The organism is Xanthomonas sp. NCPPB 1826, assembly GCF_056725285.1.
This window is the reverse complement of sequence record NZ_CM161521.1, coordinates 3,792,727-3,850,397: the sequence shown is the minus strand read 5'-3', so window position 1 is coordinate 3,850,397 and position 57,671 is coordinate 3,792,727. Positions and strand designations below refer to the sequence as shown.

At 64.0% G+C, this 57,671-nt stretch carries 41 protein-coding genes, 1 tRNA gene and 2 pseudogenes (2 of these 44 only partly in view); 25 read left to right on the top strand and 19 right to left on the bottom strand.

Features of this window, described 5'->3' with window-relative positions; translation table 11 throughout:
- The 7 genes and pseudogenes from AC1PLA_RS16210 to AC1PLA_RS16180 all read left to right on the top strand — a co-directional run.
- A protein-coding gene (locus AC1PLA_RS16210; protein ID WP_349779516.1) for an efflux RND transporter periplasmic adaptor subunit crosses the window boundary here: on the top strand, positions 1–358 show its 3' portion. It extends 716 nt beyond the left edge of the window; 358 of the gene's 1,074 nt are visible here — the last part of the coding sequence; the start codon falls outside the window, past its left edge; it ends in the stop codon at positions 356–358.
- A complete protein-coding gene (locus tag AC1PLA_RS16205; protein WP_024940307.1) occupies positions 355–3,480 on the top strand; it encodes an efflux RND transporter permease subunit in 3,126 nt (1,041 codons plus the stop codon). Before AC1PLA_RS16210 ends, AC1PLA_RS16205 begins: the two co-directional genes overlap by 4 nt.
- A gap of 278 nt (positions 3,481–3,758) precedes the next feature.
- Complete coding sequence (locus AC1PLA_RS16200; RefSeq protein ID WP_481104930.1) at positions 3,759–4,088, top strand: hypothetical protein; 330 nt, start codon at positions 3,759–3,761, stop codon at positions 4,086–4,088.
- Between the two features lie 136 nt (positions 4,089–4,224).
- The gene (locus AC1PLA_RS16195; protein ID WP_481104929.1) at positions 4,225–6,900 is read left to right on the top strand and encodes a M1 family metallopeptidase; all 2,676 of its coding nucleotides are present in this window, start codon (positions 4,225–4,227) and stop codon (positions 6,898–6,900) included.
- A gap of 65 nt (positions 6,901–6,965) precedes the next feature.
- A pseudogene (locus tag AC1PLA_RS16190) lies at positions 6,966–7,148 on the top strand (GNAT family N-acetyltransferase); the annotation flags it as partial.
- 321 nt (positions 7,149–7,469) lie between these two features.
- A complete protein-coding gene (locus AC1PLA_RS16185; protein WP_481104928.1) occupies positions 7,470–8,393 on the top strand; it encodes a TrmH family RNA methyltransferase in 924 nt (307 codons plus the stop codon).
- The gene (locus AC1PLA_RS16180; RefSeq protein ID WP_481104927.1) at positions 8,393–9,904 is read left to right on the top strand and encodes a carboxylesterase/lipase family protein; all 1,512 of its coding nucleotides are present in this window, start codon (positions 8,393–8,395) and stop codon (positions 9,902–9,904) included. The genes AC1PLA_RS16185 and AC1PLA_RS16180 overlap by 1 nt, the downstream gene beginning before the upstream one ends.
- A gap of 55 nt (positions 9,905–9,959) precedes the next feature.
- Here AC1PLA_RS16180 and AC1PLA_RS16175 read toward each other — a convergent pair whose 3' ends face one another.
- Positions 9,960–11,447, bottom strand: coding sequence for a neprosin family prolyl endopeptidase (locus tag AC1PLA_RS16175; RefSeq protein WP_481104926.1), 1,488 nt, complete (start codon positions 11,445–11,447; stop codon positions 9,960–9,962).
- Positions 11,448–11,748: 301 nt separating this feature from the next.
- Positions 11,749–13,713 carry a glycoside hydrolase family 97 protein gene (locus tag AC1PLA_RS16170; RefSeq protein WP_481104925.1) on the bottom strand — a complete coding sequence of 655 codons (1,965 nt, stop codon included), beginning with the start codon at positions 13,711–13,713 and terminating at the stop codon, positions 11,749–11,751.
- Positions 13,714–13,932: 219 nt separating this feature from the next.
- Between AC1PLA_RS16170 and AC1PLA_RS16165 the strand changes: the two genes are divergently transcribed.
- The gene (locus AC1PLA_RS16165; RefSeq protein ID WP_481104924.1) at positions 13,933–17,403 is read left to right on the top strand and encodes a glycosyl hydrolase 2 galactose-binding domain-containing protein; all 3,471 of its coding nucleotides are present in this window, start codon (positions 13,933–13,935) and stop codon (positions 17,401–17,403) included.
- Positions 17,404–17,544: 141 nt separating this feature from the next.
- Complete coding sequence (locus tag AC1PLA_RS16160) at positions 17,545–20,481, top strand: TonB-dependent receptor (RefSeq protein WP_102585144.1); 2,937 nt, start codon at positions 17,545–17,547, stop codon at positions 20,479–20,481.
- Between the two features lie 235 nt (positions 20,482–20,716).
- On the opposite strand, the gene AC1PLA_RS16155 is transcribed toward AC1PLA_RS16160, so the two are convergent.
- From AC1PLA_RS16155 to AC1PLA_RS16135, 5 genes are all read right to left on the bottom strand, one after another.
- Entirely contained in the window at positions 20,717–21,769 is a 1,053-nt protein-coding gene (locus AC1PLA_RS16155; RefSeq protein WP_039525778.1) for a LacI family DNA-binding transcriptional regulator, read from the bottom strand.
- 189 nt (positions 21,770–21,958) lie between these two features.
- Positions 21,959–23,377, bottom strand: a complete 1,419-nt coding sequence (locus tag AC1PLA_RS16150) for a M20/M25/M40 family metallo-hydrolase (RefSeq protein WP_481104923.1) — start codon at positions 23,375–23,377, stop codon at positions 21,959–21,961.
- Between the two features lie 109 nt (positions 23,378–23,486).
- Positions 23,487–23,918 (bottom strand): large-conductance mechanosensitive channel protein MscL, encoded by a 432-nt coding sequence (gene mscL, locus AC1PLA_RS16145; RefSeq protein ID WP_024940317.1) that lies wholly within the window; start codon positions 23,916–23,918, stop codon positions 23,487–23,489.
- A gap of 60 nt (positions 23,919–23,978) precedes the next feature.
- Positions 23,979–24,692: a fumarylacetoacetate hydrolase family protein gene (locus tag AC1PLA_RS16140; RefSeq protein WP_024940318.1), complete on the bottom strand. Its 714-nt coding sequence runs from the start codon at positions 24,690–24,692 to the stop codon at positions 23,979–23,981.
- 216 nt (positions 24,693–24,908) lie between these two features.
- The gene (locus AC1PLA_RS16135; RefSeq protein ID WP_024940319.1) at positions 24,909–25,184 is read right to left on the bottom strand and encodes a hypothetical protein; all 276 of its coding nucleotides are present in this window, start codon (positions 25,182–25,184) and stop codon (positions 24,909–24,911) included.
- A 251-nt stretch (positions 25,185–25,435) separates the two neighbouring features.
- On the opposite strand from AC1PLA_RS16135, the gene AC1PLA_RS16130 reads away from it, so the two are divergent.
- Positions 25,436–25,777: a Rieske (2Fe-2S) protein gene (locus AC1PLA_RS16130; RefSeq protein ID WP_039525787.1), complete on the top strand. Its 342-nt coding sequence runs from the start codon at positions 25,436–25,438 to the stop codon at positions 25,775–25,777.
- A 19-nt stretch (positions 25,778–25,796) separates the two neighbouring features.
- On the opposite strand, the gene AC1PLA_RS16125 is transcribed toward AC1PLA_RS16130, so the two are convergent.
- The 4 genes from AC1PLA_RS16125 to thiS form a co-directional block, all read right to left on the bottom strand.
- Positions 25,797–27,659, bottom strand: a complete 1,863-nt coding sequence (locus AC1PLA_RS16125; RefSeq protein ID WP_016903329.1) for an SLC13 family permease — start codon at positions 27,657–27,659, stop codon at positions 25,797–25,799.
- 74 nt (positions 27,660–27,733) lie between these two features.
- A complete protein-coding gene (gene trmB, locus AC1PLA_RS16120) occupies positions 27,734–28,492 on the bottom strand; it encodes a tRNA (guanosine(46)-N7)-methyltransferase TrmB (RefSeq protein WP_053045691.1) in 759 nt (252 codons plus the stop codon).
- Positions 28,493–28,664: 172 nt separating this feature from the next.
- Positions 28,665–29,459, bottom strand: coding sequence for a thiazole synthase (locus AC1PLA_RS16115; protein ID WP_016903327.1), 795 nt, complete (start codon positions 29,457–29,459; stop codon positions 28,665–28,667).
- Positions 29,460–29,508: 49 nt separating this feature from the next.
- Positions 29,509–29,709, bottom strand: a complete 201-nt coding sequence (gene thiS / locus AC1PLA_RS16110; protein ID WP_016903326.1) for a sulfur carrier protein ThiS — start codon at positions 29,707–29,709, stop codon at positions 29,509–29,511.
- Positions 29,710–29,899: 190 nt separating this feature from the next.
- On the opposite strand from thiS, the gene AC1PLA_RS16105 reads away from it, so the two are divergent.
- From AC1PLA_RS16105 to AC1PLA_RS16085, 5 genes are all read left to right on the top strand, one after another.
- Positions 29,900–31,684, top strand: coding sequence for an autotransporter outer membrane beta-barrel domain-containing protein (locus AC1PLA_RS16105; RefSeq protein WP_184352732.1), 1,785 nt, complete (start codon positions 29,900–29,902; stop codon positions 31,682–31,684).
- A 104-nt stretch (positions 31,685–31,788) separates the two neighbouring features.
- A tRNA-Gly gene (locus AC1PLA_RS16100) sits at positions 31,789–31,862 on the top strand.
- A gap of 1,069 nt (positions 31,863–32,931) precedes the next feature.
- Positions 32,932–34,512 (top strand): hypothetical protein, encoded by a 1,581-nt coding sequence (locus AC1PLA_RS16095; protein WP_481104922.1) that lies wholly within the window; start codon positions 32,932–32,934, stop codon positions 34,510–34,512.
- Between the two features lie 1,140 nt (positions 34,513–35,652).
- Positions 35,653–36,039 (top strand): hypothetical protein, encoded by a 387-nt coding sequence (locus AC1PLA_RS16090; protein ID WP_026064907.1) that lies wholly within the window; start codon positions 35,653–35,655, stop codon positions 36,037–36,039.
- Between the two features lie 88 nt (positions 36,040–36,127).
- Positions 36,128–36,520, top strand: a complete 393-nt coding sequence (locus tag AC1PLA_RS16085) for an H-NS histone family protein (protein WP_023904915.1) — start codon at positions 36,128–36,130, stop codon at positions 36,518–36,520.
- Positions 36,521–37,160: 640 nt separating this feature from the next.
- Here the strand turns inward: AC1PLA_RS16085 and glgX are convergent.
- Entirely contained in the window at positions 37,161–39,293 is a 2,133-nt protein-coding gene (gene glgX / locus AC1PLA_RS16080; protein WP_481104921.1) for a glycogen debranching protein GlgX, read from the bottom strand.
- A gap of 517 nt (positions 39,294–39,810) precedes the next feature.
- Between glgX and rimK the strand changes: the two genes are divergently transcribed.
- The 4 genes and pseudogenes from rimK (at position 39,811) to AC1PLA_RS16060 (ending at position 43,381) form a co-directional block, all read left to right on the top strand.
- Complete coding sequence (rimK, locus tag AC1PLA_RS16075; protein ID WP_481106215.1) at positions 39,811–40,686, top strand: 30S ribosomal protein S6--L-glutamate ligase; 876 nt, start codon at positions 39,811–39,813, stop codon at positions 40,684–40,686.
- Between the two features lie 156 nt (positions 40,687–40,842).
- A pseudogene (locus tag AC1PLA_RS16070) lies at positions 40,843–41,349 on the top strand (hypothetical protein).
- 27 nt (positions 41,350–41,376) lie between these two features.
- Positions 41,377–42,054, top strand: coding sequence for a response regulator transcription factor (locus tag AC1PLA_RS16065; protein ID WP_006448355.1), 678 nt, complete (start codon positions 41,377–41,379; stop codon positions 42,052–42,054).
- A complete protein-coding gene (locus tag AC1PLA_RS16060) occupies positions 42,047–43,381 on the top strand; it encodes a sensor histidine kinase (protein ID WP_016904089.1) in 1,335 nt (444 codons plus the stop codon). Before AC1PLA_RS16065 ends, AC1PLA_RS16060 begins: the two co-directional genes overlap by 8 nt.
- A 103-nt stretch (positions 43,382–43,484) precedes the next feature.
- Here the strand turns inward: AC1PLA_RS16060 and AC1PLA_RS16055 are convergent, their stop codons facing one another.
- The 4 genes from AC1PLA_RS16055 to AC1PLA_RS16040 are packed head-to-tail and all read right to left on the bottom strand — an operon-like array spanning position 43,485 to position 46,503.
- A complete protein-coding gene (locus AC1PLA_RS16055) occupies positions 43,485–43,730 on the bottom strand; it encodes a SymE family type I addiction module toxin (RefSeq protein ID WP_425525174.1) in 246 nt (81 codons plus the stop codon).
- Between the two features lie 9 nt (positions 43,731–43,739).
- Positions 43,740–44,363, bottom strand: a complete 624-nt coding sequence (gene coaE, locus AC1PLA_RS16050) for a dephospho-CoA kinase (protein ID WP_039525803.1) — start codon at positions 44,361–44,363, stop codon at positions 43,740–43,742.
- Positions 44,364–44,376: 13 nt separating this feature from the next.
- The gene (locus tag AC1PLA_RS16045; protein ID WP_016849610.1) at positions 44,377–45,240 is read right to left on the bottom strand and encodes a prepilin peptidase; all 864 of its coding nucleotides are present in this window, start codon (positions 45,238–45,240) and stop codon (positions 44,377–44,379) included.
- Between the two features lie 6 nt (positions 45,241–45,246).
- Entirely contained in the window at positions 45,247–46,503 is a 1,257-nt protein-coding gene (locus AC1PLA_RS16040; protein WP_481104920.1) for a type II secretion system F family protein, read from the bottom strand.
- 366 nt (positions 46,504–46,869) lie between these two features.
- On the opposite strand from AC1PLA_RS16040, the gene AC1PLA_RS16035 reads away from it, so the two are divergent.
- Both AC1PLA_RS16035 and pilB read left to right on the top strand, forming a co-directional pair.
- Entirely contained in the window at positions 46,870–47,277 is a 408-nt protein-coding gene (locus tag AC1PLA_RS16035; RefSeq protein WP_102251438.1) for a pilin, read from the top strand.
- 177 nt (positions 47,278–47,454) lie between these two features.
- A complete protein-coding gene (gene pilB / locus AC1PLA_RS16030) occupies positions 47,455–49,191 on the top strand; it encodes a type IV-A pilus assembly ATPase PilB (RefSeq protein WP_102251439.1) in 1,737 nt (578 codons plus the stop codon).
- Between the two features lie 466 nt (positions 49,192–49,657).
- Here the strand turns inward: pilB and AC1PLA_RS16025 are convergent, their stop codons facing one another.
- Entirely contained in the window at positions 49,658–51,052 is a 1,395-nt protein-coding gene (locus AC1PLA_RS16025) for a sigma-54-dependent transcriptional regulator (protein WP_047127086.1), read from the bottom strand.
- A 192-nt stretch (positions 51,053–51,244) separates the two neighbouring features.
- On the bottom strand, positions 51,245–52,858 hold the full coding sequence (locus AC1PLA_RS16020; RefSeq protein ID WP_039512337.1) for a sensor histidine kinase: 1,614 nt from the start codon (positions 52,856–52,858) through the stop codon (positions 51,245–51,247).
- A 231-nt stretch (positions 52,859–53,089) separates the two neighbouring features.
- Between AC1PLA_RS16020 and sucC the strand changes: the two genes are divergently transcribed.
- Together sucC and sucD are read left to right on the top strand one after the other, a co-directional pair.
- Positions 53,090–54,259: an ADP-forming succinate--CoA ligase subunit beta gene (gene sucC / locus AC1PLA_RS16015; RefSeq protein WP_039519379.1), complete on the top strand. Its 1,170-nt coding sequence runs from the start codon at positions 53,090–53,092 to the stop codon at positions 54,257–54,259.
- Between the two features lie 24 nt (positions 54,260–54,283).
- Positions 54,284–55,159, top strand: a complete 876-nt coding sequence (gene sucD, locus AC1PLA_RS16010) for a succinate--CoA ligase subunit alpha (RefSeq protein WP_011038208.1) — start codon at positions 54,284–54,286, stop codon at positions 55,157–55,159.
- Between the two features lie 215 nt (positions 55,160–55,374).
- Here sucD and AC1PLA_RS16005 read toward each other — a convergent pair whose 3' ends face one another.
- Complete coding sequence (locus AC1PLA_RS16005; protein ID WP_126962625.1) at positions 55,375–56,316, bottom strand: LysR family transcriptional regulator; 942 nt, start codon at positions 56,314–56,316, stop codon at positions 55,375–55,377.
- Positions 56,317–56,396: 80 nt separating this feature from the next.
- Here AC1PLA_RS16005 and AC1PLA_RS16000 point away from each other — a divergent pair, with 80 nt between their 5' ends.
- Both AC1PLA_RS16000 and AC1PLA_RS15995 read left to right on the top strand, forming a co-directional pair.
- Positions 56,397–57,041, top strand: a complete 645-nt coding sequence (locus AC1PLA_RS16000; RefSeq protein ID WP_164739573.1) for a DsbA family protein — start codon at positions 56,397–56,399, stop codon at positions 57,039–57,041.
- A gap of 213 nt (positions 57,042–57,254) precedes the next feature.
- Positions 57,255–57,671: the 5' portion of an MBL fold metallo-hydrolase gene (locus AC1PLA_RS15995; RefSeq protein WP_481104919.1), read on the top strand. It continues 405 nt past the right edge of the window; only the first 417 of its 822 coding nucleotides appear in the window; the start codon lies at positions 57,255–57,257; its stop codon lies beyond the right edge, outside the window.

Here is a 57,671-nt window from a genome sequence, read left to right as displayed (position 1 = left end):
CACCCGTTCGGTGACGGTGCGGGCGGACTTCCCCAACGGCGATCGTCGCCTGCGCCCGGGCATGTTGCTGGATGTGCGCCTGTTCCAGCCGGCGCGGCAGGCGTTGGTGATCCCGGAGATTGCGGTGGTGCAGGTGGGGCGCGAGTCCTACGTGTTCCGGGTCAAGCCCGACAGCAGCGTGGAGCGCGCCGACGTGCGCCTGGGCGAGCGCCGCGACGGCAAGGTGGAAATTCTCGACGGGGTCAAGGCCGGTGAGCGCATCGTGGTGGACGGCACCGGCAAGCTGCGTCCGGGCCTGAAGGTGGTCGATCAGGCCGCGCCTGCGCCGGTAGCGGCGCGCCCGCAGGCAGCACGATGAAACTCTCCGACCTGTCCATTACCCGCCCGGTGATGGCGGTGGTGATGAGCCTGCTGCTGATCGTGCTGGGGGTGATGTCGTTCACCCGGCTGACCTTGCGCGAGTTGCCGGCGATCGACCCGCCGATCGTGTCGGTGGACGTGGAATACACCGGCGCTTCGGCGGCGGTGGTGGAAAGCCGCATCACCCAGGTGCTGGAAGACGCGCTGGCCGGCATCGAAGGCATCGAGACCATCGAGGCGCGCAGCCGCAATGGCTCTTCCGATATCAGTATCGAATTCGTGCAGTCGCGCGATGTGGAAGCTGCCGCCAACGACGTGCGCGATGCGGTCAGCCGCGTCTCCGACCGCATGCCCGACCAGGCGCGCCCGCCGGAGATTTCCAAGGTCGAGGCCGACGCCGATCCCATCCTGTGGCTCAACATGAGCTCCAGCACGATGGATACGCTGCAGCTGTCCGACTACGCCGAGCGCTACGTGGTGGACCGCTTCTCCAGCCTGGACGGCGTGGCGCAGGTGCGTATCGGCGGGCGCCAGCGCTATGCGATGCGGATCTGGCTGGACCGCGATCAACTGGCCGCGCGCGAACTGACCGTGGCCGATGTGGAAGCGGCGCTGCAGAACGAGAACGTGGAACTGCCGGCCGGCAGCATCGAATCGGCGCAGCGCGATTTCACCTTGCGCGTGGAGCGCAGTTATCTCAAGCCCGAGGATTTTGCCAAGCTGCCGCTCAGCAAGGGCGAGGGCGGCTATGTGGTGCGCCTGGGCGACGTGGCCAGGGTCGAGCTGACCTCGGCCGAGCGCCGCGCCTACTTCCAGAGCAACGGCGTGCCCAATGTGGGCCTGGGCATCGTGCGCAACTCCACCGCCAACGCATTGGATGTTGCACGCGAGGCGCGCGCGCAGGCCGAGGAAGTACAGAAATCGCTGCCGCAGGGCACCAATATCTTCGTTGCCTTCGACACCACGACCTTCATCGATGCAGCGGTGGAGCGCGTGTATCACACGCTGATCGAAGCGGTGGTGCTGGTGCTGGTGGTGATCTGGGTGTTTCTGGGCAGCGCACGCGCGGCGCTGATTCCTGCGGTGACGGTGCCGGTGTGCCTGATCGCTGCGTTCATCGCGCTGTACGCGTTCGATTTTTCGATCAACTTGCTGACCTTGCTTGCGCTGGTGCTGTGTATCGGCCTGGTGGTGGACGATGCCATCGTGGTGGTGGAGAACATCCAGCGCCGCATCGATCTGGGCGAGCCGCCACTGGTGGCGGCCAAGCGCGGCACCGGCCAGGTCGCCTTCGCGGTGATCGCCACCACCGCGGTGCTGGTGGCGGTGTTCCTGCCGGTGGGCTTTCTGGAAGGCAATACCGGGCGCCTGTTCCGCGAGCTGGCGGTGGCATTGGCCGCGGCGGTGGCGATCTCGGCCTTCGTGGCGCTGACGCTGACGCCGATGATGTCGTCCAAGCTGTTGCGCTCGCACGGGCAGGCCAGGCCCAACCGCTTCCATCGCTGGTTCGATGGCCGCATGCAGGCGGTGTCCGGTGCGTACGGGCGCTCGCTGGAGCGGCATGTGCATCGCACCTGGATCTTTGCGCTGCTGATGCTGTTGGCACTGGGCGCCAGCGCGTGGTTGATGGGCCGGATCCCCTCCGAGCTGGCGCCGGCCGAAGACCGCGGCAACTTCCAGATCATGATCGACGGGCCCGAAGGCGCCGGTTTCGATTACACCGTGGGGCAGATGCATCAGGTCGAGGCGATCCTTGGCCCTTACGTAGGCCCGGACAAGCCCATCGTGCGGGCCAACCCGCGCGTGCCCGGCGGCTTCGGCAGCAGCGAGGAAATGCATACAGGCCGGGTCAGCGTGTTTCTGCAGGACTGGGAAAAACGCACGCGCCCGACCACCGAGGTGGCCGACGAACTGCAGCAGAAGCTCAATGTGCTCAGCGGCGTGCGCGCACGCACGCAGGTGAGCGGCGGCCTGGTGCGCAGCCGTGGCCAGCCGTTCCAGCTGGTGCTGGGCGGGCCGGATTATGCGGAGATCGCACAGTGGCGCGATCGCATCCTGCAGCGCATGGAAGCCAATCCCGGCCTGGTCGGCCCGGACTCGGACTACAAGGAAACCCGCCCGCAGATGCGCGTCAACATCGACCGCCTGCGTGCGGCCGATCTGGGCGTGCCGGTCACCGCGATCGGTGGCGCGCTGGAGGCGATGATGGGCTCGCGCCGTGTGACCACGTTCGTGGACAACGGCGAGGAATACGACGTGATGCTGCAGGCCGGCCGCGAAGGCCGCATGGCGCCGGAAGACCTCACCGCTATTCGCGTGCGTTCCACGCGTGGCGAGCTGATTCCGCTGTCCAACCTGGTCACGCTCAGCGAAGTGGCCGAAGCCGGCACCCTGAATCGCTTCAACCGCCTGCGTGCGATCACCATCAGTGCCGGCCTGGCGCCGGGCTACCCGCTCGGCGAGGCGATCGCCTGGGCGCAGCAAACCGCACGCGAGGAATTGCCCGAGTATGCGCAGGTGGACTGGAAGGGCGAGTCGCGCGAATACCAGCAGTCCGGCAGCGCGGTGCTGCTGACCTTCGGCATGGCCTTGCTGGTGGTGTATCTGGTGCTGGCCGCGCAGTTCGAAAGCTTCGCCCATCCGCTGGTGATCATGCTCACGGTGCCGTTGGCGGTGCTGGGCGCGCTGGTCGGGTTGTGGGTCACCGGCGGCACGCTCAACCTGTTCAGTCAGATCGGCATCGTGATGCTGGTGGGGCTGGCGGCCAAGAACGGCATCCTGATCGTGGAGTTCGCCAATCAGTTGCGCGACGAAGGCCGCAGCGTGCATGAGGCGATCGTGGAATCGGCATCGGTGCGCCTGCGTCCGATCCTGATGACCTCGATCGCCACCGTGGTCGGCGCGATTCCGCTGGTGGTGGCCGGCGGGCCCGGCTCGGCCAGCCGCGCCACGATCGGTGTGGTGGTGATCTTCGGCGTGTCGCTGTCCACCCTGCTGTCGCTGTACGTGGTGCCGGCGTTCTACAGCCTGATTGCGCCATTCACCAAGTCGCCCGAAGCGGTGGCGCGCGAGCTGGAAACCCTGGAGGCGCAGACGCCGTCGGTAGGCGGTCACGCCTGAGTGATACCGGCAGCGGCATGCTGCTGCCGGTGGTCGACGACGCGGGGATGCTGCGGCATCGGCGTTGATCGCGGCGTTTGCATTTGGCTGCATCGCAAACAAAACCCAAACATCGGGGCGCAGGCTGTGTCCATTGAACGTGTCAGCGCCAGGCAGCGTCATCGATGCGGTGACGCTGCGCAGCCCGGTGTCTTCTTGCCGGGAGCGTCTTCGCCACCGCCGGCAGCACTGCCGCGTGATCGAACCGGACGCCGCAATCCAGCCCAGGAGTGCATGCGATGCAGACGCTGTCTTTCGTCAATGACGACCCATCCACGCTGCGGTTTGCGCAGGAGCAGGCTGCGCAGATGCCGTGCCCGCATTGCGGTGCATCGCGCGCTGGCGATGTCGCTGCGCTCTCGGCACGCGCTGCGACACCGGGCATAGGGCAACCGCCCGACGCCACTGCGGTAGCGTCCGGGCAGCCGGCCACGCATCGGCAACGCTCGGTCGAACCAGCACGCCGCATCGCGCCACTGCAGTGCCCGATCCTGCGCGCAGCCCTGCTCAGCAGTATTGCGCTGGTGCTGCTGGTGGTGGACATGTTCGTGCTGTGGCCGCTGCCGTAATGCGCGCTGGCGGGCGGCTGCGCCGAGGCGGGCGGGGCGTCTGCGCCCCACGCATTGGCCACGCAATGACTAAGGTCACATGACAGTCATGGCCTGCTGTGGTCGACTTCGGCGGTTACCCTGCCCGGAATCGCCAATGCGTCGTCTTGCCTGCCTGCTTGCTCCCTCCCTTCTTGCGCTGTGCTGCGGCACCGCGCTGGCGCAGTCCTCCGGCGAGCCGGTGCCCAATGGCCGCCTGCCGACCTGGGCGGTGCCCGAGCGCTACAGCCTGTCGTTCAAGATCGATCCGGACCAGAGCGAGTTCAGCGGCCGCACCAGCATCCGCGTGCAGCTCAAGCAGGCTTCCGATCACCTCTGGCTGCACGGCAAGGAACTGAAGGTCAGCAAGGTCACGGTCAAGCCGGTCAAGGGCAAGGCGCTGACCGCACGCTACGTGCAAGCCGACGCGCAGGCCGGTGTGGTACGCCTGGATTTCGGCCGCACGCTGCAGCCGCAGACGCTCACCGTGGACATCGTCTACAGCGCGCCGCTCAATCAGCAGCTGCAGGGCCTGTATCAGGTGAAGTACCAGGGCCAGGCCTATGCGATGACGCAGATGGAGCCGATCAGCGCGCGTTACGCGTTCCCCGGTTTCGACGAACCCGCATTCAAGACCCCGTTCGACCTCAGCCTGACCGTGCCCACCGACGACCAGGCGCTGGCCAACACCATCGCCACCTCGAGCAAGCCGGCCGGCAAGGGCTGGAAGACGGTGACCTTCGCCCCGACCGTGCCGCTGCCGACCTATCTGGTCGCCTACGCCGCCGGCCCCTGGGATGTGGTGGACGTGCCGGCCATGCCGGCCACCCCGCAGCGCCCCAACCCGACCCCGTTGCGCGGCATCGCCGCCAAGGGCCAGGGCCCGCGTATCACCCCGGCGCTGGACCAGACCCCGGCAATCATCGCCGCGCTGGAGGACTATTACGCCTTCGGCTATCCGTTCGACAAGCTCGATCTGGTCGCCGCCCCGGACTTCAGCGCCGGTGCAATGGAAAACCCCGGGTTCGTCACCTTCCGCGACTGGCTGCTGTTGCTGGACAAGGACTCGCCGGCCGAGAACGTGCAGCGCTCCTTCAACACCAATGCGCATGAGCTGGCCCACCAGTGGACCGGCGATGCCGTCACCATGGAATGGTGGGACGACCTGTGGTTGAACGAAGCGTTCGCCACCTGGATGCAGCAGAAGATCACCATGCAGCTGCACCCGGAATACCGCGCCAATCTGGACCGCATCGGCGGCGCGCAGCATGCGATGGACAACGACAGCCTGGTCAGCGCGCGCAAGATCCGCCAGCCGATCACCGGCAACGGCGATATCGAGACCGCCTTCGACGGCATCACCTACCAGAAGGGTGCGGCTGTGCTGGCGATGTTCGAGGCTTTCGTCGGCGAAGACGTGTTCCGCCAAGGCATGCGCGCCTACATCGCCAAGCACAAGTTCGGCAGCGCCACCGCCGACGATCTGGTCGATGCGATCGCTGATGCCGCCGGCAAGGGTGAGGAGTTCAAGGCCGCCTTCCGCAGCTTCCTCAATCAGCCGGGCGTGCCGTATCTGCAGACCCAGCTCGCCCGCGAAGGCGGCAAGACCGTGGTCAAGCTGCAGCAGCAACGCTATCTTCCGCTGGGTTCCACCGGCTCCACCGCGCAGCAATGGGGCGTGCCGGTGTGCGTCAAGTACGGCAAGGGCAAGAACCAGGTCGGCACCGCCTGCCAGATGCTCGCAGACGGCAGCGGCAACATCGTGCTGGACGGCGCCGGCAAGAACACCTGGGTGTTCCCGAACGCGCGTGGCGCCGGCTACTACCGTTTCAGCCTGCCCAAGAAGCAGCTGGCTAAACTGGGCAAGCAAGTCGGCCAACTCGACGACAACGAACAGCTGGCCTATGCCGATGCGATCGATGCGGCCTACCGCCACGGCGATACCGACGGCGATGCCGTGCTGGCAGCGCTCAAGCAGTTGGCGCCGTCCGAATCGGCCGATGTGTCCACGGCGCTGCTGAACCGCTTCGTGTGGATCTGGCGCTACCAGGCTACCAGCCAGGCCCAGCGCGACGTACTGCGCAAGGCGGCCGAACAGGCGTATCTGCCGCGTCTGCGTCAGCTGGGTTACACGCGGCGTAGCGGCGAGTCGATCGACGACACCAGCCTGCGTTCGGCGCTGGCCGGGCTGTTCGCGCTGCGCCTGCAGAACGCGGAGGTGCGCAAGGCACTGCTGGCGCAGGGCGATGCGGTCCTGGCCGGCGGCAATGGTGCGCTGGACTTCTCCAAAGCCAATCCGGATCTGCTCGGCACCGCACTGGCAGTGACCGCGCAGGAGCGCGGCGCACCGGTAGTGCAGAGCCTGATCGATGCATTGCGCATGCATGCCGACCCGGCGCAGCGCAACGCCATGATCGCCGCCCTGGGCACGCTGCAGGACCCGGCGCTGCTCAAGCAGGTGCGTGATTTCGCGCTGACCGATGCGATCAAGGTGGGCGAGATGAAGAGCCTGCTGATGCGCGGTCACAGTTACGAGGCCTCGCATGCGTCGATGTGGCCGTGGTTCACCGCCAACTTCGACCGTATCGTGCAGCGCAGTGGTTCGTTCGACGGCGGCGGATTGCCGGCGCTGGGCGCGTCCGGCGGTTGCAGCGTGGAAGAAGCCGACCGCCTGGATGCGTTCTTCAAGCCGCGCCTGGCCACGCTCAGCGGCGCCGACCGCGGCATGGCGCAGACCGGCGAGACCATCCGCCTGTGCGCCGCGCTCAAGCAGGCGCAAACCACCAAGCGCTGAGCCGCGGCCTGCGGCCCGGGTGCGCGGTATCGGCAGTGGCGATACCGCGCACATCGCATCAGGAGCGGCTACAGGCAACTGCACGTTCCGCCAGTCGGGCGCGGCGGGACCATCCGGCATCGGCCAGGGTGCTGCTGCGCAATGGCTTCGTCGAAGAAGGCTGCAGCCGCTGCGCGATCATGCGGCCGGATGGGCTGCACGATTTGCGCGTGTTCGCGCGGGTGGAGTTGCCGGCCGATCTGGACTGATCCCGGCCACGTGCGCTGGCGAACGCGTGGGCCAGGCGCATTTGCACGCGGCCGGTTGGCGCAGATCCGTCACCGGCATCGGCACCGATCCCGCGTGTCCTGCATAGCGTCAACGTCAACCTGAGTCCCTGTGTTGCAGGGCCTCGAAGCTGCGCTTCGGCTACCTCGTATACGGCTCGTTGCGCCAGTGGCTTACCATCGTCGCCAATGCGTCTGCACCGCTGGCTATGCCGGCCTGCAGGATGACGAACACCGCTGGTGGCGGAAGGGGCGATTCGGTCCCCGCAGCGCCGGCAAGTAACACGAACCCTGGATACGACGATGACACAGCATGATGGACGGGGCGGACGACCGCCGCGCGATGGCGGCAGCTCCGGCGCCTCGCACAATCCCTGGGGCCGCGCCGCGCCGCGCACACCGGCAGCGCGCTCGCCGGCACAGCACGCGCCAACGGCGTACACGCCTGCTGCTGCGCAGTCCGCGGCTTCGTCGTCCGGCGGCAACGCGCGCGAGCTGCGGCTGTACGGCATCAACGCAGTGCAGGCCGTGTTCAAGGCGCGCCCGGAGGCGGTACGCAAGCTGTATCTGAGCGAGGCGCGCATTCCGCAGTTCAAGGCCTTGCTGGCCTGGTGCGTGGCCCAGCGCATCGGTTACCGCGTGGTCGAGGAAGCCGATCTCAGCAAGCTCGCCGCCAGCACCCACCACGAGGGCGTGGTGGCCGATGTGCTGCGCGTCGCCCCGCAGCCGTTGCAGGACTGGCTGGCTGCGTTGCCGCAGGGGCCGGTGCTGGCGCTGTGGCTGGATGGCGTGGGCAACCCGCACAACTTCGGCGCGATTTTGCGCTCGTCCGCGCACTTCGGGGTGGCCGGCCTGCTGCTGCCTGCCGGCTCCACGCTGGGTCTGTCCGGCGCAGCCGCGCGCGTGGCCGAAGGTGGCGCCGAAGCGGTGCCGCTGGTGCAACTGCCCGACACCGCAACGGCGATGGCGCAGCTGCGTCAGGCCGGTTTCGCAGTGGCGGCCACGCTGGTGGAGGGCGGCCAGGACGTGTTCGCCGCCGCGCTGCCGCAACGGCTGGTGTATGTGATGGGCGCGGAGAGCGAGGGCATGGACCGCCAGTTCGCGCGCGATTGCGACCTGCAGTTGTCGATCCGCGGCAGCGGCAAGGTCGAAAGCCTCAACGTGGCCTCGGCCACCGCCGTGTTCCAGGCCGCCTGGCGTGCCCGCGCGTTGGGTGGGGAGTCGTGATGCGCCTGGGTGCCGGTCTGCTTGCCGCCGCTTGTGCGTTGAGTGTCAGCGCGCATGCTGCAGCGGCCTCCACGCCTGCCGCACCGCCGCAGGTGCGCACCGATCACGGCCTGGTGCGCGGGCAGTGGCAGGACGACGGCAGTGCGGTGTTTCGCGCGATTCCGTTTGCCGCGCCGCCGCTGGGCGCGCTGCGTTGGCAGCCGCCGCAACCGGCCGCCGCCTGGTCGGACGTGCGCGATGCCACCCAGGCCGCCACCCCGTGCGTGCAACCGGCACTGGGATGGAACGACGCCATGGCCAGGCGCGGTACGGAAGATTGCCTTTACGTCGAGGTGCAGACGCCAACGCTGCAGCCGTCCAAGCCGCTGCCGGTGTTCGTCTGGATCCACGGCGGCGCCAATGTGGCCGGCGGCGCCGATGGTCATCTGCCGACCAACCTGGTCGCACAGGACATGCTGGTGGTGACGCTGCAGTACCGGCTCGGTGCGCTCGGCTTCCTGTCGCTGCCGGAATTGCGCGATGGCGACCATCAAGCCGCCGGCAACTACGCCTTGCTCGATCAGATCGCCGCGCTGCAGTGGGTGCGCGACAACATTGCGCAGTTCGGTGGCGACCCTGCGCGGGTCACCATCGCCGGGCAGTCGGCCGGTGGCCAGGATGTGGGCTTGCTGATGCTCAGCCCGCTGGCACGCGGCCTGTTTTCGGCGGCGATCGAGCAGAGCGGCACCGCCGGGTTCGGATTGCCGGCGCGTTCGCTGGAGGACAATCGCGCGCTGGGTGTGGAGATCGCCAAGCGTGCAGGTATCGACGACCCCGTCACGCGTCTGGCGCAGCTGCGCGCGCTGCCGGTGGAGCAGCTGATCAAGGCCGGGCAGGGTGTTGACGTGCCGGCATTGGATGACGATGGCTACATCTGGCTGCAAGCCGTCGTTGATGGGCGCGTGCTGCCGCGTGCGCCGGCCGCGTTGCTGGCCGAGGGCGCGCAGGCCAGGGTGCCGCTGTTGATCGGCTATGTGGTGCAGGAGCTGGAATACGGCGGCAAACAGGGTGCACAGGCGCGGCTGCGTCGCGACTATCCGGCGCAGGCCGATGCCGTGCTGCAGGCGCAGCGCACGCATGCGGCGCAGCGTGCCGCACGGCAGGGCGACGCAGCGATGCAGCTGTCCACCGATCTGACCTTCCGTTGCCCGGCAGTGACCGTGGCCCAGCATCAGGCCGCGCTTGGCGTGCCGGTGTGGCATTACGTGTTCGATACCGCCGCACCGGGCGGGCAGGTCACGCATAGCGCCGAGTTGCCGTTCTTGTTCAAGGATCTGCCGATCGGCCAGCCGCCGGTAAGTCTGCAGCGCTATTGGGCCGCGTTCGTGCAGCGTGGCAATCCCAACACCAAGGGCTTGCTGGCCTGGCCTGCATTTGCGCCCAAGCATGCGGTATTGCAGTTCGATACCAATGGCGTGCGCCAGCTCAAGGACGCGCGCCCGGCGGTGTGCGCAGGCGTGGACTTGCCGTAATCGATCGCGCGTACCGCCACGGTACGCGCGATTGACTCAATGCAACTCAATTAACTCAGCGTGCGCAGCCCGGCCCGCCGAAGTAGAAGCCGCCGTTCTGCATTTCCGGCGACAGGCTGGTGCGGGTGACCCCTGCGCCCAGTGCGTACGGATAGGTGTAACCGGCCATCGCCAGCGTGTAGCAGGACGGCTGCTCCACATTCAAGCTCGACAGGCGCTGCGCGGGATGGGTGGCCATCGCCGCATCGCGATAGAAGTGGTTGGCCTGGAAGGCGGCCTGGCGATAGCCTGCGTTGGCAAATCGGCCACTGCCCATCGGTGCGCTGGGGCGACCATCCCAGGTCGAAATTTCGCCGCCCGCAGAGATGAAGATGTTCGCGCTGCCCTCGGCAATATCGCCCGCGTAAAGCTCGGATTTGTAGTAGCCGATCCATTCGCCATTCAAACCGAACCACCAGTAGCCGTCGGCATTGCGCTGGAACTCCACATGCAGCATTGCCTGCTTGCCGCCTGCGGTGCTGAAGCCACCGGCCGGTGCTGCACCAAGCACGTTGGCAGTGCTGGTCTGCACGAAGTCGGCGCAATCCAGGTTGTGGCAACCGGTGGTGATGTAGCCATCCTGGGTGGAGTAGATAAACAGGATCGGCCGCGTGCCCCAACCGGCCCCGGGCTGTGTCTGCCAACCGGCTTCCAGAGTCTGGATCACGCCCTGGCGGGTGTAACCACCCAGCCAGATCTGGCTGATCGATTGCCCATCGTTGGCGGTGACGGTCGGCACCCAGGTGTTGAGATCGGCGCCGGCACCGGTCACCGGCGAGCCGGCGGTGTCCAGGTAGATGGTGGAGTAGTAATGCACCACCGATGCCGCCTCCTGCGCCGCCGGCGCGGCATCTGCCTGCCTGGGCGCAATCACGCTAGGGGTGGTGCCACGCAGAAAGCTGCGCAGATCCGCATGCTTGCTGATCTCGGCCAGGCTGATGCGTTCTAGCGGCACGCTGCCTGTGTCGCACCGTTGCACCGTATCGATCGGCATGACGGTGTCGATGTTGCCTGAGGTGGCGGGCGGCGCCGCGGGAGCGCTGCCATCGCGCAGTGCCGGCTGCTGCTCACGCGGAATGCAGTCGAACACCTTGCCGTCCTGATGCACGCTGCGCAGCACCGTCAGGCCGTTGTAACGGTTGAACACATAGCGCTGCATTTCGGCGAACGCGCTGGGGTCGCTGACCTTGGCCGTGGCACCACGCGTGGCGTAACCGAGCTGCGCCTGTGCATCCAGGAACTCCTTGAAGTCGCGCGTGACCTGCGGAAATGCACGCGATGCCGGCAGCGAAGTACGCAGCGTATCGCGCCGCACGGCTGCGATGCTTGCGGTGGCAGGTGTTCGTAGCAGCGGTGGCATCAGTGTGTCGATGCTGCGGTCGCTGCTGGCCGAGATCGATGGCGGTAGCAGCGTGGCGGCGCCAACGGCGGGAGCCAGTGCACAAACGCAGAGCGCAGCAACGGCGCGGCCGATCGACATCGGCCGATGAGAACGGAAGATCATGTGTTTTCCCCTGGCGCCGGAACGGAACTGCCTGCACGCGGCGCACAATGCAGGACAGCGCCTTCAGTCTGCAGTGGCATCCGGGCTTGGCTAGCCGGCGCATGCCTGCGTTGAAGGCGTGCGCATCCTAACTGCCTAAAAAACAAATGGATCGGCAGACACGCATTGCGTGATATCAGGCACACCGCAAGCGCAATGCGCTAAGCGGATGCCGTGCCGATGGTCATGCACACCCTTGCGTACGGCGCGTTGCCGATGCGCAAAGGTGTGCACGGTCACCTCACCATAAGCATGGCTGTTCTTACTTTTTTTGCAGTCGCACGGCGGCGCCGCCGTTTGCAGCCAATGGCAGCTGTAAGCTGTCGTTGGAGGTGAGCTTGCGCGTGTCGATACGCACCTCCGTCGGGGCCTCGCCGTCGGCGTAGATGGTGGCGGTCCAGCTGCCCTTGCCCAGGAATGCCAGCGGCAAGGTCAGCGTGCGTGCCTGCTCGTTGGTCATCGCGCCCACGTACCAGTCCTTGCCGCTACGCCGCGCCAGCGCGATGTGTTCGCCGATCGCGCCATCGAGTGCGCGTGTCTCATCCCAGCTCGCCGGCACATCGCGCAGGAACTGCGCTGCCGGAACGTTTTCGTATTGTTCCGGGCTGTCGGCAACCACCGCGAACGGGCTTTCGTAGACCACATACATCGCCAGTTGCTGCGCACGCGTGGTCATCACCTGCGGCGCGATGTGCTGCATCTTGAACTCGGCCGGGCGCACATTGCGGAAGCCACCCGGTGTGTAATCCATCGGCCCGAGCAACATGCGCGTAAACGGCAGCGTGAGGTTGTGGGTGGCGGTGATGCGCGTGGTCCACTTGTTGTACTCGGCGCCAAGCACGCCTTCCTGCGTGAGGTAGTTGGGATAGGTGCGGGTCAGACCGGTCGGGTGATAGGCGCCATGCAGATCCACCAGCAGTTTGTGCTCGGCGGCCTTGGCTAGCAGGCGGTGATAGAAATCCACCATCTGCTGATCATCGCGGTCCATGAAGTCGACCTTGATGCCCTTGATGCCGAGTTGCTGATACCAGGCGAGTGCTTCGTCCATGTGCGCATCCAGCGCGCGCCAATGCGCCCATAGCCACAGCCCGACATCGCGCTGCCGTGCGTAGGCCACCAGGCCCGTCAGGTCGAGCTGCTCCACCGGCCGGCGGATATCGGCATCGACGTTGTACTGGCCATCGCCGGTGCTGCCGAAATACCAGCCATCGTCGATCAGCATGTATTGCAGTTTCAATTGCTGCGCGTGATCGATGTAGCGCTCAATCGTGGCGGTATTCATGCCCGGCTGTGCCACGCCGCTGGCCAGTGAGCCGGACCACCAATCCCATGCCGATTTGCCCGCGCGCACCCAGCTCGCATCGAAGGCCGGCGGCGGGTTGAGTGCGGAAATCAGATTGGATTCGATCAGGCTGGCCGGGCTGTCACCCAGCATGATCACCCGCCAAGGCGTGGCGAAATCACGGCCCTTGGCATCAAAGCTGACGGCCAGCTTGGGGTCGTCCAGGCGTGGCGATAATTTCGCCGACACGCCCAGACTGCCATCCTCGCGGCCGGTGAGATACAGGCCGGCATAATCGCGCAGGTTCGCCTCGGCAATCGCCAGCGTGGTGCCGCTGGCATCGGTCTGGCACACCAGCGGCACCTCGAGCAGATTGTGCGGGCGCAATCTGGATGCGGCGATCGCATCGTATTCGCCCTCATGGCTGGTGCCGAAGCGGCCCAGGTTCAAGCTCCAGCATGCGTAATCGCTGGGGAATGCAAAGCTGGTGAGCTCATTGCGAATCCGCACCTCACCGGCGTCGGGCAGCACATAACGCAGCGCAACGCCGTCGTCGTAGGCGCGCAATTCCACCGTCAGGCGTCGCTGTTTGGGGTCCGACAACTGCACGCGCAATTGACGATAGTGATCGCGTGCCTGACGCGTCTTGCCCACGGGCAGGGCGAAGCGGCTGTCATGCGTTTCGGTGGTTTTGCCCTGCAACGTCATCGCCTTGCCGAGCGTGTCGGCGCGGCCCAGATCCAGTCCGAGCGGAGCGTCGTCGAGCACGACTTTGTTGCGATACAGCACGCGATAGGTCGGCACGCCGCCCTCGCGCAGCGTGAATTCCACCTGCGTACGTGCGTCGGGAGACTGCACCTGCAAACGCTGCGCAGCTGCAGGCAGCGCGATCGAATACAGCAGCGCGCACGCCGCCGGTAATGCGGACTGGATCAGGTTTCGCATGGGTCCCTCCTCCTGGGAGCGCCAACCCTAACGCAGAACGGTTGTCGTCGATATCCACCTGGGGTAACGTTACCTCGCACCATGGCCGCTGAAACAGGGGCGGCAGCCACGGGCGGCATCACGACAGATGCAACGACAAGGCGACCACGCGTCGCCTTGGCGGTTGCGTCCAGGTGGTGTGCACCGTTGCTTGGCAGTAGAGCTTGGGAGAGGCCTCTAATGCTGATGGTTCGCAAGGCGTTCCGCCGTGGAGCGCTGTGGTTGTTGTGTGCTTGCATCGCCTGGACTGCAGTGGAGGCTGCACCCGCCGATGCCGATCTGCCCGGTCCCTACGACGTGCGCGTGCTCGCGGGCGGTCTCGGGCTGAGCAAGAAGCTCGCCGCCGGAACGCCGTTGCTGGCCGCCGATGCGGATTGGAGCGTATCCGCCTGGGTGCGGCCCTCCAGCGGAACCACCGGCCCGGCATTGATCGCTGGGCTCGGTGATCCGCAGGCGGCTGGCCGTTTCTTCGTCATCGACAACGGCATGCTGGGCTTTGCCCAAGGCGCCGAGCATGTGCTGCGCAGCAAGCAGCCGCTGCGCGCCGGTGTCTGGACGCAGGTTGCCGCGATCGCGCAGGGTACGCGCCTGAGCCTGTATGCCAATGGCCGCCAGGTGGCCAGCGGCAACGTGCAGCAAACTGCGGTCGCGCCCACGCTGGTGTTCGGCCCGCGCCAGCAACCGGCGGCGTATACGCAGCACTTCGGCGGCGAGATCGCAGGCTTCACCGCACAGGCCGGTGCGCTGGATGCGGCAGCCATCGTACGGCTTGCCGGACAGGCGCCGGATCCCGCGCTGCAGCGCTTCGAAGACGCATCGCCTGGCTGGCGCGTGCAGGTCAAGCAGATGGCAGGGCAACTCGCGCCGCAAGCGGCGGCGACCCTGCCGCGCAGTGCGGCGCCCTTCCCGGCGCCGGTCGCCAGGCCGGTGTCGGAGGTGCCTGCGCTGCAGCCGCTGGATGCCGCCGCATGGCGGATCGGTGCATGGCAACTCGCTGCGGCACCAGAGCTCGGTCAGGCCAGCGGTGCGACGCTGTCGCGCAGCGATTACGCCGCCGGCAAGAGCCGCTGGCGCGCCGCGACCGTGCCGGGCACGGTACTCACCACGCTGGTCGATCGTGGCGTGTATCCGGATCCGGATATCGGCCTCAACAACATGGCGATTCCCGAATCGCTGAGCCGGCAGGACTGGTGGTACCGCAGCAGTTTCGATGTGCCTGCAGCACTGCAAGGCAAGCGATTGGAACTGCTGTTCAACGGCATCAATTACGCCGGCGAGATCTGGGTCAATGGCACCCAAGTCGGGCGCACCCGCGGCGCATTCGCACGCGGTCGCTTCGATGTCAGCAAGCAGCTCAAGCCGGGCAGGAACGTCGTCGCGGTGCGGGTGTCGCCACCACCGCATCCCGGCATCGCGCACGAACAGTCGATGACGGCCGGTGTCGGCGAAAATGGCGGCATGCAGGCGCTGGACGGGCCGACCTTCATCGCCAGCGAAGGCTGGGACTGGATTCCGGCGGTGCGCGATCGCAATGCCGGCCTGTGGCAGGACGTGCAGCTGCATGCCACAGGTCCGCTGGCGCTGGGCGACACCCAGGTGGTCACTGCACGGCTGGCACCCGACCACCGCCGTGCAGAACTCGAAATCAACGTGCCATTGCGCAACGACACTGCCGCAGCAGTGCAGGGCACGGTGCAGTTGGCCTTCGGCGATGTACGCATCCAGCGCGACGTCACGGTGCCGGCCGGTGGCAGCACACTCAAGCTCACCGCTGCCGATACGCCGCAGCTGGTCATCGCCAATCCGCGCTTGTGGTGGCCCAACGGCTATGGCGAGCCGGCGCTGTACACCTTGCAGGCCAGCGTCGAAGTGGCCGGTACGCCGTCGGACGCGCAGCAGCTGCGCTTCGGCATTCGTCAGGTGACCTACGAACTGTCGTTGTTCGACGACGATGGCGCGCTGCGCCGCGTACTGGTCGATCTCAATCAGGCCCGGCAACGCGGCGAGCGCATCGTCGACGTGCGGCATGCAGCGATCCGGCCCGTACCCGGCGGTAATGCGCAATCCCTGTATCCCGGCGCCTTGTCCTCGCCGGCGGTGCAGCAGCTCGACGACAACAGCCTGGCTCCGCATCTGGCGCTACGTATCAATGGTGTGCGTATTGCGGTGAAGGGCGGCAACTGGGGCATGGACGACTGGCGCAAGCGGGTCTCGCGCGAGCGGCTGGAGCCGTACTTCCGTCTGCAGCGCGATGCGCATTTCAATGTGGTGCGCAACTGGGTGGGGCAGAACACCGAAGCCAGCTTCTTCGAGCTGGCCGACGAATACGGCATGCTGGTGCTCAACGACTTCTGGCAGTCCACCCAGAACTACAACATGGAGCCGGCCGACGCGGCGCTGTTCCTGGACAACGCCGCCGAGGTGATCAAGCGCTTCCGCAATCATCCTTCCATCGTGCTGTGGTTCGGGCGCAACGAAGGTGTGCCGGCGCCGATCCTCAACGAAGGCCTGGACCAGCTGGTGGCCGAACTCGATGGCACGCGCTGGTATACCGGCAGTTCCAACGAGATCAATCTGCAGGGCAGCGGCCCGTACAACTACCGCGAGCCGGTGGCGTACTTCAACAAGCTGGCGCAGGGCTTTTCGGTGGAGGTGGGCACGCCCTCGTTCTCCACCCTGGAGTCGTTCCAGGCATCGGTACCTGCGGTGCAGGACCAGTGGCCGATCGGCGATGCCTGGGCGTATCACGACTGGCACCAGTCCGGTAACGGCGACACCGCCAGCTTCATGCGCTCGCTGACCGACAAGCTCGGCGCGCCGACCAGCCTGGCCGACTTCGAACGCAAGGCGCAGTTGCTCAACTACGACACCCACCGCGCCATCTTCGAAGGCTTCAACGCGCAGCTGTGGAGCAAGAACAGCGGGCGGCTGCTATGGATGAGCCATCCGGCCTGGCCCAGCAACATGTGGCAGATCTACAGCCACGACTACGACACCCACGCGGCCTACTACGGTGTGCGCAATGCGGCAGAGATGCTGCATGTGCAGATGAACCTGCCCGGCCACGAGGTGGTGGTGGTCAACAATGCGGCCGAGCCGGTGAGCGGCCTGCGCGTGCGCGCAGAAGTCTATGCCGCCGACGGAAAGTTGCTGCAGCAGCGCGAGCAAGCGCTGGAGGCCGCGGCGGTTGCGGTGTCGGCACCGGTGCTGCAACTGGCACCGTTGCTCAAGGATACCAATGGCCTGGGCTTTGTGCGGCTGCAATTGCTCGATCGCGATGCGGTTGTGCGTTCGCGCAATTTCTACTGGGTGGCGCGCGATGCGGCGGCCATGCGCGGTCTGGATGCGCTGGCGGCAGTGCCGGTGCAGCTCAGCACGCAGCTGCAGGAGGGCGCCGAACCGGTGCTGCGCGCCAGCGTGCGCAATGCCTCGCAGCAGGTGGCGCTCAACACCAAGCTGACCCTGGTGGATGCGCAAGGCCAGCGCATCCTGCCGGCGTACTACAGCGACAACTACCTCAGCCTGGTGCCGGGCGAGCAGCGCGAGATCGAGATCCGTGGCCCGTCCGCGGCGAGCTTGCGCAATGCCACGCTGCAGGTGCGCGGCTGGAATGTCGAACCATCAACAGGCGTTGCCAACGGGCCTCCGTAGCGGCGCCAGCACGTTGCCGCGCCGTGCCCGCGCACGGCGTTCGCACTGACGCGCCGATTGCGCGTCAGCCAATACCGCATTGCCGTTGCTGCAATGCCATTCGAAACGGTCGTGGATTGTCGTCATCCCTGGGAGGGGACCATGAACAAGCTGCATTCGAACACCCGCCATACCCCACTGGCCGCCGCACTCGCGGCTGCACTCACCCTGCTTGCCGGCAGCGCAGGCGCACAGGACGCCGGCAACGCCGCCGGGGTCACCGACCTGGACAAGGTCATGGTCAAGGGCGTGCGCGGCGCGCAGGCCGAGGCCATCGAGAACAAGCGCACCGCCGCGCAGATCATCGACTCGATCTCTGCCGAAGACATCGGCAAGTTGCCCGACGTCACCATCACCGATTCGCTGCAACGCGTGCCCGGCGTACAGATCCGGCGTTCGGCCGGCGAGGGCTCGCAGCTCAATATCCGCGGCATGCCGCAGGTGCAGACCACCATGAACGGCGAGTTGTACCTGAGCGCCGGTGGCGGCGATCAATACGGCCAGCCGAACATCGGCCGCGCGCAGCCGGATTTCGTCGATATCCCGCCGACGCTGTTCAGTGGGGTGGATGTGATCAAGTCGCCGACCGCCGCCGATCTGGATGGCGGCATCAGCGGTACCGTCTCGCTGAAGACGCGGCGCCCGTTCGACCTGCCGGAAGGCTGGACCTTCAGCGGCCAGGCCGAAGGCTCCTACGGCGACCGCGTGCAGGAACTCAACGAGCTGTACTCGGGGCTGGCCAGCTTCCGCACCGAGCGCTGGGGCGCGTTGCTCGCCGTGTCGTACTCCGACGCCACGCTGGAGAACAAGCACCCCAGCGTGTATTCCAATGGCGCGCAGAAATCCACCGAGCAGAATGTGGGCTTCGATTTCAACGGCGACGGGCGCATCGGCAGCAACACCGACCCCAGCAATCTGCCGCGCGATTACTTCTACAACTGGGTCGCCACCGAACTGGACAACCGCAGCACCGATCGCCAGCGCACCGGCATCAACGGCTCGTTCCAGTTCAACATCAACGATTCGTGGACGGTGTTGGCCGATGCGGCCTACACCAAGCTCGAAGACCAGGACACCTCGGTGGCCGCGCAGCTGCACACCGGTTGGGCCACCAACCAGTTGCAGCCCGGGTCGGTGGTCGACTCCAACGGCGTGCTCGAATACGGCCAATTCCGCTACAACCGCTTCCAGGCCCACTCGATGGCCGGCGTTGCCGACTCGGACGCGCTCAACACCAACCTGGAGCTGCGCTTCGATGATGGTGGCCCTTTGCGTGCCTCGTTCCGCTGGGTGCATGGCGATGCGCAGCGCACCTACGACGAAGCGCGTGCCGATGCGGTGGTGACGCGTGGCGACCAGATCACGCGCGCCGGCGGCGTCACGCAGTGGGCGAACGCCAACGGCTTGCCGACAGTGGATGCCTCGGTGGATTTCCGTGGCACCTATCCGGCGGTCAACCTCGGCACCGACGTGTCCAACCCGGACAACTGGCAGCTGATGTCGACCTGGGCGCAGGGCAATAAGATCGAAGCGACGATGGACGCGTTCCGCGCCGATGGCACTTTCGAGTTCGACGAGGGCGTGGTGCGCGGCTTCCAGTTCGGCATCCGTTACGGCGAGCGCGAGGTCAAGCTGGACACCTATCGCTATCTGTCGCCGGTATCGACCAGCTGCGCCGACCCGAACCGCTCGCTGTATTACTTCAAGGATCCGCTGATCGTGGACACCTGCAGCGGCGTCTCTGAAGCGCGCCTGCTGCCGTTCAATTCGATTCCCGGTTACTGGGCGTATTTCAACGACTTCGATCCGCTCAAGGTCACCGGCCTGGGCAGCCAGGGCCTGCCGGCGATCAACCCGCAGGTCATGAAGGATCCGGTGGGCTATCTCAACAGCCTGTACCCGGGCAACGTGGCCTACCAGCAGGCCGCCGACTCCTACAAGGTCACCGAAAAGAGCACCGCAGCGTATTTTCTGGCCAATCTGGAAGGCGGTACCGGCAGCGCGGTTCCGTGGACGGCGAACATCGGCGCGCGCATCGTGCAGACCAAGCTGGCGATCGACCAGTACCTGAGCAGCGGCAATGTGTTCATCGGCAATGTCGAGTGGAACGGCGTCAGCCCGGCGATCGGTACCAATCGCCTGAACCGCCAATACACCGACGTGCTGCCCACCGCCAACCTGTCGCTGGACATCACAGACGCGCAGAAGCTGCGCTTTGCCTACAACAAGGCGGTGGCGCGCCAGGACCTGCCCGATCTCGGGCGCGGGCTGGTGAGCTTCTATGCGGTCAACGGCACGCCACCGCGCAACCCCGCGTTGCCTTCGGATGCGGTGCTGTTCCTCAATGGCCGCTCCGGCAATCCGGATCTCGATCCGTACCGCGCCACCAACTACAACGCCTCGTGGGAATGGTATTTCTCCGATGCGTCGTTGGTCAGCGTGGGTGCGTTCCTGATCGATGTGAAGTCGTTCCCCACCACAGTGACCAATATCGAGCTGTTGCCCGACGCCGATGGCGTGGCGCGGCTGGGTGGCCCGGTGGAGCGCATCGTCAACGGCGGTGGCGGCAAGATCAAGGGCTTTGAAGTGGGGTATCAGCAAGCCTTCGACTTCCTGCCCGGCTGGTTGAGCGGCTTTGGTACCAACATCAACTACACCTTCTCCGACGCCGACACCGACAACACCGATATCGACGGCAACACCTTGCCGATCGGCGACAACTCCAAGCACCAGGCCAACGCGGTGCTGTGGTACCAGAAGGACAAGCTGCAGGCGCGTGTGGCCTACAACTGGCGCAGCAAGCGCTTCAGTCAGGTCAACAGCGGTGCCTGGGGCGACGAGCTGGCGATCTGGAACGACGACGTGGGCTATCTCGATGCGTCCTTCAGCTACGACGTCAACGATCACCTGACCCTGTACGCCCAGGCCACCAATCTGACCGGCGAAAGCGAGCGGCGCTACGCGCAGTGGACCAACCACTACTACGACCAGAACATCTTCGAACGTCGTTACTACGCGGGCTTGCGTCTGCGCTTCTGATCCGGCTGCACCGTTGTGCGACCCAGCGCACCCCCGCGCTGGGTCGCGCATGTTTCGCTGTTGTCGCTCTCCAAGCGGTCATTGCGCTTTCTTCCCGTCGCCGCTGAGTGCGGCGCTGCAGTACGCCTGACGGCAACGTCAGGCACCCTCCCATTCGGCCGCATCGTCGGGAAGCGATGTGGCCGTTTTTTTGCGTGATGGCGCAGGAGTTACCCGATGCCGATCGATGCGGCGCTTAGCGCGCCGGCGGCCCGGCCGTCGAGCCGCGCTTGACCACGGTGTACTTCATCACCTGATGCACGCCCTGCGCGGGATCGCCCTTGCGTCGCTGGCGGATCGCATCGGCCAGCAGCGACACCGCCGCGCGGCCCATCGCGGTGACCGGTTGATGCACGGTGGTGAGCTCGGGCCAGATGGTGGTGGCGACCGGGGTGTCGTCGAAGCCGGCGACCGATACGTCCTCGGGCACGCGCAGGCCCAGTCCGTGTGCGACCGCAACGGCGGCTGCCGCCATATCGTCGTTGCTGCAGAACAGGGCGGTGGGCGGTTGCGCCTGCGCGAGCAGGCTGCGCGCGGCGAGCAGGCCGGAGTGATAGGTGAACAGACCGTCCGCCATCAACTCTTCGGCCACAGGCAGGCCGGCAGCCTGCAGGCTGTCGAGATAGCCATTGGCACGTAATGCACTGGGCGTGTGCTTGGGGTCGCCCTTGATCAAGGCGATGCGGCGATGGCCGAGTTCGATCAGGTGATCGACGATGGCGCGCGCAGCCTGATAATCGTCGATGCGCACCGAGCTGATTTGCGCCATCGGTGCGCCGCTCGCCACCGCCACGACCGGGATGCCGCGTGCATCGAGTTCGGCGATGGTCTGGCGCGAATCGCATAGCGGTGGCGGCAGGATCACGCCATCCACGCCGGCCGCCAGCAAGCGCTCGGTGGCGGCACGCTGGCTGCGGATGGCGCCGCATTTTTCCACCAGCACCTGGCTGCCATTGAGGCTGCTCTGTTCGAGCAGGCCGAGCATGAATTGGTTGAGGTAGGCCGCGCTGGGATTGCTGTACAGCACGCCGATGCGCAACAGGCCGCTGGTGCGCAACGAACGGCCGGCCAGGTTGGGGCGATACCCCAATGCCTGGACCGAGGCTTCCACCCGCACGCGCATTTCCTCGCCGACATGCGGGTGGCGGTTGATGACGCGCGAAGCGGTCATCGGCGAGACGCCGGCGTGCTTGGCGACATCCAGCAGGGTTGCCGCGTTGTTCGCACTGCGTTGGCGCTTGGCCGCCATTGTGTGTGCTCGTCCTGGAGTGGAAGCGAAAGGCAGGTGGCGTGCTTGAGGCCTGCAGCGACCAGGACGTGCCTGGCCGCTGGCGATCGTCGCTGCGATGTCGGTATCGGCACAGATCACGCGCAGTGTGCGCGTGCTCTTTGCCGCGCGCACTCAACGGAGGAGTGCACGCGACGTCTGCAAATGCAGTTATTCGCTCGGCGGCTGCACGCTTTTTGCGCGGCTGCCGAAATCGCCATCGGCTTCGGCCGCCAGATACGCAAACACCGTGTAGGCCGCGACGTTTTGCGCAAGCGCCTTGGGGTCGATCTTGTCCAGCGTGTCGTCGGCGGTGTGGTGCAGATCGAAGTAGTCGGTGCCGTCCTGCGCCAGCCATGCCCAGGCGCCACCCTTGGCGGAAATCGGCCCGACATCGGGGCCGGGGCCGCCCTTGCTCGGCTCATACGCGATGCCCAACGGCGCAAGCGCTTCGGCAATCTGTTTGGTCGCTGCGCGCGACTCGTCCGGTGCCGCCGAGCCGGTGTTGATCGCATAGATGCGCCCGGCACCAAAATCGCTCTCCGCGCCGATCTGATGCAGCGCCATGTCCTTGGCATCCTTGCCGTGCGCGGCTGCATATGCCTTGCCGCCGTACAGGCCTTGCTCCTCGTTGGCGAAGGCCACCACGCGGATGCTGCGCTTGGGCGCCTGCTTGAGTTGGCCGATCAGGTGGCCCGCGGCCATGGTGATCGCCACGCCGGCGCCATCGTCGATCGCGCCGGTGCCCAGATCCCACGAATCCAGATGCCCGCCGATCACCACCACTTCCTTCGGCTTGCTGCGTCCGGTGATTTCGCCGATCACGTTGTAGGAGGTCGCGGTGCCGTCCCAGCCGCAATCCAGCGCCAGTCGCACACGTGTGCTGCCCAGCGCGGTCAGGCGCGCGAGCTGGTTGGCATCGGGCACCGACAACGCCGCTGCCGGTACCGGCGTCACGCCTTCATCGAAACGGGTGATGCCGGTATGCGGCACGCGGTGCGAGTCGGTGCCGGCCGAGCGCATCACGAAGCCGATCGCGCCCTTGCGGATCGCTTCCGACGGACCCTTGCTGCGCACCGCGCCGCCATTGCCGTAATCCTTGCCGTCGCGCGCCTTGGTCATCTGGTAATCGACGAACGCGATCTTGCCGGCCAGCGAGCCGGCCGGTGCGGCCTGCAGTGCGGCCAGGTTGTCGAAGCGCACCACCTCGCCTTCGACGGTGCCGCCTGGGCTGCCGCCCAGTGCAGTGATGTGCAGGGGCTGCGCATGCGCACCGATCACCGCCGCCTGTTCGCTGCGCCGCTGCCATTTGGGAAAGCTCACCGGCTCGGTCCACACCTTGTCGAAGCCCAGCGACTGGAACTTGGCCTTGGCCCAGGCCACCGCGCGCGGGTCGGCCTCGCCACCGGCAATGCGCGGGCCCACTTCGGTGGTCAACGATTCCACCACCGCAAAGCCGGTGGTGTCGGCCAGGGCCTGCTCGCGCAGCTGCGCGGCGGTGCGCAGCGCGCCATCGGCGATGGTGGTCTGTGCGGCAAGCGCGGGTGTGCAGGCGAGTAGGGCAGAGATGGCAACAGCGAGGCGACGCATGCAGGGCGGCTCCAACGACAAGGGGACCCCGAGCTTATCAGCGCGAGGTCCCCCGTCTGCGTGCGAAAGGTCATCCTCCTGCGCGAAGTTGCGCAGCGGATGTGTCCGCTTACGGCACGCCCGGTGTCTTCAGTGTGTCGTTCTTCAACGAATCGCGGATCTCGCGCAGCAGCAGCACTTCTTCGCTCGGGCCCTTGGGGGCATCAGGCTTGCGGTGGGTCAGGCGGTTGATCAGCTTGACCACCATGAAGATCGCAAAGGCGATGATCACGAACTGCACGACGGTGTTGATGAAATCGCCGTAGCCGATCGCCACTGCCGGAATTTCCTTGCCGGTGGCATCGACGCCGGCTGGCTTGAGCACCCACGCCAGGCGAGAGAAATCCACATTGCCGATGGCCCAGCCGATCGGCGGCATGATGATCTTTTCCACCAGTGCAGTGACGATCTTGCCGAACGCTGCACCGATGACGACACCGACCGCCAGGTCGATGACATTGCCACGCATCGCGAATTGCTTGAATTCGCTGACCATTCCCATAGCGCACTCCAGATGCGGTCGCGGACCAACTGCCGCAAGGTGATCGTAGCGGGCCGCGTGTCAGCCCGCGATGATGCCGTGGCGCTCGGCAACGTTTTCCAGGCGTGCGCTGAACTGATCGCCCGGCAGCAGCGGGCCGACACCGGCCGGCGTGCCCATGAAGATCAGGTCGCCCGCGCGCAATGCATAGAGCTTGGAGAGCTCATGCAAAATCTCCGGCACGTTCCAGATCATCTGATCCAGCAACGACTGCTGCCGCACTTGGCCGTTGACTTCCAGTGACAGGTTCAATGCCTCCAGCGCACCCACTTCGCCGGCATGCACCAGCTCGCTGATCGGCGCGGAGTGGTCGAAGCCCTTGGCGATGTCCCACGGCAGGCCCTTGGCCTTGGCAGCTGCCTGCAGGTCGCGTCGGGTCAGGTCCAGGCCCACGCCGTAGCCGTAGATCAGCGCCTCTGCCTGCTCCACCGCCAACTCGCCGGCCGGCGCATCGCTGCCCAGTGCCACCACCAGCTCCACTTCGTGGTGCAGTTCCTTGGTGCCGGGCGGGTACGGAATGTGGTCGCCGTGGCCGACCACGATCGCATCGGCAGGCTTCATGAAAAAGGTCGGCTGGCCACGCTCGGCCTTGGAGGCCGGCGCAGTGGCGCCCATCTCGCGCGCGTGATCGGCAAAGTTGCGGCCGACACAGTAGATGCGGTGCACCGGAAAGTTACCGCCACCAACCACCGGAATGCGCGGAACATCGGCGGCGGGAATCACATCGTGGGTCATGCACGCATCCTTGGGGAACGGGGCACGTGAGTCTAGCCGTTTGGCTGTGCATGACGGAACCGCCGTGCTGCAGCGTGCAGTGCGGCGCAACGTCTGGCTGGCAGGTCTGCGATCACGGCTTGCATCGGCGCACGCAAACTCGCGCAGGCCGATAAATACCTGCGCGAATGATTCGGGATTGGATGCTCACCGCGCTGGAGGCGGTGGACTGGCGCCTCAGTGCGACAACGGCAGCGCAGGCTTGCGCACCACGCGGTATTCGGCCTCGACCACGCGGGTGTGCTGCGGCGTGCGACGGTTCGATTTGCTCAGCAGCTTCCAGGCAATGCCGCCCAGGATCATCGCCGCGCCCACGAACACGCTGAAGAAAATCAGCACCGCAAGGATGACCAGACCAGCCAGGCCGGCGGCCACGCGCACCAGCGGGTGACGCGGCTTGCGCGGGGCAAACAGGTGGTGGAGGTTACCGAATTGGAAGATGCGTGCAGGCATGGCGGTGGGCTGCCGGGCAGGAAACAGGCAGGCAGTATCGTTGCGGTTTCATGTCATTGAGTGAAAACTTCGTTAAACGATAGCTCGTTTTGTTAAATCCATCACATCCGATGTGTTGCGCGATTGTCGCCTTGGCGGCCCGGAGCAGCGCCCACACGGGCCAGCAAATGCGTGGACCGTAACCACTGCGTGGCGTCGGAGTGATGCAGGCGCATGCCACAATCGCAGTCCGTTCTCGAACAGCAGACTGCATGTCTTCGTCATCGCCCACCACGCTTGCCGAACTGGCGCAGATTCCCGACGCCGGGTTTCTGGAAGTCGAAGCGGTCTGGGATGGCGGCCCGGAGTCCTTGGTGCTGTACCGCGACGGCGCCCAGGTGCGCGCCTGGTTGAACGTCTGCCCGCACGCCGGCCGCCGGCTGGATTGGGCGCCGGGCCAGTTCCTCAAGACCAAGGACGGCCATCTGGTGTGCGCAGCGCATGGCGCAGCGTTCGAGCTCACTGGCGGCGAGTGCATCAGCGGCCCGTGCCGCGGTCAGTCGCTGCTGGCGGTGCCGGTGCGTATCGAGGGTGAGCAGGTGGTGCTCGGGTGACTGATGAAGGTGGCGCGGCTCAGCGCGCTGCCCACCAGAACATCAGGTTGATCATCGACACCATCACCACGATGTAGATCAGCGACAGCGGTGCGCCCACGCGCCACAGCTCGCGCGGCTGATAGTTGGCCGGGCCGGCCACCATCGAGATCACCGGGTTGGAGGCCGTCATCAGATTGTTGGACGCCGACAGCGCCACGATCAGCGCGAATGCGGTGGGGTTGCCGTTGGCGGCCAGCGCCAGGTTGACCGCAATCGGCACCATTACGATGGTGGCACCGACATGGCTGATCACCAGCGAAAACGCGGTGGTCAGCAGCGCCAGGCTGATTTCCAGCGCCCATACCGGAATGCCTTCGGGCAGGCGGTCGATGGTATGGCCCGCCACCCAGGCCGCAGTGCCGCTGCTGTCCATCGCCCAGCCGAGTGGAATCAGGCCGGCCATCATGAAGATGGTCTTCCAGTTGATCGAGGCATAGGCCTCGTCCATGCGCAGCACGCCGCTGACCAGCATGCAGGCCACACCGGTCATCAAGGTCAGTGCCACCGGCAAGCGCGAGGTCAGTGCGATCAGGATGGTGAAGGCGAAGATCGCCATGGCGATCTTGAACTTGTGTGGGCGCTGCTCGCCCTTGGGAAAGTCGGTCACCGGCACGAAGTCGCGGCTTTCCGCCGCCTGCGCCAGGTCCTGCCAGATGCTGTGGAACACCAGCATGTCGCCGCCACGCAGCGGCACGTTGCGCACGTCCTCGCGGATCACCTGCTTGTCGCGGTTGATTGCCAGCAGGCTGATGCCGCTCTGCTTGCGCAGGCGCAGCTCGGCGGCGGTCTTGCCGATCAGTCGCGAGTTGGGCGGAATCAATGCTTCGGAAATGCCGGCCAGGCTGGGATTGAACAGATCGCCCAGGTTGCGCAGGCGCGAGGACATGCGCAGGAACTGGTTCTGCGCAAAGTCGGTCACTTCCTGGCGCGGCCCCATCGCGCCGAGCACGCTGCCGACCCAGATGCGCATGTCGGCCGGCGGCGCCAGGCGGGTGTCGTTGCCGGTCTTCAGGGCCAGCAGCAACGGCGCGTCGTGCAGCGCTTCGGCCTCGCCCAGGGTCATGCCGACCAATGGGCTTTCGGCGCTGACGGTGAGCTCGAACACGTCGCCGTCGATGCCGTAGGTCTTGGCGAAGTAGCTTTCGGTGCGCGAGGGCGTGACGCCTTCGTTGATCAGGCGTTCTTCTTCGATCAGCTTGCGGTCGCCGTAGAAGCGGAAGTACAGCAGTGCGGCGATCAGCAGGGCCACGCCGATCGGCAGCGGCGCGAACATCGTCAACGGCTCGATGCTGGCCATGCCCGAGGGCAGGTTGTTGTTGGCCGAGACCAATAGATCGTTGAGCAGGATCAGCGGCGAATTGCCCACCATGGTCAGTGCGCCGCCCATCACGATGGCCGCGGCGATCGGCAGCAGCATGCGTTGCAGGGTCAGCCCGGTGCGTGCGGCCAGCCGCGAGGCGACCGGCAGGTACAAGGCCATCACCGACGGGTTCTGCATGAAGGACGAATTCAAGCCGGAGATGGCCAGCGTCATCATCATCAGGCGTTGTTCGCTGCCGTGCGAGCGCCGCAGCAACCAGGTCGCCAGGCGATTCAACGCACCGGTGCGCTCCAGCCCCGCACCGAGAATGGTGGTGGCGATGATGCTCATCACCGCGTTACCGGAAAAACCACCGAACAGTTCTTCCGGCGCCACCAGCCCGGTGACGCCCAGCACCACCAGCACGATCAAGGCCACCACGTCGGCGCGGATGCGCTCGAACAAAAACATCGCCATCGTGAAACCGACCAGCCCGAGGACGAGCTTCATATCGTTGGTCAGTGTCAGCGCGGTGTCCATCGGGGCAGGGATTCGGGATTCGGGAGTGGGGATTGGTCAGGCGACTGCGGCGTCGAGTATGCGGGGAAGCGCTGTTACGAATCCCCAATCCCCGCTCCCGAATCCCGGTCATAAACCAGATCCCACACGCCGTGGCCGAGCTTCTGGCCGCGGGTTTCGAAGTGGGTCTGCGGGCGCCAGGCGGGGCGTTCGACGTGGCCGCGCGGGCCGGCGCGATTGACCAGGCCCGGGGTGGCGTCGAGCACGTCCCACATCTGTTCGGCGTAATCGGCCCAGTCGGTGGCCGCATGCAGGCGGCCGCCATCGCGCAGCTTGCGCACCACCAGCTGCGCGAACGCCGGCTGGATCAGGCGGCGCTTGTTGTGGCGCTTCTTGTGCCACGGATCGGGGAAGTAGATGCGCACCTCGTCAAGCGCGCCATCGGCGATCTCGTGTTCGAGCACTTCCACCGCATCGTGGTGATACAGGCGCACATGCGTGCTGCCATCCTCGTCCAGCGCATTGAGCAGGCGACCGACGCCGGGCGCATGCACCTCGATGCCGATGTAGTCGCGGCTGGGGTCCTGCTGCGCGGCAAAGCGCAATGCCGCGCCATTGCCAAACCCGATCTCCAGCACCTTGGGTGCGGGACGGCCGAAGGCCGCATCGAGATCGCGCGGCGCACCGCTGTAGTCCAGGCCGAAGCGCGGCCACAGCTCGTCGAACGCGCGCTGCTGCGCCGGGGTGAAGCGGCCCTGGCGCAGCACGAAGCTGCGCACCTGCCGGCGGCCCTCTTCGATGGTGAAGGGCTTGGGCGGCATCTTGGCGCCGTCGCTGGTGAAAGGATCAGTCATGAGGAAGTCACATCAAAAAACAAAAGCCCCTCTGCCTTGGGGAGAGGGGTTGGGGTGAGGGTACGGCGTAAGGGAGCACGTGCAGCAACGCGCGATCCAGCAACGGCCACATCCGGCACGTCACACGGCCAGGCAGTGCGCATCGACGGCAATGTCAACGCAGCCCACCCACTCATCCAATCACGCCATCCACCGGACTCGACGCCGAGGCATACCGCTTGCGCGGAATCCGCCCGGCCAGGAAGGCTTCGCGTCCGGCCTCGATCGCCTTGCGCATCGCGCTCGCCATCAGGATGGGATCGCGTGCACCGGCGATGGCGGTATTCATCAGCACGCCGTCGCAGCCCAGCTCCATCGCGATTGCCGCATCCGATGCCGTGCCCACGCCGGCATCGACAATGATCGGTACCTTGGCGTTTTCGATGATTTCCAGCAGGTTGTACTTGTTCTGGATGCCCAGCCCGGAACCGATCGGCGCGGCCAGTGGCATCACCGCCACGCAGCCGATCTCTTCCAGGCGCTTGGCCAGGATCGGATCGTCGGACGTGTAGACCATGACGTCGAAGCCATCGGCAACCAACTGCTCGGCAGCCTTGAGCGTCTGCACCACGTCCGGATACAGCGTGCGCTCGTCGCCGAGCACCTCCAGCTTGGTCAGGTTGTGGCCGTCCAGCAGCTCGCGCGCCAGCCGGCAGGTGCGCACCGCGTCTTCGGCGGTGTAGCAGCCGGCGGTGTTGGGCAGCAGCGTGTAGCGATCCGGCGGCAGCACATCGAGCAGGCTGGGCGCGTTCGGGTCCTGGCCGATGTTCACCCGGCGGATCGCCACGGTGACGATCTGCGCGGCGGCTGCTTCGGTGGCCAGGCGGGTTTCGTCCAGGTCCTTGAACTTGCCGGTGCCGGTCAGCAGGCGCGAACGGTAGGGCTTGCCGGCGATGATCAGCGCATCAGAGGGGGCGGTATTGGTCATCGGCCAATTATCACCGATCGCGCGCAGCTGCGCCGGCCTGCGTGCCGCATCAACCGCCGCCCAGCGCGTGCACGATCTCCACCACATCGCCGGCACGCAACCGGTGCGTGGCATGCCGCCCGCGCGACACGATTTCGCCATTGATCTCCACCGCCACGCGCCGTTGTGCAAGACCTTCCTGCTCCAGCAGGGTGGCCAGCAGCAGGTCGTCGGGAATGTCGCGCGGGGTGCCGTTGAGTTGAATGTTCATGTCATCATTGTGGCATCGCGTGCCGCCAGGGCGCGCGTTTTTGCGTTATGCGGCAATGCAGCGTGAGCGCGGGCGGCGAGGGTGAAACCATGTGCCATTCGCCGGCGTACGTCAGCAGGTCCGGTCCAGTTCCACACTACCTTGAGCAGGCACTCCCATGGCTTCAACCCTTCGCCCGATCCGTTCCCTGATGGCCGTGGCCATCGCCATTGCGGCCACCCCGGCCATGGCCGCGTCTGCGTTCGACCAGACCGTGTTCTTCGGTGACAGCCTCACGGACAGCGGCTATTACAACCCCTTGCTGCCGGCCGCCTCGCGCGCGGTCACCGGCAAGTTCACCACCAACCCGGGCTGGGTCTGGGCTGAGTACGTCGCCGACCATTACGGCACCAATGCTGCGCCCAACGGCAATGGCCAGACCGGCGACAACTACGCCGCCGGCGGTGCCCGCATCCAGGCTGGTTCGACCAGCGTGCTCGGTGCCGCGCCCTCGGTGACCAGCCAGATCAACACCTACCTGAGCGCCAACGGCGGCCAGGCCAACCCGAATGCGCTCTACACCGTATGGGGCGGCGCCAACGATCTGCTCGCCGCTGCCGCCGCGCCGGCCCAGGCGCAGGCCATCATCGGCAACGCGGTCACCGCGCAGGTCGGTGCAGTCGGCGCCTTGCAGGCCGCCGGCGCGCGCTATGTGATGGTGCCGACTATTCCGGACGTGGGCATCACCCCGCGCTTCCGCGCCGGCGGTGCCGCCGCGATGGCGCAGGGCACTGCTGCGGCAACCGCCTACAACACCGCATTGTTCAATGGCCTGCGGTCGGCCGGCCTGCGCGTGATCCCGGTCGACACCTTCCACATCCTGCAGGAAGTGGTTGCCGATCCAGGCACCTACGGCTTCAGCAACGTCACCAGCACCGCCTGCAACCCGGCCGTGCCGCTGCCGGCCTGCAACCCTACCAGCCTGGTCGCCGCCAACGCGCCCAACACCTATGTGTTCGCCGATGGCATCCACCCGACCACCGCCACCCACCAGATCCTGGGCGAGTACGCCATCTCGCTGCTGGAAGCCCCGCGTCTGCAGCAGGTGCTGACGCATTCGGCGCAGGCGATCGGCCGCGCGCGCGCCGACCAGGTGGCCTGGCATCTGGACGGCAAGCCGGACGCCGATGGCCTGCGTTGGTGGGGCAGCGTGCGTGGCGACATGCAGCGTTACGACCACGCCGATCTGTACGACGGCATGGCCCCGGCCGGCCTGTTCGGTGTGGACTGGACTGCGGGCGACCTGGTGTTCGGCGGCTTTGCCGGCTTCGGCAGCATGGACGCCGACTTCGGCAACCGTAACGGCAGCTTCAAGCAGGACGACACCACGCTGGGCGGCTTCTTCGGCTGGTACACCGGCCCGGTCTGGGTCAACGCGCAGGTCAGCTACAGCTGGCTGAGCTACGACGTCGACCGCGAAGTGCAGCTGGGGCCGGCCACCCGCGTGCACAGCGGCTCGCCGGACGGCAGCAACCTCACCGCCGCGGTCAACGCCGGCTATTCGCTGGGCGAAGGCAACGTCAAGTACGGCCCGGTGGTCGGCCTGACCTGGCAGAAGCTCAAGCTCGACGGCTACACCGAGAGCAACGAAAGCTCCACCGCATTGGGCTACGCCGATCAGGACATCGACTCGATGGTCGGCCGCATCGGCTTCCAGGTGCGCCTGGATGGTGCTGCGGTCAAGCCGTACCTGCAGGCGACCTACGACCACGAGTTCAAGGACGGCACCGAAGCCAGCGCCTGGCTGCAGTCGATGCCGGAAGTGGGCATGTACACCGTCCCGGGCCAGAACTTCGATCGTAACTACGCGACCGTCGTGCTGGGCGCCCGCACCGGCCTGTGGGGCCTGCAAAGCAACATCGGCCTGAGCACCACCACCGCCCAGCGCAGCGCCCGCGACGCGACGCTGTTCGTGAATTTCAGCGGCAACTTCTGATCCACGCGCCACACGCGTTGCAAACGAGGGCCGGGCAACCGGCCCTCGTCACATCTACGCATTGCGCCCGGCCCCCGCACCCGCCTAAACTCTTGCAACGCCGCGCGGGCGTAGCTCAATGGTAGAGCTGTAGCTTCCCAAGCTACTGACGTGGGTTCGATTCCCATCGCCCGCTCCAGAGCTTCCGCCAAGTCTCTAAGTGCCTGACTTGGTTGGATATTTTGGTCGATTGATGATTCCGAGCGATGCCCCCTTGAGGTATCAATCGAGGTATCAATCTTGCCCAAGCCTCTGATGATGTCGCGCTCGGCTGGCCTATATGCGCGCTTCTTTGTTCCCACCGGTCTTAATCTTGGCCGTCATCCTCATCGTATAAGGCGAAGCGCAGTGCCGTACGCGCAACATTGACAAGCAACCAGGTAATGATCACTGACCGCTTCGCCCTATAAGCGGACCGTCCGTGTCGGTTAGCTAAGTTCTTCTAGTATCAAAAGCCAGCCTTGTAGGTGAATTGCGAAATGACAGTCACGTAAATGCTGTTGCGGATTTCCTCTAGAGACACTCCGTCCAGCCAGATCGTATGAATCCGCAAGTACCCAGTCACAATCAAATCGCGGCGATGTCGGCGCACCTGGACAGATTTTATCCAAAGATGTTCGTGCAGGATTCATCCGATAGTGCGGCGTAAAGATCCTTTAATGCCGGGTGATGTTCTCCGAGAACCGGGGTGTGTCCTTAGTCGAGTCGATATCAGCATTCATCACGTGTTTCCCGAATGTCCGGTGGAGCCCTGAGGATTTGACTTCTTGATGCCACGAGAGCGCATTTATCTAGCTGGTCTGCTCCTGGCCATATTCGACGCAGGTGTTTAGGGGGCAGCAGCGGCTTCCACGCTCACGCAGCTGATTCCTGGGCAGGGCGTACATCAATCTATCGTCGCAATTCGTCATGTCCTAGCAGCACATTGCGCCTTGGAGCGTTTACTCCTCTCGCTAGGCGGAATCCAGACTCTGGACAGATGGCGGAGCCAGCTGGTCGCCGCAAATCAACATATAACAAGAGCTGGTCTAACTAGACCTAGGGTCGCAGCTTGTGAGATGGCCGTGTGATTTCATGTTCCTCCGCGAAGTTGAACAGTTCGAATAGAAATGCCGTCAACTGCGGATCTAATGTGGTCAAGTTTCCAGCGCCAATTTTGATCGTCGTTTTTTGGGGCGTGAGAGATTGCAAATATTCAGGAGTAAGTGATGAGTGAGTCAATCAAAATGTCGGTTGAAGAAGTGCCTGATGGTAGCGTGACAAGGCAAAAAATAAATAATTCGGCATACTCAACTATTCTTGAGTCCCAGGCTGGGGTAGCCGACAACGGGATTATTAGTCCGTTAAGGTTAGTGGATAAGCTTAAATATGATGGTCTAGCCTCTGCGAGGTCGTTCGGGATTCTCGGGGATGGATCTAATCAGACGGCATTAATCAACTCGGTGCTGAGCCTTGGGAAGCCAATCTACTTTCCTGAAGGCAACTACGCGTGCTTTGATCAGCTTGTTGTGCCAGCCGGCGGCGGTATCATCGGGTGCGGCGAGAAAACTAGATTTGTTAGAAATTTTAGCGCCGGAAAGGCACTTATAAGTTACGTGGGAAATGGGGGTGATGTTGGTCAGCAGCCTTGGCTTCGGCGATTCGCCATTACAACCGCCGCCAATCAATTTGTCGGAGAAAATGATAACGGTATCGAAATTGGCATTGCTGCGCCTTGGGGGGGGCGTGGAGAAATTGCTGACATCACAATTGTTGGGCAGTTCGATGGTTTCAAGTGGAAGGGCGGCAGCGTGACGTCTTTCAGTGCCATCCGTTGCTATGATAGCAAGCGGCATGGTTTCTTTGGGGTCAACCCTCGCGGCGAGCTGCTTGAATGCCACGCGGAGTATAGTGGTGGCAATGGATACTATATTCTAGCGACTAATCCTGGTGAAACTGGCGTCCGTCTCATCAATTGCGGGACGTTTTGTAGTCAGGAATTTGGCTTGCAGGTTGATGCTTCAATTCAGGAGGGTGGTGCCAACATTTGGCTGATTGGGCGCTTTTCCTCGTCATTTGATGGGAGGGGTGGAATTCACTCGACCAAGCCTGTTGTGCAATTTTTATGGGATAAAATTTTCATTGAGTATTCAGGGTACTCTCGGAACTTTCGCCCCGCATTTGCCGATTATCCGGATGCCAAGGGAGTTACCCTTGCTGGTCCGCGGGTCGAGAGGATAGCTGGAAGCGACATCGAGATATATAATTGTCGCGGACAAGGTATTCTTGTTGACAATGCTGACATCCAGTTGTCGGGGGTCACTAAGGTTGCTAATAACGGCCGAGGTCTTGGGGTGGGAGCCGACCGCGTGGGTGTTGGAATTCAAAACGGAGCGCGTGTCTTTATCCAGTCATTTTACACGGAGGCTCATAAAGCGTCTGTAGCCCAAAGCACGGATTTGGCTATCAATACTCCAGATTGCGTCGTGGAAGTAGGTGAGACGGATTGTAGGGCTGTCTACAATGTAGGGTCACCAGTCTCTTGGGTTGGACGGAGAAAGAATCTCGAGGCCGTAACGATACCGTCTGCTTCGACGTTATTAATTCCGGGGTATGCCAAGCGGGTAACCGTAACAGGCGGGACTAATATCAATGCTGCTACACCCACGTGGCCTGGTCATGAGATTGTTGTTTACTGCGAGGCATCTCCGAGCATTTCCAATGGAAACAACCTGAGGAAGCAGTCATTGTCCGCGGAGAAGGTTAGTCGCTGGACATGTGATGGCACTAACTGGTGGATTTCCAGTTGAGCTAGCTTCTCGCTTAATGACGGGCAGGTTGTTTTCCTGCCTGTCCCTAGATATCGATATAGGTGGCCAATGCTGAGCATATTTAGACCTACCGGGTATTAGCGCGAAAGCAAAATTGCTGCAGGCAAAAAAACAATCGTAGGTTGGGCGATGAATGGGCCGTACTCAGCCCAGTGCTCGACATGGCCATCGAGCGTCTGGCGTAGTCCAGCGCAGGGCTTTAATCAGCAAAGGCGACAGCTCGAGGTTGGAATCGATGCAACGTAAAGCAGCCGGATCTGGAAATCATGAGCTCCGGTAGGGATTTCCATCGCGCGGAATGGGGGGGCGTGAGTAGTAATCGTCCACATGTCAAATTGCAGTGACGCCCGATAGAGGTGCTCCTTGTTGGAGCTGGCACCTGCGTTCGTCCAACACCAGTATCAGATGACCGGCTTTCGATGCGCCCTGACTAACGCGTCATCATGGAAAAACGACTCAGGCCGCTAGGTGGGTGAATATCCAACCTGCGTATGAGAGCAGCACGACGTAACCAACGACAAGCGCCGCATGGACAGCGCGCTGATGAGAACGGATGAGATGCATGCTCCCCTCGCATACAAATGACAGTGGGCGTGTAAACATCAGGCGCCCCTCATCTGCGTAATGGGCGGCTTATGTGTCGCGCTTCGTTGCGTGATGGTGTCGTGAAAGTATACGTGCTGCAAATAGATATTTGCTATCAGTAATCCATTGTTCGATTGGTTTTGTATTGGGGTAGTACTGGATCTGTATTTCTGGCAATGTCCGATCCACTCCAATGTGGCAATAACGGGCCCTGCCCTAGGTAATGCCCGTGGGCAGGCTGTCTCCTTCGGGAGGTAGCAACGCAATCTCGGAACTATCTGTGAAGCAGCTAGGCTGAGCGGAACGATTTAGCTGCCGATGCGGGGCTATCGTGTGTCGCAGTGTCTGCTACAACCGATTGCGTAGATGCGGCTGGACGTGATTTTTGGCCTTGAGGCTGACATCGATTGCAGCGTGCCGCGGCGAATAACGCCAGTTGCGCGCTTCGCTATTTCCTTGCCCATGGTCAGGAACCTCCTGATTGAGCGGGCTCGCAGCGATGGGCATAGTGGCAGCCATCATCGAGCGAGCACCATGACGGCCACGCATCCTCAACTCATCGGCGCACTTCTCAAGGGCATACGCCGCGCCGAGTCCGCGCGTGCCGCCTCGGTTGCTCACCGCGCCGAGCAGATGCGTTTTGGTTACGGCACGCCGGACGATGCGGGCAAGGTGCTGGAGATGTTTGCGCTGGATTCCGAGCAGATTCGTGAGCTGGGGCTGGTGGGGGTGGAAGAGCTGGGCGAGGCGGTCTGCCATGCCTGGTCCATCAATGCCGGCGAGTTGGATCGGGTGGTGCAGTGGTTTTCGGCGCCCAGGGTCGAGTTTGTCGGCAAGCACTGCGGTGAGCTGATCCGGGCCGGGCGCATCGGGCCGGTGCTGACCATGGCCCGCGAGCATGCCTTGCTGCGCCATCGCTGACCGCAGCCAGACTCGGGCGCGTCCTGCCGCTTTACGCTAGCCGGCGCAACGGCAATACTCGCTGACCCGTCCAACCTTAGTTTTGCCAATGCGCCAGGTTCCGCCCGCTTCACCCTCTGCCGCCGCCAAAGCCCAATTGCTGGAAGAGCTGCGCAAGCTCGAGCAGGAAGAAGCCCAGCTGAAGTACGCCCAGACGCTGGAAGCCTTCGACCAGGTGGTCGAGGTGCTGACCCAGTTCGGCAGCCGCTTCAATGCCAAGCAAAAGTCCCAGATTGCCTCGCTGGCAATGACTGGCAAATCCAAGGGGCCGTTGTCGTCCACGGGCGAAGTGGTGGCCAAGTACTGGATTCCGCATTCCGGCGAGACTTGGTCCGGGCGTGGTCGCACGCCGCGTGCGTTCAAGGCCTGGGAAGGCACCAGCTCCTACAAGGAGTGGAAGGCCAATCATCCGGACAAGCGATTCCCGCTGTATCCGGGCTGAGTTTTTGCGTATTCAAGGTCTTGCTGTGGCGCGTTAGCGTTTAGCGATTCACGACCGTCGCGCACTTTGGTGTTATCGCCGTCATTGCTGCAGTGCATTCGATGCGCTGCCGGATCGTGCAATCAAAGCTGGATGTGAGCATGCTTTCCAATGTCGCCATGCTCTAAGCCGGAGACGGAGAATTGCGCGTACAGCTTGTTGCGTCGTGATTGACCGGCGGGTTTTTCGATAGATGTACTCGAAATGCGCGATTGCCGGGTGCGGCTGTTTCAGCTTTTGTTAGTTGATCGACTATCGATAAAGACGAGTGATAAGCCGATAGGTTTTGCCCTAATCCGCATCGCCACGCGTGTCACTAGATACCAAGCCGCTGCTTCAAGCTCTTTGGCAAACGAAGCGATTGGAGCTCTATCTGCGACTGCGGCGCGTCAGCAGCGATTGTGTTTGCCCCGCGCTCGACGCAGAGCCTGGGTTTCACCGGCAGGGTTGTAACCGCGTACGAACTACTGCATCGGTTTCCATGGATACGTAGCGTAGATCCTGTTCAAGTCGAAGTACCCGGCGCATATGGCCAAGCAATAGAAAACTCGCGGCCTACCGGGTTTCCGGCAGGCCGCGAGTTCATGTTGCCGCATCAGTGTTACTGGTCGTTCTTGCACTCGAACACCGACACGCTGCGCGGCGGGGCCAGGAATTCGCTGGCGCCGGCCGGCATCATGTCCACTTCCAGCGCTTCGTCGGTCGAGAGCGCCAGCTTCCAGTGCACCGGTTCGTCGGCCGAGGGCAGGGTGAAGGTCACGCCTTCGTGGTAGGCATTGATGACGATCAACAAGGTGGCGTCGTTGGCCAACTCCTTGACGCCGGAGGTCTGGGCCTTGCCTTCCAGCAGCAGTCCCACCGAGCGCGCGCCGGCATCGGTCCAGTGCGCGTCGTCCATTTCGGTGCCGCCCGGATTGAGCCAAGTGAGATCGCGCAGGCCCGCTTCTTCGTTGTACTGGCCGTTGAGGAAGCGGCCGCGCGACAGGATCGGATAACGCTTGCGCAACTGCGTCAGTGCCTTGACGAAGTCGGTCAGGCGGCCATCGGTCGGGTCGTTTTCCCAGTCCAGCCAGGTGATCTCGTTGTCCTGGCAATAGGTGTTGTTGTTGCCGCCCTGCGACTGTGCCCGCTCGTCACCGGCAAGCATCATCGGCGTCCCTTGCGAGAGCAGCAGCGTGGCGAGCAGGTTCTTCATCTGCCGCTCGCGGATCTGCAGCACATCCGCGTTATCGGTGTCGCCTTCTTCGCCGTAGTTGCAGGAACCGTCGTTGGACGAACCGTCGCGATTGTCCTCGCCATTGGCGATGTTGTGCTTCTCGTTGTAGCTCACCAGGTCGCGCAGGGTGAATCCATCGTGCGCGGTGATGAAATTGACCGACGCCCACGGGCGGCGACCGCGACGATCGAACAGATCAGCCGAACCGGTGAAGCGCGTGGCGAACTCGGCGAGCTTGCCATCCTCGCCCTTCCAGAACTCGCGCGCGTTGTCGCGGAACTTGTCGTTCCATTCCGACCAGCCCGGCGGGAAGTGACCGACCTGGTAGCCGCCGGGGCCGCAGTCCCAGGGTTCGGCAATCAGCTTGACCTCCGACAGCAACGGATCCTGGTTGCAGGCATCCAGAAAACCGCCGCGCTGGTCGAAGCCGCTCGGCTCGCGTCCCAGGATCGTGGCCAGGTCGAAGCGGAAGCCGTCCACATGCATTTCGCCGGCCCAATAGCGCAGCGAGTCGTTGACGAACTGGATCACCCGCGAGTTGCTCAGATTGAGCGTATTGCCGGTGCCGGTATCGTTGATGTAGTAACGCTTGTCTTCGGCAAGGCGGTAATAGCTGGCGTTGTCGATGCCCTTGAACGACAGCGTCGGGCCCAGCTCGCTGCCTTCGGCGGTGTGGTTGTAGACCACGTCCAGGATCACTTCCAGGCCCTGCTTGTGCATGGCCTTGACCATGTCGCGGAACTCATCGCGATGTCCGCTGGACAGGTAGCGCGACTTCAGCGCGAAGAAGCCAATGGTGTTGTAGCCCCAGTAATTGCGCAGGTCCCTGTCCAGCAGATGCTGGTCGTCCAGATACGCATGTACCGGCAACAGTTCCACTGCGGTGATGCCCAGGTCCTTGATGTATTGCAGCACCTGCGGCTGCGCCAGGCCGGCAAAGGTGCCGCGTACAGCCTCCGGTACCTGCGGGTTGCGCATGGTGTAGCCACGCACATGGGTCTCGTAGATCACCGTCTCGTTCCACGGCTTGAGCAGGCGCGCGTCGTCTTCCCAGTCGTAGGTGTCTTCAACCACCACACACTTGGGCATAAACGGTGCGCTGTCGCGCTCGTCGAAACTCAGATCGCCATCCGGGTGACCCACGGTATAGCCGTAAAGTTCGTCTGCCCAGATCAGGTCGCCATCCATCTCGCGTGCATATGGGTCCATCAACAGCTTGTTGTGATTGAAGCGGTGGCCTTCGGTGGGCTCATACGGGCCATGCACGCGGTAGCCGTAGCGCTGGCCGGGTTTGACGTCGGGTAGGTAGCCGTGCCAGATCTCGTTGGTGTATTCCGGAAGATCCACCCGCACTTCGGTGCCCTGTTCGTCGAATAGGCACAGCTCCACACGCGTGGCATGCGCGGAAAACAACGCAAAATTGGTGCCCTGACCATCGAAGACGGCGCCGCGCGGGAACGGGCGTCCTTGGCGGATGCGGGAGGGGTTGGCGTAAGCCGCGCTTGCTGGACGTCGCATTGAGAGTCTCGGGTGCGCCGGCATGCCGGCATTGAGGGAACTCAAGCATTGCGGGTTGCGCTGTGCAAACTGCGTCATGACGACACGGGGGCGGCGTGAGGACGGTTGATGCGGCGCGCGGCGGCCGGTCATTCCGAGCGCGGTGACGGAAGCGGGCGCGCTGACGCGGATGAGCTGAGACGTTGAGTCGAGCACGTTTGCTGCGCTGTCTGCGCGACTGTCGCCGGGCAAACCTGCCGTGCATCACTTGTGCAGAGGTACGCACGCGCGCGCTTGAGCGCCGCGCAGCCGCCCTGCTAGCATCCAGACCGTCGCAGCCAAGCCGCGCATGCAGTGTTACAGCTGCCTTGCTGCGTCACTTCCACCTCCCATTCTCGGGGCCGTCGCACACCCGTCGAACGCAACGTGCAGGGCAGGGACGCTGCCCGCGCGTGCAATCGACCGGCAGACCTACGGACTTGGGTCACTCCGTCATCAGACTCCGACCATGTCCAGGCCGCGCCGTACACCTGCCGCGATGAAAATCGCCATTCTTTCCCGCAACAGCAAGCTGTATTCGACCCGGCGGCTCATCGAGGCCGGGCGCAAGCGTGGCCACACCGTGCGCATCCTCGACCCGCTGCGCTGCTACATGCGCATTGCCGCCGATGGTTTCAGCTTGCACTACAAGGGCAAGCCGATCACCGGGTTCGATGCGGTGATCCCGCGCATTGGCGCCTCGGTCACGCGCTATGCCACCGCCGTGTTGCGCCAGCTCGAATTCATGGGCACCTACACGCCCAACCCGTCCGACGCCATCCTGCGCTCGCGCGACAAGTTGCGCGCGCATCAGCTGCTGGCCGCGCAAGGCATCGACATGCCGGTGACCGTGTTTGGCGACAACCCGGACGACACCCAGGATCTGCTGTCGATGCTGGGCCCGCCGCCGCATGTGGTGAAGTTGAACGAGGGCGCGCAGGGCGCCGGGGTGATCCTCACCGAGAAAGCCAGCGCCTCGCGCGGCGTGGTCGAGGCACTGCGCGGGCTGTACGCCAACTTCATCGTGCAGGAATTCATCGGCGAGGCCGAGGGCGCGGACCTGCGCTGCTTCGTGGTCGGCGACCGGGTGGTTGCCGCGATGCGCCGGCAGGCGGCCGAGGGCGACTTTCGTTCCAACCTGCATCTGGGCGGCAGCGCTGCGGTGGCCCAGGCCACCGAGCAGGAACAGGAGGTCGCGGTACGCTCAGCGCGCGCGCTGGGCCTGGCCGTGGCCGGCGTTGACCTGATCCGTTCCAGTCGTGGGCCATTGGTGCTCGAGGTCAATTCGACCCCTGGGCTAGAGGGCGTGGAAGGGGTCTGCGAGGTGGACGTGGCGGCGGCGATCATCCAGCACCTGGAGCAGTCGGTCCGCTGATCGGGTCAACAGCTTTGTTAGCGAAAATTTAACGAAAATCTAATCCTTTCCTCGCTAGCCTCACCCGACCGTAGCTCCGCTCTCGGCAGTGACGGTGATCGGGATGAACTTTTGGCCCAAGTGCGTTGTCGCACTTGGGCCTTTTTATGTGGTGGCTTGCTGCCCCCAGGCTTCACGTCTACATTCGCTGATGTTAAATCGCTCAGGCACACAAGGAGGCGTCGGCATGGCAAGGCAAGTCACCGCAATGCTCAGCGTGATCGGTTTCCTGATCAGCCCTGCCCGCGCGATAGCGGGTGATCTCGGCACCCCGTCCAAGCCACCGGCAAAGCAGGTGCGGAGCGATCTGCACAAAGGCGCGAAGTACTTCGAGAGCAGTCAGGATGAGCGCGCTAAGGTGACAGCAGCACTTGATTGCAGCGAAGCCACGTTGGAGGCGCAGCCGGATGTCACCGTGCTGCAGCCGGACCAGCGCGCAGCGTTGCATAACGATCAGGAGCCCGTCACCCAGATTTTGACCAAGGCAGGCGAAGATGGTCGGCTAGTTGCCGGCGCGCACGTGCAGCTGGTTCGCAGATGAGTACCAGACAGGGTATGACCGCCGCCGAGCGCCGCCGTCAGACGACTGTGAGTCAAGACGAAATTTCTCGGCGCCAGCGCTAAAAAAACAGCTTAACCAATGAGGTTCCAGTGCGAATTCTAGTAATCGAAGACAACAGCGATATCGCCGCCAATCTGGGCGACTATCTCGAAGACCGCGGCCACACGGTGGACTTTGCCGCCGACGGCGTGACCGGCCTGCACCTAGCCGTGGTGCACGAGTTCGACGCCATCGTGCTCGACCTCAACCTGCCCGGCATGGATGGCATCGAGGTGTGTCGCAAGCTCCGCAACGAAGCGCGCAAGCAGACACCGGTGCTGATGCTCACCGCACGCGATTCGCTGGACAACAAGTTGGCCGGTTTTGACTCCGGCGCAGACGACTACCTGATCAAGCCGTTTGCGCTGCAGGAAGTGGAAGTGCGGCTCAACGCGCTGTCGCGTCGTGGCAAGGGCGTGCACACCCGCGTGCTGGAAACCGGCGATCTGGAATACAACCTGGACACGCTGGAAGTGCGTCGCCGCGGCAAGCTGCTGCAGCTCAACCCCACTGCATTGAAGATCCTGCAGTCGCTGATGGAAGCCTCGCCGGCCGTGGTCACCCGCCAGGAGCTGGAAACCCGCGTCTGGGGCGAAGAACTGCCGGATTCGGACTCGCTGCGCGTGCATATCCACGGCCTGCGTGCGGTGGTCGACAAGCCTTTCGATGTGCCGATGATCCAGACCCGTCACGGCATCGGCTATCGCATCGCCTCGCCCGATGCCTGAAAGCAATAACGGCGCGCGGCCCGCCCGCAGGCGCGGCCGCTATCGGCGGCGCCTGCGCAGCCGCATCATCCTGTCGTTCGTGCTGTTGGGCTTCTGCCTGACCACGCTGTTCGCCTTCGCCACCAACTGGGCGCGCTCGCGCGTGGAAAACCAGTTGGTGGAAGACGTGATGAACCGCAATATCGACGCCTTTGCGCAGCGCTTCTATTCCGACCCGCTGCGTAACCCCGACCTGCCGGTGCAGCAGATGCGCGGGCGGGTGGTCAAAAGCGACAAGTTCGAAGCGCTGCGGCTGGAACAGCCGGAGTGGTACCAGTTTCCGGACGGCATCCACACCATCTCCGGCGTGGACGAAAACGGCAACGCGTATTCGTACAAGCTGGCCGTGCGCAAGACGCCGAGCGAGTGGTTCTTCCTCGCCTATGACATGACCCAGACCATCAAGGGCGAGATCCAGCTCAAGCGCACCTTGATGCTTTCGGTGCTGGTGTTCAGCGGCTTCTCGCTGCTGATTGGCTGGTGGTCGGCATCCAAGGTCATGCGCCCGGTGTCGGACCTGGCTGCACGCCTGCGCGCCTATCGCGGCGGCACCAGCGAGCCCAAGCCGCTGGCCGCGCACTTCCCGGACGACGAAGTAGGCCAGCTGGCCGAAGCGCTGGACGATTACTCGGCCCGCCTCACCGAGGTGGTGCAGCGCGATCGCGAATTCAATGCCGACGTCAGCCACGAACTGCGCACCCCGCTGGCGGTGATTCGCGGCGCCACCGAACTGCTGCTCACCAAGCCCAATCTCGACGAAAAGATGCTGCAACGCCTGCAGCGCATCCAGCGCGCCGAACTGCAGTGCAGCGACCTGATCGGCTCGCTGCTGCTGCTCTCGCGCAACGAACGCGGGCAGGGCAGCAGCAACGTCGCTAAGGTGGCTGAGCAACTGATCGACGCGCATCGCGCCCAACTCGGCGGCAAGCAGCTGGAGCTGCTGCTGGAAGGCGAGCGCGACCTGGTCATCGACGCGCCCGAATCTGCTTTGTCGGTGGCGCTGGGCAACCTGATCGGCAATGCGGTCAAGTACACCCAGGACGGCCAGGTACGCGTGCGCGTGCTCGGCGATGCGGTGGAAGTGATCGACTCCGGCCCCGGCCTGAGCGAGGAAGACGCCGCCAAACTATTCCAGCGCGGCTACCGCGGCACCCACGCCGGCCATTCGCAAGGCGGCGGCATCGGCCTGTCGATCGTCAGCCGGCTGTGCGACCTCTACGGCTGGCGCGTCAGCGTGCGCCCAGGCCAGCAGCGCGGCGTCATCGCAACACTAGCCTTCCACCGCTAACCACCACCCGCACTCCCGTAGGAGCGCACCCGGGCGCGACAGCCTTACCCATGACGCCCCCACGCCGGGGGCTTGCAAACAGCAACCACACCCAAAACCCAGCTCAGCGCTCTACCACCGTCACCACCAACTCGCCCGCACGCGCCGTGATCTGCAGCTTGCACCCAACCGCAAACCCCAACTGCTCCAGCCAAATCCCGCGCAAGCGCACGCTGGGAATGCGCTGGCTGTGCGGCCGGCCGGGTTCTGCATCGTAGTAAGGGAGTAATGGATGCCACGCTTCGTGTGCTAACGATCTCGCCGGCGGTAACGGCAGTCGACTGGCCATGGCAGTGTTTTGGGTGCGCAGCCGTAGATGTCAGCGCCCGATTCGATGCGTTTGTAAAATTGCCCTGTAGCTCGCATCCAGGCTTCGCGCTTGTTGCGCCAGTCGGTCCGTGTCGCCTTCGTTGCTGACTACGTCATCGGCAATGGCCAATCGTTGTTCGCGAGATGCTTGCGCGGCAATCATCTGATCGGCAAGCACCGATGTGCTCCCGTCGCGTTGCATCAGGCGAGCATGTTGGAGCGACACCGGCACATCGACGACGAGAATGCGGTCCAGCCAGGCATAGGTCGCTCGTCCGCCCGCTTCGGTCAGCAGGGGAATCGCGACGATCGTATAGGGGCCCACGGCTTCCTGCGCGGCGCGCTGCAGTTCTGCGCGAATGGCCGGGTGGGTGATCGCTTCCAGCGCTTTCCGTTGGGCTGGATCGGCGAAGACGATCTTGCGCAGCGCTTGGCGGTCAAGCGTTCCATCCGGTAACAGGATCTCGCGGCCGAACTGCTCGGTAATGGCGTCGAGAATGGGGCCAGGCGCCACCACCTGCCGTGCAACGATGTCCGCATCGATGACCGGCACACCCAGCTTTTCGAACTCAGCGGCAAGCGCGCTCTTGCCGGAAGCAATGCCGCCGGTGAGGCCGACGATGAAGTCGCTCATCGTCGTGCCCCGGTCAACGCAGGCCTGCGAAGTGCAGGTAGCCGTCCACCAGGTCGTTGCCCCAGAAGAACACCACCCAGCCGGCGATGGCCAGGTAGGGGCCGAACGGGATCGGGGTGGCGCGGTCGCGGCCCTTGGCCACCAGCCAGATCGAGCCGAGGATGGCGCCGACCAGCGAGGAGATCAGGATGATCGGCAGGATGCCTTTCAGCCCGCACCACGCGCCCAGCGCGGCCAATAGCTTGAAGTCGCCGTGGCCCATGCCTTCCTTGCCGGTGAGCTGCTTGAACAGCCACCACACCGTCCACAGCGATACATAGCCGACCGCCGCGCCCAGCAGGGCGGGCTTGGCCGGCATGTAGAGGTTGTCCATCGAGCCGACCAGGCCCAGCCACATCAGCGGCAAGGTCAGCTGGTCCGGCAGCAGCTTGTGGCGCAGGTCGATGCCCGACATCGCCACCAAGAAGCAACTCAGCACAATCGCGCCAAAGCCCTGCCAGCCGAAGCCGAAACGCCAGACGCTGGCCACGCACAGGATTGAGGTCAGCAACTCGACTAATGGGTATTGGATGGAGATCGGCTTGCCGCTGTAGCGTGACTTGCCGCGCAGCATCAGCCAGCTAAAGAGCGGAATGTTCTCCCACCACTTGAGCTTGTCGCCGGTGACCGGGTCGTGCGACGGCTCCACCACGATCCCCGGCGGCGGCGGCTCGTAGATATCCGGCAGCTCCAGGATCTCGCGCGCGTCGCGCCGCCACTGCCACTCCATGCGCTTGGGCAAGCGCAGGATCACCACGTTCAGGAAGCTGCCGATCAGCAGTCCCAGTCCGGCCGCGGCGGGAAAGCCGAGACCGGGATGCTGGTCGAGAAATGCCATTACGTCTTATCCAACTACCGAAGCGAGCTTAAAGATGGGCAGGTACATGCCGATGACCATGCCGCCGACAATGGTACCAATGAATACCATGATCATGGGTTCTAGCAGGCTGCTAAGCGCGTCAACTGCATTGTTAACCTCTTGCTCAAAATACTCGGCAACTTTGAACAGCATTGCATCCAGTGCACCAGCTTCCTCACCAATAGCAGTCATCTGGACAACCATATGCGGAAAGAGGTTGACCTGCTTCATGGCCACATTCACAGGATAACCAACAGAAACATCGTCACGCATGCGCAGCACTGCCTCTTCATAAACCGAGTTGCCCGTAGCACCAGCAACGATACTCAGCGCCTCCACTAAGGGCACGCCGGCTTTGAACGTTACGGCAGTCGTTCTAGCGAAGCGTGCTACGGAGCTGTTGTGCATGATTTGTCCAATAACAGGTACCTTCAAAATGAGCCGATCCATACCATGTTGCATAGCCGGGGACCGCTTATAGGCGAAAATAAGCCCGCCAACAATTCCAACTGCGACGATTAGCAGTGCCCACCAGTAAGAAACCATGAAACGCGACGCATTGACAATCAATTGTGTGAAAGCCGGAAGCTCTGCGCCAAAGCCTTTGAAAACATCTTCAAACTGGGGAACCACCCAGATGAGCAAGATGGAGCTAACTAGCAACGCCACCGCCATCACCATCGCAGGATAGAACAGGGCTTTTTTGATCTTGCCCTTGAGCGCCTCGATGTTTTCTTTGTAGTTAGCTATGGTATCAAGGACCGTCTCTAAAACACCCGCGCTTTCGCCTGCTCGAACCAAGTTTCGATAAAGTTCGTCAAACTGAACTGGATGTTTGCTGATTGCTTCGTGGAGCGAAGAGCCGCCTTCAATGTCAATACGGATCTGGCCGATCATTGTGCGCATGCGGGGATTCTTTTGACCACTGCCGATGATCTCAAGGGCCCCTACAATGGGGACGCCAGATTTCATCATCGTTGCCATTTGTCGGCTGAAGAACGAAATGTCTTTGGCAGTAATCTTCTTGCCTGCTGCACCAAACAATGGCTTCGGCTTGACCTTGACCACAGTTGGATTGATGCCTTGACGGCGGAGTTCTGCGCGCAGCAAATTGGCGTTTCGGGCAGTTTGCTCACCCTTCATCTTCACGCCGCGCTTGTCTGTGCCTTCCCACACAAACGGACTCATCTGATCGGCAGTTGTTGCCGGTTTTTTCTTGATTGCACTGCGCACTGCCGACATTAGCTATCCCCAGCCGCCATCCCCAGGCGGATACAAGCGGGATGTTAGCCGGTTCCAGATCATCTGGCATCCTCGTCTTTCCGCAGGGTCTGAGGAGGGGGGGCGATAGATGGTAGTGAAAGTGACACTGTGCGTCAGCTTATGACTCGAGCCGTCCGAGTTCCTAGCCGGTCGCAGATCCGTCACAAAGTAGATGCGTCTCTCACAAGATTGGGCATCATTTGCTCCGGGGGGATTTACGGGGGACATGTCGACGAGTTGGCATGATTCCTGCTTTGACTGCCCTGCACGTGGCAACCGTCGCGCGGCGCCCAGGGGAAGTGGCCCGTGGGCGGATAACTTCACAAAAAACTCTAGGGGATACCTATGAAGAAGCAACAAGGTTTTACGCTGATCGAACTGATGATCGTTGTGGCGATCATTGCAATCCTGGCTGCAATCGCGCTTCCGGCTTATCAGGATTACGTAGTGAAGTCGCAGGCGGCCTCGGCCCTTGCTGAAATCACCCCCGGCAAGGTTGGGTTCGAACAGGCAACCAACGAAGGTAAGACTCCTAGCACCGCAACTGCCGATGCCGGTTTCATTGGTGTTGGTCCCACCACCTCTTACTGCACTGTGGCCCTTACCGCTACGACGATCACTTGCACGACCAAGGGTGGTAATGCCACCAAGTTCAATGACAAGACACTGACTTGGACGCGTGACGCCGCAACTGGCTTGTGGAGCTGTGGTTCTAACCTTGATGCTAAGTACAAGCCGGGCAAGTGCACCTGATACCAGCGTTGATAGTACTTTTTTTTAGTACTGGATAAAAACGGCCCTGCAGGAAGCTGCAGGGCCGTTTTGCTTGAAGAAATCCGCAGCTGCTAGGCGAAAGGTTCGGATCTATGTGAGGTCTTCAAGCAGCCTGGTATATGCTCATCATTAACCATGATTCGGCGAGCAAGAGCTATGAGTCTAGCGGGAACTGCTAATTTGGTTGGAATAACTGGCATTGCAAGGCGCCTCGTTCAGGACGGGGTGCTTGACGAGGTGCTAGCCCGTTCTGCAATGGAGCAGGCTACTTTGGCCAAGATTCCCTTGCCGCAGTGGTTCGCCGAGAAGAAACTGGTATCTGCAGCGCAGTTGGCTGCGGCCAATGCAGTCGAGTTCGGCATGCCCCTGATGGACGTGTCCGTTTTCGACACCAGCCAGAACGCGGTCAAGCTGGTCAGTGAAGAGTTGCTCCAGAAGTACCAGGTGCTGCCGCTGTTCAAGCGCGGCAATCGGTTGTTCGTGGGGGTGAGCAACCCGACCCAGACTAGGGCGCTGGACGACATCAAGTTCCATACCAACCTGGTGGTCGAGCCGATCCTGGTCGACGAGGACCAGATCCGTCGCACCTTGGAGCAATGGCAAGCCAGCAATGCGGCGCTTGGCTCTTCGCTCGGTGACGACGATGAGGGGATGGGCGACCTGGACGTGTCGGCCGGGGACGAGGACATGGGCGCCGGCGGGGATTCCGGGGTCGATGCCAAGGGCGACGACACGCCGGTGGTGAAGTTCGTCAACAAGGTGCTGGTGGATGCGATCCGGCGGGGAGCCTCCGACATCCACTTCGAGCCCTATGAGGACGACTACCGGGTGCGCTTGCGGATCGATGGGCTGCTGAAGAATGTGGCCAAGGCACCCGTGAAGCTGAACCAGCGCATCGCGGCGCGTCTAAAGGTGATGTCGCAGCTGGATATCGCCGAGAAGCGAGTGCCGCAGGACGGGCGCATCAAGCTCAACCTGTCCAAGACCAAGCAGATCGACTTCCGCGTGAGCACCTTGCCGACCTTGTTCGGCGAAAAGGTGGTGTTGCGTATCCTGGACGGCAGCGCGGCCAAGCTGGGCATCGAGAAGCTGGGCTACGAGGCGGACCAGCAGAAGCTGTTCCTGGAGGCGATCCACAAGCCGTACGGGATGGTGCTGGTGACCGGGCCGACCGGTTCGGGCAAGACGGTGTCGTTGTACACGGCACTCGGCATCCTCAACGACGAGACGCGCAACATCTCCACCGCCGAGGATCCGGTGGAAATCCGTTTGCCCGGCGTCAATCAGGTGCAGCAGAACAACAAGCGCGGCATGACCTTTGCCGCGGCGCTGCGTTCGTTCCTGCGCCAGGACCCGGACATCATCATGGTCGGCGAAATCCGCGACCTGGAGACGGCCGAGATTGCGATCAAGGCCGCGCAGACCGGTCACATGGTGCTGTCCACGCTGCACACCAACGATGCGCCGCAGACCATCGCGCGTTTGATGAACATGGGCATCGCGCCTTACAACATTACTTCGTCGGTGACCTTGGTGATCGCGCAGCGTCTGGCGCGGCGCCTGTGCAACAACTGCAAGCGCAAATCGACCTTGCCCGAGCATGCGTTGCTGGCCGAAGGCTTCACGCCTGCGCAGATCGCTGCCGGGATCGAGCTGTATGAGGCGGTCGGTTGCGACGAGTGTACCGAAGGCTACAAGGGCCGTACCGGTATCTACCAGGTGATGCCGATGACCGACGAGATCGGCGCGATCGTGCTGGAAGGCGGTAACGCCATGCAGATTGCCGAGGCGGCACAGAGTATCGGCATCCGCGACCTGCGTCAGTCGGCGCTGGTCAAGGCCGCGCACGGGGTGACCAGCCTGGCCGAGATCAACCGGGTGACGAAGGACTGAGTGCTGGGATTTGGGGGTTCGGGATTTGGGATTCGCAAGAGCCCCCGACCGGCGGGCTGGGCAGCTGTCTGTCTTGGATCGTTACTGGCGAACTGCATCAGGTGGACTGGATGAAGGTCGCGCGGGTGATCAGTCTGGCCGAGATCAATCGGGTGACCAAGGATTAAGGCCGGTAATTGGGAATCGGGATCGGGGAATCGGAAAAGCTGGCTACGGCGGTAATCCTTTTCACCCAAGCTTTTGCTCACCGGTTTTGGCGAGACTTGGCAAAGTTGCGAAGCCCCCAAAAAAACGGCGCTTCCTCGTAAGGGAAGCGCCGTTTTTATTAGGGGAACAGCATCCGGCCATGAATGCCGTCCTCTAAGGTCCTCGAGGCGTAGAAGCCAGAACAGAGCCGTCAAAGCAACTAAACACGGTCAACCCGCTTTTACGATTCCCGATTCCCCAATCCCGACTCCCGGCTCTTCTACTCCATCCCCAACTTCTTCAACTTGTAACGCAACGCCCGAAACGTGATGCCCAGCTGCGCGGCGGTCTTGGTCTTGTTCCAGCGGTTTTCTTCCAGCGCCTTCTGGATCGCGGCGCGCTCCAGTTGCTCGATGTAGGAGGGCAGGGCGGCCGAGGCGGGGTCGATGTCGACCACTGCTTCGCGGGGCTCGACGGCGGCGCTGCCGGGGGTGGCGGCGAGGCGATGGCCGCCGTGGGCGGGCAGGCGCAGGTCGCTGGCGCTGATCTGGTCGTCTTCGGCCAGGGCCAGGGCGCGTTCGAGGATGTTTTCCAGCTCGCGCACGTTGCCCGGGAAGCCGTACTGGTCCAGCGCGTCGAGCGCGGACTGGGTCAGCAGCGGAATCGGCCGGCCGTGGCTATGTGCCAGGCGCGCGATGATGGCCGCGGCCAGTTGCGGCAGGTCGCCGCCGCGTTCGCGCAGCGGCGGCACGCGCAGTTCGATGACGTTGATGCGGTAGTACAGGTCGTGGCGGAAACGGCCGTCGGAGACCAGGTCGCCCAGGTTCTTGTGGGTGGCCGAGAGAATGCGCACGTCCACCAGCGACTCGCTGGAGGCGCCCACCGGGCGCACCGATTTTTCCTGGATCGCGCGCAGCAGCTTGACCTGCATCTGCAGCGGCAATTCGGCCACCTCGTCTAGAAACAGCGTGCCGCCATGCGCGGCCTGGAACAGGCCGGGCTTGTCGGCATGCGCGCCGGTGAAGCTGCCCTTCTTGTGGCCGAAGAACTCGCTTTCCATCAGCTCGGCGGGAATGGCGCCGCAGTTGACCGGCACGAACGGGCCGGCCGCGCGTGCGCCTTGCTCATGGATGGTGCGGGCGACCAGCTCCTTGCCTACGCCCGATTCGCCGACGATGTAGACCGGCGCCTGGCTGCGCGCGACCTTGCCGATGGTGGCGCGCAGGCTTTCCATCGCACTGGAATCGCCGAGCAGGCGGCTGGCCTGTTCCGGTGGCGGCGGTGGCGGGGCCGGGCGGTCGCGGTTATTCAATTCCAGCGCGTGCTTGACCAGGCCACGCAGTACGCTGATGTCCACCGGCTTGCTGACGAAGTCGAAGGCGCCGGCCTTCAAGGCTTCCACCGCCAGGTCCATGCTGCCGAACGCGGTGATCATCGCCACCGGGGTCTGCGGATAGTGCTTGGCGATTTCGGTAACCAGTTCGATGCCGTTGCCGTCAGGCAACCGCATGTCGGTCAGGCACAGGTCGTAGGGATTGTTGGCCAGCAGCTCGCGCGCTTCGGCCAGGTTGGCGGCGGTGCTGATGCGCAGGCCCATCCGGCCCAGGGTGAGAACAAGCAGTTCGCGAATGTCACGCTCGTCATCGACAACCAGGGCACTTTTCGGTTCGTTCATGTGGCGCACGATAGCCCACGGCGATGACCGTCGACAATTGCCGGTCGGGTCCGGGCGTAACGATTCACGTGATTACACGATGGTGCGCGGGCGCAGCACGATGCGCAGCAGCTGGCCGCATGGACACGATCGCAGCGCCCTTGCAGGCAGCTGCGCAACTGGCTTGCTCCAGGAGTGACGCAACGCTCCCGCTCATTTCCCGAGCAGGCTATTGGGCCCCTGCAACAGGATCCGGAAACAGGCGCCGCCGCCCGGCACCGACACGTAGTCCAGTTGCGCCTGGTTGGCGCGGCACAGTTCCTGGGCGATATACAGGCCCAGCCCGGTGCCGTGTTCGGAGGTGGTGTAGAACGGGCGGAACAATTGCGCGGCCACCGTCTCCGGGATGCCGGGGCCGCGGTCGACCACGTCGATCACTGCCATGCGCTCCATGCGCTCCACGCGCAGTTTCACCCGCGCCGGTTCGTCCATGACCCGGCCGTACTTGAGCGCGTTGTGCACCAGCGCGGTCAGGATCTGGTGCAGGTGCTTGGGGTCGATCAAGGCATGCACGGCATTGCCCTGGATGCTGGCCTCCAGGATGTCGGTCTCCATCGACAAAGTCTGCCGGTACTCGACCACGAAGCGGCGCACGAAGGCTGCCAGATCCAGGTTGTCCGGGCTTGCGCGCTCGCGGCGGGCCAGCGCGAGCACGCTTTCGACGATGCCGTTGGTGCGCTGGCATTGCTGGTGGATGATCTGCAGCAGGCGGCGGTCGGCATCGCCGATGTCCGGGGATTCCTCCAGCAGCTGCGAGGCGTAGCTGATCGCCGCCAGCGGGTTGCGGATCTCGTGTGCCAGGCTGGCCGAAAAGCGCCCCATCGCCGACAGCGTGAGCGATTCGGCGCGCCGCGACACCACGCTGGCATCGTCCAGAAATACCAGCACCAGGTCGCTGTCGGCGAGCAGCCGCACGAAGCGTGGCTGCACTTCCGGGCGGTCGGCGCCCAGTTGCAGCGGTGCCTCTTCCTCGCGCCAGCCGCTGCGCCAGCGCTGCAGGCGGCGCGACAGTTCGGGCGTGAGCGCGGCCAACGACAGGTCGACCGGGGCGTTGCGCTGGTCGCCGTCGCCGAGCAGCGCCAGCGCCGCCTCGTTGGCCAGGGTGATGTGGCTATGGGTGTCGACCACCAGCACGCCGGTGCGCATGCGGCGGATGATCAGTTCGTTGATCTCGTAGAGGTTGGCAACCTGCGCGCCGCGTTCTTCGGCCAGTACCTGGTTGCGACGCGCACGCGAGCCGATCTGTTCGCAGATGAAGGCCACCGCGACATAGCTGGTGGCGAACATGGCCAGTTCGGCGACCGGGCGGGCGGCACCGCCGCCTTCGAGCAGGGTCCACAGGTATTCCAGCACGATGGCGCCGCTGGCGAGCACCGCGATGCTCATGCCGTAGCGCAGGCGCAGCAGGATCGAGGCAGCGGCGACATTGAACAGCAGCATCATCGCGATGCCGGCGCTGGCGCCGGGCAGCGCATGCGTGGCCAGGGTCGCGGCGGCGATGTCGGCCAGCACCGAACAGAACACGGTGGTGGTCAGCCGGCGCTCGCTGCGGCCCCAGAACAGCAGCGGGATCGCCACCGATAGATAGCCGATCGCCACGCCGGCCGCCAGGCGCGGGTAACGCGGCTCCGGGATCGCGTCGGACAGGGGACTGAACACCAGGGCGGCGATCAGCCCGGCCACCAGCACCCGGTACAGCGAAAAGAAGTACAGCTCGCGCTGCGGCGCGGACTGGATCCGGTCGATAAGCGATGGGCTGGATGGCAAGCCGATTCCCCGCTGGAGCAAGCCGCGAGTATAGGCAGGTGCGCGGCCCGCGCAGCGCTTGCGCACAGTGCCGGCCTCCACGCAAGCGCCGCAAACGGCGGGCCACGCGCGCCGACTTTTGCGCCGCACGGCGTGGTCGGCCACAATAGGCGGCCCGTTCGCGTCTCTTGACGTGCCGCCCAGGCGGTCTGCGTTGCACGCAGCGGTCGTTTCCTTTTCCCACGGTGACGCATGAATTTCCACGAATACCAGTCAAAACAGCTGCTTGCCGAGTACGGCATCCCCGTTCCGGCCGGCAAGGTCGCGGCGACCCCGGACGAAGCGGTTGAAGTCGCCAATTCCCTGGGCAAGGGCCCCTGGATGGTGAAGGCGCAGATCCACGCGGGCGGTCGCGGTAAGGCTGGCGGCGTCAAGTTCTGCAAGACCACCGACGACGTGAAGGCCGCAGCGGCCAAAATGCTCGGCACCAAGATGTCGACCTACCAGACCGCCGGCGTCGAGCTGCCGATCAACCTGGTGCTGGTGACCACCGCCGGCGAGATCGTCAAGGAGCTGTACCTGTCGATCCTGGTCGACCGCGGCACCAAGACCATCACCTACATCGCGTCCAGCGAGGGTGGCGTGGAGATCGAGCAGGTCGCCGCCGAGACGCCGGAGCTGATCCACTCGCTCAACGTCGATTTCGTCGAAGGCGTGCAGGGCTACCACGGCCGCGATTTCGGCTTCAAGCTCGGCCTGACCGCCAAGCAGGCCGGCCAGTTCGCCAGCATCATGGTGAACCTGTATCGCCTGTTCAACGAAAAGGATCTGGCGCTGGTTGAAATCAACCCGCTGGCGATCCTGGACGACGGCAACCTGTACGCACTGGACGGCAAGTTCGACAGCGACGACAACGCCGCGTTCCGTCAGAAGCAGCTGATCGCCATGCGCGACAAGACGCAGGAAGACGAGACCGAAGTGACCGCGTCGGAGCTGGACATCAACTACGTCACCATGGACGGCAACATCGGTTGCATGGTCAACGGCGCAGGCCTGGCCATGGCCACCATGGACGTGATCAAGCTCAACGGCGGCGAGCCGGCGAACTTCCTGGACGTGGGCGGCGGTGCCAACAAGCAGCGCGTCATCGAGGCGTTCAAGCTGATCCTGTCCTCGGACAAGGTCGAAGGCATCTTCGTCAACATCTTCGGCGGCATCGTCCGTTGCGACATGATTGCCGAGGGCATCATCGCTGCGGTCAAGGAAGTGGGCGTCAAGGTCCCGGTCGTGGTGCGCCTGGAAGGCACCAATGTGGAAGAAGGCAAGCAGCTGCTGCGCGACAGCGGCATGGCCATCATCCCGGCCGACAACATCAACGACGGTGCCAAGAAGGTCGTCGAAGCTGTCAAGAACGCCGCCTGATCCACGACACCGAAGGAACTATCCATGTCCGTTTTGATTAACAAGAACACCAAGGTGATCGTTCAGGGCTTCACCGGCCAGCAGGGCACCTTCCACGCCACTCAGATGATCGAGTACGGCACCCAGGTCGTCGGCGGCGTGACGCCGGGCAAGGGCGGCACCACGCATATCGACCTGCCGGTGTTCAACACCGTGGCCGATGCCGTGCAGAGCACCGGCGCCGATGCGTCGGTGATTTACGTGCCGCCGCCGTACGCGGCCGATGCGATCCTGGAAGCGGCCGCGGCCGGCATCAAGGTCATCGTCTGCATCACCGAGGGCATCCCGGTGCTGGACATGCTGCGCGTCAAGAACGTGCTGACCCGCTCGCATCCGGACACCGTGCTGATCGGGCCGAACTGCCCCGGCGTGATCACCCCGGGCGAGTGCAAGATCGGCATCATGCCGGGCCACATCCACAAGCCGGGCAAGATCGGCATCGTGTCGCGTTCGGGCACCCTGACCTATGAAGCGGTCAAGCAGACCACCGAAGTGGGCCTGGGCCAGAGCACCTGCATCGGTATCGGTGGCGACCCGATCAACGGCCTGAACTTCGTCGACTGCCTCAAGCTGTTCAACGAAGACCCGCAGACCGAAGGCATCATCATGGTTGGCGAAATCGGTGGCGACGCCGAGGAAGCCGGTGCCGAGTACATCAAGCAGTTCGTGAAGAAGCCGGTGGTCGGCTTCATCGCCGGTGCGTCGGCGCCGGCCGGCAAGCGCATGGGCCACGCCGGTGCGATCGCATCGGGCGGCAAGGGCACTGCTGAAGGCAAGTTCGCGGCGATGGAAGCCGCCGGCGTCAAGACCGTCCGTTCGCCGGGCGATCTGGGTGCGGCGATTGCTGCGCTGGTGAAGTAAGCACGCCGCGCGCGCAAGCGCGTAGCGTCGGAAAGGCCGCCTTCGGGCGGCCTTTTTTGTGGCTAGCCACTGTAGCCAGCGGTCTGTGGCGAGTCATTTGTTGCAATGGCCGACGTGGCCATTGCCGTGGTCAATGGCTGGGGAGGAGCGTCTTCGCCGGCCGCCGTTGCCTGTCGCGACTTGGCGGTGGATTCGATCGGCTTGCAGCGTTCGATTCAAAGCTCGTGCTGTTGCGCATTGAGCTCAAGCAACAGTTCCACGAACGCGCGCACCTTTGCCGGTCGAAAGCGCGTTGCCGGAAACACGGCGTGGATGCCGCCGGACGGCAACTGCCACTGCGGCAGCACATGCAGCAAGCGACCGGCAGCCAGATCGTCGGCGACCACATAATCGGGCAGTACCGAGATGCCTGCGCCCTGGTACACCGCCTCGCGCACGGCGAGGGTGGCGTCGAGAAAGATGCCCGGCTGCACGTCCACACTCTGCGGCGCATGCGTGGCGTGCGCGAATTGCCAGCGTTGGTGATCGCGCAATGCAGTGTTCGCCACGAAGGGCAGGGTGGCGACGTCCTGCGGCGATGCGATTCGGGTCAGCTGCGCGGCCATCGCGGAAGGGGCCACCAGCAACTGTCGAAATGCGCCGATCTTGCGTGCCTGCAGGCTGCTTTCGGCCAGCCAGCCGGCGCGGATCGCAAGTTCGATGTTGGCCGTCATCAGGTCCAGGGTCTGGTCGCTGAGGATCGCGTCGACCTTGCAGGCCGGATGGCGCCGGGTGAAGGCTGCGATCGCCGGCACCACCACGCGCACGCCGTAGTCCAGCGGGGCGGTGAGCCGGAGCAGCCCGGACGGTTCGGCGGCGGTGTCGGTGAGTGCGTCGAAGGCGTCGTCGGTATCGCGCAGGATGGCCGCGCAGCGCTGGTAGAACGCCTGCCCGAGTTCGGTGGTGCGCACCCTGCGGGTCGTGCGCACCAGTAGCGAGGTGCGGCATTCGCGCTCCAGGCGGGCGACCTGCTGGCTCACCACCGCCTTGGTGATGCCCAGGCGCTCAGCGGCCGCCGTGAACGAGCCGGTGTCCACCACTGCGACGAAGTAGGCCAGGCGGCGCAGATTGCCCACGCCGCCTGGTGCGGTCTCGCTCCGATTGTATGTCTTTGGCATACGGTATGTTTATGGCGGGTGGATTTAAGAGTCAATGGCGCGGGCCTAGGATGCCTTCCTCGCCACCGGATACCGCTGCCATGTCCACTGCCGTTCACTACATTTACGACCCGCTATGCGGCTGGTGCTATGGCGCTATCGCGGTGGTGTCGGCGTTGCAGGCACGGGCCGATGTCGCGCTGCAACTACTGCCAGCCGGGCTGTTTCTGGGCGCCGGCGCTAGGGCGATGGACGACACCTTCGCCGGCTACGCCTGGTCCAACGACCAACGCATCGCACAGCTGACCGGCCAGGGTTTCAGCGCCCAGTATCGGCAGCGCGTGCTCGGCAATCGTCAGCAGCGCTTCGATAGCGGTCCGGCGACGTTGGCACTGACGGCGGTGGCGCGTGTCGCTCCGTCGCGCGAAGTGCAGGTGCTGGGGGCCATCCAGCGGGCGCGTTATGTCGAGGGCGACGATGTGACCGCGCTGGGCACGCTGGTGGGCCTGCTGCAATCGCTTGGGCTGGAGCAGGCCGCAAAGCAGATCGCCGCGCCGGATGCGCAGCTGCTGGCGCTGACACAGTCCCGCATCGACCAGGCGCTGGAGCTGTTGCAGGAATTCGATGTGCGCGGCGTGCCGACGCTGGTTGCGCAGTCGTCTGGCAAGCGGTGGTTGCTGGATGTTGGGGCGGGTTATGGGAACCCCGATGTCGTCCTGCGGCAGTTGGATGCCGGGCATTTTTAGGCGTCTGGGTGACTGGTTTCTCGCCATGGGGTTGGCTTTCTTGCAGCTGACCTTTCCCCACACACGTCTCCGGTGACTTGGCTTTCTTCCGCCGCATCCTCACCTCAACCATCGCCATCCTCGAAGGCCAAAACAATGCCAACCCGACGAGACGTCATCAAAACCCTGGCCGTTGCGAGTGTCGCAACCGCCTTCCCTGGAGCGAATACCGCCATGGCTGCACCGACCACACTGACGTATCAACATTTCCCCGCCGGCGAGCACGGTTTCTTCCGCGCGCCGGTGCTGATTTCCGGCGCGCGCGATGCGGTGCTGATCGATGGCGGCTTCACCCTGCCCGACGGCAAGGCGCTGGCCGAGGCGATCCGCGCCAGCGGCAAGACGCTGACCACCATCTACATCAGCCAGAGCGACCCGGACTACTACTTCAGCCTGGCGCCGATCAAGGCTGCCTTCCCCGAGGCGCGCGTCATCGCCGCCTCGGCCACCATCGCGGCGATCAAGGGCAATGTCGAAAAGAAACTGACCACCTGGGGCCCGCAGCTGAAGGAAAACGGCCCGCAGCGCCTGGCCGACATCGTCATGCCGGAGGCCTTCGATGGCCCTGTGATCACACTGGAAGGCCAGGCG

Coding starts and splice junctions, on each gene's coding strand:
- AC1PLA_RS16205 (WP_024940307.1), top strand. CDS start 355: ATGAAACTCTCCGACCTGTCCATTACCCGCCCGGTGATGGCGGTGGTG.
- AC1PLA_RS16200 (WP_481104930.1), top strand. CDS start 3,759: ATGCAGACGCTGTCTTTCGTCAATGACGACCCATCCACGCTGCGGTTT.
- AC1PLA_RS16195 (WP_481104929.1), top strand. CDS start 4,225: ATGCGTCGTCTTGCCTGCCTGCTTGCTCCCTCCCTTCTTGCGCTGTGC.
- AC1PLA_RS16185 (WP_481104928.1), top strand. CDS start 7,470: ATGACACAGCATGATGGACGGGGCGGACGACCGCCGCGCGATGGCGGC.
- AC1PLA_RS16180 (WP_481104927.1), top strand. CDS start 8,393: ATGCGCCTGGGTGCCGGTCTGCTTGCCGCCGCTTGTGCGTTGAGTGTC.
- AC1PLA_RS16175 (WP_481104926.1), bottom strand. CDS start 11,447: ATGATCTTCCGTTCTCATCGGCCGATGTCGATCGGCCGCGCCGTTGCT.
- AC1PLA_RS16170 (WP_481104925.1), bottom strand. CDS start 13,713: ATGCGAAACCTGATCCAGTCCGCATTACCGGCGGCGTGCGCGCTGCTG.
- AC1PLA_RS16165 (WP_481104924.1), top strand. CDS start 13,933: ATGCTGATGGTTCGCAAGGCGTTCCGCCGTGGAGCGCTGTGGTTGTTG.
- AC1PLA_RS16160 (WP_102585144.1), top strand. CDS start 17,545: ATGAACAAGCTGCATTCGAACACCCGCCATACCCCACTGGCCGCCGCA.
- AC1PLA_RS16155 (WP_039525778.1), bottom strand. CDS start 21,769: ATGGCGGCCAAGCGCCAACGCAGTGCGAACAACGCGGCAACCCTGCTG.
- AC1PLA_RS16150 (WP_481104923.1), bottom strand. CDS start 23,377: ATGCGTCGCCTCGCTGTTGCCATCTCTGCCCTACTCGCCTGCACACCC.
- mscL (WP_024940317.1), bottom strand. CDS start 23,918: ATGGGAATGGTCAGCGAATTCAAGCAATTCGCGATGCGTGGCAATGTC.
- AC1PLA_RS16140 (WP_024940318.1), bottom strand. CDS start 24,692: ATGACCCACGATGTGATTCCCGCCGCCGATGTTCCGCGCATTCCGGTG.
- AC1PLA_RS16135 (WP_024940319.1), bottom strand. CDS start 25,184: ATGCCTGCACGCATCTTCCAATTCGGTAACCTCCACCACCTGTTTGCC.
- AC1PLA_RS16130 (WP_039525787.1), top strand. CDS start 25,436: ATGTCTTCGTCATCGCCCACCACGCTTGCCGAACTGGCGCAGATTCCC.
- AC1PLA_RS16125 (WP_016903329.1), bottom strand. CDS start 27,659: ATGGACACCGCGCTGACACTGACCAACGATATGAAGCTCGTCCTCGGG.
- trmB (WP_053045691.1), bottom strand. CDS start 28,492: ATGACTGATCCTTTCACCAGCGACGGCGCCAAGATGCCGCCCAAGCCC.
- AC1PLA_RS16115 (WP_016903327.1), bottom strand. CDS start 29,459: ATGACCAATACCGCCCCCTCTGATGCGCTGATCATCGCCGGCAAGCCC.
- thiS (WP_016903326.1), bottom strand. CDS start 29,709: ATGAACATTCAACTCAACGGCACCCCGCGCGACATTCCCGACGACCTG.
- AC1PLA_RS16105 (WP_184352732.1), top strand. CDS start 29,900: ATGGCCGTGGCCATCGCCATTGCGGCCACCCCGGCCATGGCCGCGTCT.
- AC1PLA_RS16095 (WP_481104922.1), top strand. CDS start 32,932: ATGAGTGAGTCAATCAAAATGTCGGTTGAAGAAGTGCCTGATGGTAGC.
- AC1PLA_RS16090 (WP_026064907.1), top strand. CDS start 35,653: ATGACGGCCACGCATCCTCAACTCATCGGCGCACTTCTCAAGGGCATA.
- AC1PLA_RS16085 (WP_023904915.1), top strand. CDS start 36,128: ATGCGCCAGGTTCCGCCCGCTTCACCCTCTGCCGCCGCCAAAGCCCAA.
- glgX (WP_481104921.1), bottom strand. CDS start 39,293: ATGCGACGTCCAGCAAGCGCGGCTTACGCCAACCCCTCCCGCATCCGC.
- rimK (WP_481106215.1), top strand. CDS start 39,811: ATGAAAATCGCCATTCTTTCCCGCAACAGCAAGCTGTATTCGACCCGG.
- AC1PLA_RS16060 (WP_016904089.1), top strand. CDS start 42,047: ATGCCTGAAAGCAATAACGGCGCGCGGCCCGCCCGCAGGCGCGGCCGC.
- coaE (WP_039525803.1), bottom strand. CDS start 44,363: ATGAGCGACTTCATCGTCGGCCTCACCGGCGGCATTGCTTCCGGCAAG.
- AC1PLA_RS16045 (WP_016849610.1), bottom strand. CDS start 45,240: ATGGCATTTCTCGACCAGCATCCCGGTCTCGGCTTTCCCGCCGCGGCC.
- AC1PLA_RS16040 (WP_481104920.1), bottom strand. CDS start 46,503: ATGTCGGCAGTGCGCAGTGCAATCAAGAAAAAACCGGCAACAACTGCC.
- AC1PLA_RS16035 (WP_102251438.1), top strand. CDS start 46,870: ATGAAGAAGCAACAAGGTTTTACGCTGATCGAACTGATGATCGTTGTG.
- pilB (WP_102251439.1), top strand. CDS start 47,455: ATGAGTCTAGCGGGAACTGCTAATTTGGTTGGAATAACTGGCATTGCA.
- AC1PLA_RS16025 (WP_047127086.1), bottom strand. CDS start 51,052: ATGAACGAACCGAAAAGTGCCCTGGTTGTCGATGACGAGCGTGACATT.
- sucC (WP_039519379.1), top strand. CDS start 53,090: ATGAATTTCCACGAATACCAGTCAAAACAGCTGCTTGCCGAGTACGGC.
- sucD (WP_011038208.1), top strand. CDS start 54,284: ATGTCCGTTTTGATTAACAAGAACACCAAGGTGATCGTTCAGGGCTTC.
- AC1PLA_RS16005 (WP_126962625.1), bottom strand. CDS start 56,316: ATGCCAAAGACATACAATCGGAGCGAGACCGCACCAGGCGGCGTGGGC.
- AC1PLA_RS16000 (WP_164739573.1), top strand. CDS start 56,397: ATGTCCACTGCCGTTCACTACATTTACGACCCGCTATGCGGCTGGTGC.